Genomic DNA, 56684 nt, shown 5'->3' with positions numbered 1-56684 from the left:
ACAGGCCTTCGGCGTTGAAGGCATACACCGGCAACAGGTCCTTGCGCTGCGAGGCGGGGCGGATTTCGCCGATCAGGTTGTCGAGCACCAGCGGTTCGGCGCCAGGGCTGCTGTAATAGGTCAGCACCATGTGCGCCTGGTTCTGTTTCAGGGCCTTGACGTAGGTAATGCGCAACTTGTCGCTGGGAATGCCCAGCTGGCGCAGGCTGAAATATTTCGCCAGGGCATAGTCTTCGCAATCGCCCGCGGCCTTGATCAGCGCCTCGACGGGCGTGGCCCAGTAATCGGCCTGGCGCCAGAGGCGGGCGTCGTCCTGGAAATCCAGCTGCTGGTTGAAGAAGCGATTGACCGCAGTTAATTGCTCCAGCTCGGGCAGGTTGCGTTCACCTTGCAGCATTTCACTCCAGGGTTGGAGGCGTCCCTGGGTCGGCCCCAGGCTGGCATAGCGTTTTTGTGCGGTATGCGAAATCTGCGCGAAATCCCAGGCGGGCCAGGCGCTGGCAAGCCCGGCCAGGGGAAAACTGGCCAGCAGCAGCCATCCGCCAAACCGAAGTCGGAGTGTTGGCCATCCTGGACTACCCGGACTGCGCGGCATGACTGGCTGCTCGAGTGCAGAGACCTGAAGTCTAGGTGGTGGTCGGGTCAGCGTCGACCTGCAGGCGGGGGAATCTCAGGACTTGTGCAGGGTTTTCTGCTTGAGGATGTACAGGGTCACCAGCACCGCACTGGTCAGCATGAACGCCCGCGCCCAGGGCATCGGCACCAGGTAGCAGGAGAACAGGATGCTGGCCCACATCAGGCCAATGGCATAGACCTTGCCCTTGAGCGGAATGCCATTACCTTCGAGGTAGTCACGAATCCACGGCCCGAGCCGCGGGTGATTGACCAGCCACTGATAGAAACGCGGCGAACTGCGGGCGAAACAGGCAGCCGCCAGCAACAGGAAGGGTGTGGTGGGCAGCACGGGCAGGAAAATCCCGATCACCCCCAGCGCCACGCTCAGCCAGCCGATGGCCAGCAGCACGTAGCGCAACATCAGGGAGCGGTTGCCTATGGGGTTGTCCATAGGCGGGACCTTAGTGATGGCGTGGCTTGAGGATCGCCGGTTTTTCGTCTGGTGCGTTGCACAGCAGGTACAGCGCAGTCAGGGCTTCCGGGATCTGCACGATCATGTCGTCCATCAGGTTGGCGTCGGCGGCGATGTCGGAGAACTCCGGTTGCTCGTCGAACAGGCCCGAACCGACCATGATCGGCAGGAGCATTTCGCTGACTTCGTCTTCGGCGGTTTCGAACCAGGCTTCTTCGCGCAGGAACACGCCTTCCATGAAACCGATGCACCAGCCGCGCAGCTCGGAATCGTCCGGGTCGTCGCCCAGGTCGAGGTCGCACGGCAGCTCGAACTCTTCATCGGAGGCCAGTTGGCGGGCGATGTGAGCCTTGAGGCCGATCAGCGTGGCTTCGATTTCTTCGCGTTGGGCTTCGCCGCTGTAGTGCGGCTCTTCGGCGAAGAGGGCGTCGATCCATTCACGGTCGGGAACGTCTTCGGAACAGATCGACAGCGCGGTGAGGTAGCCGTGGGCGGCCACGTAGTCCAGCGCCTCGTCATGCAGTTCATCGGCGTCGAGGAAGACTTGCAGGCGGGTTAGTTGCTCAGCGAAGGACATTAAAGGGCTACCTTGGGGAATATTCGATGCGGGAATTCTAGGCCTTCTTGAGCGCTTGGGCCAGCCGCGCGGCATATTTGCCCCTCTTGGATGCAGCATTCCCTGTAGGAGCAGCCTTCGGCAGCTCCAGGGGTTCATCTTCATCCGCTCTTATCAGCGGTGCCCTGCGCGAGGGAGGGCTCGGGTATACTCGCGCGTTTTGTGATGCCCTGCTGGCGTCATGGCTGAAATGTGAAGCGACATGCAATGCGCACTTACGATTTGTCGGTGCAAAGTTGCGGGTTCTGCACCAGCCTTGCAGGGATGTTTCGGTGATTTTTGGAGTTTTTATGCTCGAACAGGCTCAGCGCGTCCTCAAGGACATCTTCGGCTACGACAGTTTCCGTGGCCGCCAGGGTGCAATCATTGAGCGCGTGGCCAGTGGCGGCGATGCCCTGGTCCTGATGCCTACCGGTGGGGGTAAATCCCTGTGCTTCCAGGTGCCGGCGCTGCTGCGCGACGGCCTGGCGGTCGTGGTTTCGCCGCTGATCGCGCTGATGGACGATCAGGTCGCGACCCTGGAAGAACTGGGTGTGGCCGCCGCGGCATTGAACTCCACGCTCAGTGCCGAGCAACAGCGTGACCTGGCGGCACGGATCCGCCGCGGTGAAGTGAAAATGCTCTACCTCGCGCCCGAGCGTCTGGTGCAGCCGCGCATGCTGAGCTTCCTGCAAGGGCTGAACATCTCGCTGTTCGCCATTGACGAAGCCCACTGCGTGTCCCAATGGGGCCATGACTTCCGCCCGGAATACCTGCAACTGGGCCAGTTGGCGGAACTGTTCCCCGACGTACCGCGCATCGCCCTGACCGCCACCGCCGACAAGCGAACCCGGGAAGAGATCGTCACCCGCCTGCACCTGCAGAATGCCGAGCGCTTCCTGTCGAGTTTCGACCGGCCGAACATTTTTTATCGCATCGTGCCCAAGGAGCAGCCGCGCAAGCAGTTGCTGGCGTTCCTCACCGAGCGTCGCAGCGATGCCGGTATCGTCTATTGCCTGTCGCGCAAGAAAGTCGAGGAAGTGGCGACCTTCCTCAGCGAGCAAGGCTTCCCGGCGCTGCCGTATCACGCCGGCCTGCCCAACGACCTGCGGGCCCACAACCAGAAACGCTTCCTCAACGAGGAAGGCCTGATCATGGTCGCTACCGTGGCCTTTGGCATGGGCATCGACAAGCCCAACGTGCGCTTTGTCGCACACCTCGACTTGCCGAAGTCGCTTGAGGCCTATTACCAGGAAACCGGGCGCGGCGGCCGTGACGGTCTGCCCGCCGATGCCTGGATGGCCTATGGCCTGCAGGACGTGGTGATGCTCAAGCAGATGCTGCAGAACTCCGAAGGCGACGAGCGCCACAAGCGTCTGGAGCAACACAAGCTCGATGCCATGCTCTCGCTGTGCGAGGAAACCCGCTGCCGTCGCCAGACGCTGCTGGCCTACTTTGACGAAGACATGCCAGAGCCCTGCGGCCATTGCGACAACTGTGTCGATGGCGTGCAGACCTGGGACGCCACCGAACCCGCCCGTCAGGCCCTTTCGGCGATCTACCGCACCGGCCAGCGCTACGGCGTCGGGCACCTGGTGGATGTCCTGCTGGGCAAGGACAACGAAAAGGTGCGCAACTTCGGGCACCAGCACCTTTCGGTGTACGGGGTCGGCAAGGCGATGGCCGAAGGCGAGTGGCGTTCGCTGTTCCGCCAGTTGGTGGCTCGCGGCCTGGCCGACATCGACCTGGAAGGCTACGGCGGCCTGCGCCTGAGCGACACCTGCCGTCCGCTGCTCAAAGGCGAAGTGACCCTGGAACTGCGTCGCGACCTGAAGGCGCAAACCACTGCCAAGAGCAGCAAGAGCCAGGCGAGCCAGCTGGTGCGTGGCGAAGAGCGCGAACAGTGGGAAGCCCTGCGTGCCCTGCGGCGCAAGCTGGCCGAAGAACACGGCGTACCGCCGTACGTCATTTTCCCCGACTCGACCTTGCTGGAAATGCTGCGCAGCCAACCGACCTCGCTGGCGCAAATGGCCCGGGTCAGTGGCGTCGGCGCCCGCAAGCTGGAGCGTTATGGCGAGGCGTTCCTCGAAGTGCTCGGTGGCCAGGTCGAGGCACCGAAAGTTGTCGCAGACCTGCGCCACGAGCTGATCACCCTGGCCCGTGCCGGCATGACGCCGTTGCAGATCGCCGGTCAGTTGCAATGCTCGGAAAAGAACGTCTACACCCTGCTCGCCGAGGCGATCGGCAAGCAGCAGTTGTCGCTGGAGCAGGCGCTGGACTTGCCGGAGGACTTGATGGGCGAAGTCCAGGACGCGTTCCTCGACGGAGAGGGCGAACTGCCGCCGGTAGCGGAAATTTCCGCGCTGTTCGCAGGGAGGGTGCCCGAAGGGGTCCTGTACTGTATTCGGGCGGCTTTGCAGTCCGAATTCGAACTTTGAATGACCAGCCTCATTGATGTAACGATTCAGTACAGAACAAGCCTTGCCTCCAGCCAAGGCTCATGCTTAGCTGACTAATTATTAGTATTTCTCTTATTTCAGTCTGATCATGAGTGTTTTATGTCGTTGACCGATCAACACCGTTTTGGCATGCAGTTGGCACAAATGTCCCGTGGCTGGCGCGCCGAGCTCGACCGCCGCCTTGCCGGACTTGGCCTGTCCCAGGCCCGCTGGCTGGTGCTGCTGCACCTGGCGCGCTTCGAGCAAGCCCCGACCCAGCGTGAGCTGGCGCAAAGCGTCGGCGTCGAGGGGCCAACCCTGGCGCGGCTGCTCGACAGTCTGGAAAGCCAGGGCCTGGTGCAACGCCAGGCGGTGGTGGAAGACCGTCGGGCGAAAAAAATTGTGCTTTGCGCGCCGGCGCTGCCCCTGATCGAACAAATTGAAACCATTGCCACCCAGCTGCGTCATGAACTCTTCGAAGGTGTCGATGAGGCGGACGTAAAGGTCTGCATGCGTGTTCACGGGCACATCCTCGCCAACCTCGAAAAATCCTGAGACACAACCTCCCGCCCAGGCTTTTGAGCCAGGGCATTGGGCGGACTATAAGAACTAGTCGGCAATATCGTGTTCGTACCGCAGGTGCGAACACGTGCAGATTGGTTTTTGGTTTACCTAAGGGATGTTCATGCTCCAGAGTCGGCTATTGGTTGTACGGTTTGGCGCCAGGCTGTTGCTGGCCTGTGCCGCTGTTACTTATTCGGCCTGGGTGCCGGCGTTGGGCCTCGGTGAAATCACCCTGCACTCGGCACTGAATCAGCCGCTGCGCGCGGAGATCGCCCTGGTGGATGCCGCCGCAGTGGCTGAGGGCGAGCTGTCGGTCAGCCTGGCGACGGCGGACGAGTTCAGCCGCGCCGGCGTCGAGCGCGTGGCCTTCCTCAACGACCTGACATTCACGCCCATCCTGCGGGGCAATCGCAGCCTGGTCCGGGTCAGCTCCAACAAACCGGTCAAGGAACCCTACCTGGATTTTCTGGTGCAGCTCGACCAGCCCAATGGCCGCGTGTTGCGCGAGTACACCGTGCTGATCGATCCTCCAGGTGCGGAAAACCTGGCACCGATCAGTGATGAACCAGCGGTGAACCGTCCCTCTTCAGCATTCCCGAGTGTCGAGCCGGCAGTCGCACCATTACCTGCACGCACGGAATCGGCGGCAAGGCCTGTCGCCGATCCCCTGGCTGAACAACTGGCCGCCAGCGTCCTGCACAACCAACAGTTGCAGGCGAGCGTCGATGAACTCAACGTGAAACTTCAGGCCAGGGACGAGCAGATCGCCGTTGAGAAAAAGCAGGTCGCCGAGTTGCAAGCCCGATTGGCCGAGGTCAAGCAGGCACCCACGGAGCCTGTTGCGTCGGTTGACGTGGCGCCAGCGCCAGTGGCGGAGCCTGGGTCGAACTGGCTAGCGATCGGAGGGTTGCTGGCGCTGGTGGCGTTGGCGTTACTGCTGGTGCGGGTTCGTCGGCAAAGACAGCAGGACCAGGTATCGCTGGAACCATCGCAACCAGACCCGCAGCCCGATGGGCAGAGCCTTCAGGAAGTGCCCGTCCGCCAATCGCCATTGCAACCTCTTGCGCCGGTTGTGCTTGCAGCACCGGTACTTTTGCCCCTGGTGACGCCATCGCCGCCATTACCCTTCGATGAGTTCCAGCTGAATCTGGACGACTTGTCGATGGAAACGAACTGGGATCTGGGCCCGATGGACCCTTCTCCTACCGCCGAGCAGCCGCCGAAAGCGCCAGCGCTGCCCGAGGCTGAGATTGAATGGGTAATCGAACCCGCCGAACCGGTTAACAGGCAATAAACACCGTTATCATGGTGGCGCCCTCTGCCTCAGGAGTTTCGCCGATCATGACCGCCAGCAAACCGGAAATCGTCATCACCTATTGCACCCAATGCCAGTGGCTGCTGCGTGCGGCCTGGCTCGCCCAGGAGCTGCTCAGCACCTTTGGCGATGACCTGGGCAAGGTGTCCCTGGTGCCCGGCACGGGTGGGGTCTTTCACATTTTCTGTGACCAGGTGCAGCTCTGGGAGCGCAAGGCTGATGGCGGTTTCCCCGAGGCCAAGGTGCTCAAGCAGCGGGTCCGCGACCAGATCGATCCGGACCGCGACCTGGGGCACAACGATCGCACTCAGTGAGACACCGCCTCGGCGGCAACGGTTTTCTTGCTCGCACCACTCGATAGCCTGCTGGACACCACGATCGCGACGATGATCAATGCGCCACCCAGCAGCATGCGCAGGGTCGGGTTTTCATCGAACAGCAGCCAGGCGATGGTGATCCCGTAGACCGGCTCCAGGGCGAAGACCACGGCGGCGGTCCGTGCCTTGATCACCGCCAGGCTGGCGACAAACAGGCTGTGGGCGACGCCGGTGCAGAACACCCCGAGCAGGCCGATCCACAGCCAGTCGATGGCGCGCACTTCACTCAGGTGCGGGGCTGCGGCTGGCAGCAGGCACAATCCGACCACCACGTTCTGGCACAACGCCGCCTGCACCGGCGGGATGCGCGCGGAGCTGGCGCGGTTGGTCAGCGACAACAAGGAAAACAGCAAGCCCGAGGCGATCGACCAGAGCAGGCCGGTGGTGGCGCCACTGCCCAGATCGAACGCAGGCGTGACCAGCACCAGCCCGACACTCACCAGCGCCACCAGCAGAATTTCATTGGCGCGGATGCGCTCACGGAAAATCAGCCCTTCAAGGATCACGGTAAAGGCCGGGAAACTGGCAAAACCCAGGGTCGCGATGGCAACGCCGGCGACCTTCACCGAGATGAAGAAACTCACCCAGTGCCCGGCCAGCAGCAAGCCGCTGAGCAGCAGTCGGCGCACATCCACCGCTTCGAGTCTTCGCCAACGGCTTTGGCTGGCAAAGCGCGCAAAGAACGCCAGCGCCAGCACCGCGAACGCCGCCCGGCCGAAGACGATGATCGCCGGCGAAGCGGCGGCGAGTTTGCCGAATACGCCGGTCAGGCCGAACATCAATGCGCCGATATGCAGGGCGCCCAAGGCGGTACGGGGAGTCATGGCAATCCTTGATAAACGTGGCCGACAACACCGCCGACCCTTGTAGGAGCTGCCGCAGGCTGCGATCTTTTGATCTTTATCCTGAAAGCAAGATCAAAAGATCGCAGCCTGCGGCAGCTCCTACATTGAACGTGTAAACGAACCCTGTGTCTGTCGCCAGACTCGCGTCATTTGTCGCCAGCCTCGCGCCGCAATCTACCCGGCGATGCGCCGAACTCGCGCAGCACCGCTGCGGCAAAGGCACTCTGGGAGCTGTAGCCGACCCGACAGGCAATCTCGCCAATGGGCAGCGCCGAATTGCGCAGCAGTCCCACGGCCTTGTGCAGGCGTCGGCTGCGGATGTAGTCCATCGGCGTCTGCCCGCATTCGGCCACGAACCGGGCATGCAAACGGGCACTGGAAAGACCGGCCACGCGCGCCAGGTCGGCGACTTGCAGCGGGTAGGCGGCGTATTGGTCGATGTGTGCATTCAGGGCGGCGTAGGGCAGGCGCCGGCCGCCGACCGAGTCGGGCCTGGCGTTGTTGAGGCTCGCCAGCAACAGCACCGCGCCCTGTTGCGCAATGACCGGATCATCGACCGGGCTGTTGGCCAGCCACTCGACCAACTGGCTCTGTCCCGCATCCAGCGACAAGCGGCCGGCGTTGTCGAGCAGGCGTCGACTGGCATCGGCATGATCGCCCAGGGACTGGCCAAGCCATTGATCGCCGGGCACGTCGAGGACCAGGCAGCGGCTGCCGTTGGGGCTGCCGCAGGCATGATGAAAGCCGCCCGGAATCACCACGAAGCTTTGCTGGACCACCTGGCTGCCATGCCCGTCGACTTCGAAATCCAGCGCACCCGACAGCCCGAACACCAGTTGCGCATGCTCATGGCTGTGGACGATCAGGTCGTGGGTGTACTGGCGCAGGGTGAGGATCGGTCTCATCTCGGCTCTCGTTGCAGGGTTGATGCGTCAGGTCGCAGTCTACACCGACACCACCTGCGCGCGCTGTCACAGGACTGACTCGGCGCTGTCATGGGCCATTAACCCGGACGCGGCAAGCTTGCCAAAACTTGTCCTGAGGGTTGCCCATGACCAGCGCCGAGCTCGCCAAACCCAGTCGTAAGCAACGTGTGCGCACCCTGTGGATTTCCGATGTGCATCTGGGCACCCGCGATTGCCAGGCCGAGCATCTGTCGCAGTTCCTCAAGGGTTATCACGCGGACAAGGTCTACCTGGTCGGCGACATCATCGACGGCTGGAAACTGCGCGGCGGCATGTATTGGCCCCAGGCGCACACCAACGTGATCCGCCGCCTGTTGACCATGAGCAAGCGCGGCACCGAGGTGATCTACGTCACCGGCAACCACGACGAATTCCTGCGCCGCTATTCGAAGCTGATCCTGGGCAACATCCAGCTGGTGGACGAAGCGGTGCACGTGACCGCCGATGGCCGACACTTGCTGGTGATCCACGGCGATCAGTTCGATGTGATTACCCGCTACCATCGCTGGCTGGCGTTTCTCGGCGACTCGGCCTACGAATTCACCCTGACCCTCAACCGCTGGCTCAACCACTGGCGCGCCCGATACGGCTACGGCTACTGGTCGCTGTCGGCGTACCTCAAGCACAAGGTGAAAACCGCGGTGAGCTTCATCAGCGATTTTGAAGAAGCCATCGCCCACGAGTGCGTCAAGCGCGAACTCCACGGCGTGGTGTGCGGCCATATTCACCATGCCGAGATTCGCAAGGTGGGCGGGGTCGACTACCTCAATTGCGGCGACTGGGTGGAGTCGTGCACGGCGCTGATCGAGCATTGGGATGGCACGATCGAGTTGTATCGGCTGGCCGATGCGCAGGAGGCGCAATTGAAGGCAGTTAAAATGGCAGAGCCTGCGTAGACAGGTCCGGCGCCTTCGCTGTAGGAGCAAGCTTGCTCGCGATGGAATTCAACGATGACGCGGGAAACCAGACACCCCGCGGCGACCTCAGGTTTTTCGTCGGAACGCCGCCCGGAGCAAGCTCGCTCCTACATCGCCGCCTTGTAGATCGAGTTCTTCGGCTGCGCAAACAACCGTTCCATCATCGGCTCGAAGAAACTCAACGGCAGCGTGTCATACGCCGGGTCAAACGCCGCCGCATCGTATTTGGCGCAGAATTCGATGGTGGCCTGATACTGCGGGTGATCGCAGAATTGCTCGCGCAGATGCCGGTCCATGCCCAGGTGATGGAAGAAGTAGTAGCCCTGGAAAATCCCGTGTTTTTCCACCATCCACAGATTCTCGGCGCTGACAAACGGCTTGAGGATGGCCGCGGCGATGTCCGGGTGGTTGTAGGAACCCAGGGTGTCGCCGATGTCGTGGAGCAAGGCGCAGACCACATACTCTTCATCGCGGCCATCGCGCCAGGCACGGGTGGCGGTTTGCAGCGAGTGGGTCAGGCGGTCCACGGGGAACCCGCCGAAATCACCTTCGAGCAGCTTCAGGTGCGCCGCGATCCGAATCGGCAATTGGCGAGCGTAGGCGCTGAAGTCCGCGGCGATGATCGCCCAGTCTTCCTGCGTACCATCCTTCATGTGGGTAAAACGGGCATTGGCATTCATCGGCAATCCTCTGCTGATCTAGAACGGCACGCGTCCCAGGATCATGTCGCGATACATGACGAAATCGCCGAGAAGGCTGTAGAAAGGGTGCTGAAAGGTTGCAGGACGATTCTTCTCGAAGAAGAAATGGCCAACCCAGGCGAAGCTGTAACCCGCCAGCGGCAATACCCACAACAAGGTCCAGGCGCCACGACCGACGGTCAGCGCCAGAATGAAAATAACCAGCGTGGTGCCGATGAAGTGCAATCGTCGGCAGGTACTGTTGCTGTGTTCGCTGAGGTAATACGGATAAAACTCAGCGAAGCTATTGAAACGCTTGATGTTTTCCACGACCGCGATCTCTGTGGTTATTGTTCTGGCTGCAACTTGTTCTGCGGGTAGCTTATTTGAGTCTAGAGTGATCATTGGCGCGAGCCAGTGACAATAGGCGCCACTTTAGTATCCTTCGGAAAATTTGCCGCGACAGACGGCTCACCAAGACAGTAGACGCCATGAGCGAACGAACGACTTCTGCAAGCTGGGCGATGGGGATTGTCAAAGCACTGGAAATGGACGGCCTGGATTGCCGGGTTCTGTTCAATCAACTGGGGCTCGACTACGCGGCACTGGATGATCCGGATGCGCGCTTCCCGCAAGATTCCATGACACGACTGTGGCAACGGGCGGTTGAACTGTCCGGCAACCCGGCGATTGGCCTGAACATGGGCAAGGTGGTGCGACCGGCACAGTTCCATGTGACTGGTTACGCCTTGATGTCCAGCCAGACCCTGGCCGAAGGCTTCAGGCGACTGGTGCGTTACCAGCGGATCATCGCCGAAAGCGCCGACCTGAGTTTTCGCCTGCTGGATGAGGGCTATGCGCTGATCCTGACGGTGCACGGCGACCATTTGCCGCCGACCCGGCAAAGCGCCGAAGCCTCGTTGGCCTGCGCCCTGGCACTGTGCGGCTGGTTGACCGGACGCACGCTGCACCCGCGCAAGGTGCTGGTGCAGGGTGATCAACCGGCCGATCTCGAACCCTATAAACAAGCCTTCCATGCGCCGCTGGTGTTCAACGCGCCCTACGATGCGTTGATATTTGAACGCGCGGACATGGAAGCACCGCTGCCGACGGCCAACGAGGCCATGGCGCTGTTGCATGACCGGTTTGCCGGCGAATACCTGGCGCGGTTTTCCGAGAGTCGGGTCACGCACAAGGCGCGCCAGGTGCTGTGCCGTCTGCTGCCCCAGGGCGAACCCAAGCGCGATGCCGTGGCGCAGACGCTGCATTTGTCGCAACGCACCTTGCAACGGCGTCTACAGGAGGAGGGCACGAGTTTTCAGACGTTGCTCGACGACACCCGTCGTGAACTGGCCGAGCAGTACCTGGCGCAACCGAGCATGACCCTGCTGGAAATCGCCTACCTGCTGGGGTTCGCTGATCCGAGCAATTTCTTCCGCGCTTTCCGCCGCTGGTTCGACACCACGCCCGGCGAGTACCGGGCGCGCCTGATGGAAACGCCGGCGCCGGTCAGTGACGCCAGAACGCCGGTATACACAGCACAAACACGGTAATGATCTCCAGTCGGCCCAGCAGCATACCGAACGAGAGAATCCACTTGGCCGCGTCCGGCAGGGAAGCGAAGTTGCCTGCCGGGCCGATGGTCTCGCCCAGCCCCGGGCCGACGCCGGACACGGTGCTGGCGGCGCCGGTCAGGGCGGTCATCCAGTCCACCCCGAGCAGTGACAGCAACAACGCGATCACGCAGATGGTGATGGCGAAGAAGAACGAAAAGGTCAGGATCGAACGCACGATCTCTTCATCGAGGCGGTGGCCGTTGTACTTCTGCTTGATCACCGCACGGGGGTGGATCAGCTGGTTAAGGTTGGCCTTGAGCAGGATGTAGGCGACCTGGAAGCGGAAAATCTTGATCCCGCCGGCAGTCGAACCAGAGCAACCGCCGACGAAACCCAGATAGAAGAACAGCATCAGCGAGAAATTGCCCCACAGGCTGTAGTCCCCCAGCGCGAAACCGGTGGTGGTGACCACCGACGTCACGTTCAGCGCCACATGCCGCAACGCCTCCAGCCAATGCAGCTGGGTGGTCCACCAGTACCAGGTGCCAAGTACCAGCCAGGTCACCAGCAACATGCCGAGCAAGCCCTGGACCTGCTGGTCCTTGATCAGCGCCCGGCGGTTACCGCGCAGGGTCGCCACGTACAGGGTGAACGGCAGGCTGCCGAGAATCATGATGACGATGGCCACCCAATGCACCGCCGGTTGCGTCCACTTGGCCAGGGACTGGTCCGAGGTCGAGAACCCCCCGGTGGAAATCGCCGACATCGCATGGTTGATCGCATCGAACGGGCTCATCCCGGCCCACCAGAAGGCCAGGCTGCCGAAAATGGTGATGCCGACGTAGGCCGCCACGATCAGGCGCGCCACCATGTGCGAACGGGGCATGACTTTTTCAGAACGGTCCGAGGACTCGGTCTGGAACAGCCGCATGCCACCGATGCGCAGCAGCGGCAGGATCGCCACCGCCATGCCGATAAACCCGATGCCGCCGATCCAGTGCAGCAGCGAGCGCCACATCAGGATGCCGGGGGACATGTCGTCCAGGTGGTTGAGCACCGTCGAACCGGTGGCGGTGATCCCGGACATGCTTTCAAAGAACGAGTCGGTGTAGCTGATGTGCTGGGTCAGCAGGAACGGCAGCGCGGCGAAGATACACACCACCAGCCAGCTGCTGACGGTCAGCAGGTACATGTCCCGTGGTCGCAGATGGACATGCTCGGGGCGCCCGGGAATGACCAGGGCGAGGCCGGCGACAAAGGTGATCATGCTGGCCCAGAGGAACGACGGCAGGTCGCCGGTGCGATCGAAGATCACCAGCGTGGCCATGGGCACGACCATGGCGATGGCCAGGGTTATCAGGAAAATGCCGATGATGAAACCAATGAGACGTAAGGTCGGCAACGCCATGAAATCCGCTCGGCTGAAGTAAGGAGGGCGCCATTCTACCTGCGGGGCGGGGCATGTAAACCGCACTGCCTCAGTAGTTACAGCTAGAATAGCCGCACATTTTTTTCTGGAGGTGGCCGATGCAGGCTCTCGACGTTTTGCTCAACCGTGTTTCCGTGCCGCGCCTGATCGAGCCGGCACCTACCCAGGCGCAACGCGAAGTGCTGTTTGCCGCAGCCATGCGCGCCCCGGATCACGGCCACTTGCAGCCTTGGCGCTTCCTGACGGTCGAAGGCGCGGCGCGTGAGCAAATGGGCGAGTTGCTGGCCGAAGCGGCAAAGCTGCAGGACGCTGAAGTCGCTGAAGCGGCCATCGACAAGGCGCGTAATGGACCGCTGCGGGCACCGCTGGTGGTCGTGGTGATTGCGCGGGTGCAGGAGCACGTCAAATATCCGAAGTCCGAACAGTTGCTGGCCGCGGGTTGTGCGGCCCACGGGATTTTGCTCGCGGCCTATGCGCAGGGTATCGGCGCGGTATGGCGCACCGGTGACCTGGCCTATTCGTCCCATGTGGCCAAGGGGTTGGGACTGGCGGAAGGGGAGGAGGTGATTGCCTTCCTGTACCTCGGCACGCCGCAAAAAGAACCGCGGGTGGCGGAGAAGGTTGATCTGGCCGAATTTGTCAGTGCCTGGCCCGGTAAAGCCTGAAGATCAAAAGATCGCAGCCTGCGGCAGCTCCTACAGTGTTACATCCGTAGGAGCTGTCGAGTGAAACGAGGCTGCGATCTTTTCAGGTCACCGCCCCCGGCACCAAAGGAAATTCCAGACTGGCAATAAATCCACCCTCAGGGTGATTGGCCAGCATCAGGCTTCCGCCATGGCGTTCCGCCGCACGGCGCGCAATCGCCAGTCCCAGGCCGTGCCCGGCTGCCGTCTGCCCGGGCGCGCGATAGAAGGGCTCGCCCAGCTGGCGCAAATGTTCAGCTTCCGCCCCCGGCCCATGGTCACGCACGGTCACCACGATCCGCTCCCCCTGGCGCAAGGCCTGCATTTCAATCGGCAGGCCGCCCGCCGGGTTGAAGCGCTGGGCGTTGCGCAGCAGGTTGTCCACGGCGCGCTCGATCATCGTCGGCCAACCCTTGAGGGTCAGCTGCGACTCGGCTTCCAGGTGCACGAGCTGATCGGGTGAACCCAGCTGTGCATCTTTTTGCAAGGTCGTGAGCAGGGCGTTGAGATCCACTTCTTCGGCACTGGCGTTATCGGCATCGACCCGCGCCAGCACGAGGATTTCGCTGATCAAGGCTTCGAGGCGGTCGCATTCGCGGGTGAGCCGCGGCCAGAGTTTTTCCCGCTCTTCAGGGCTGGCCCGTTCGGCCAATGCCAGCGCAATGCGCAGCCGGGCAAGCGGGGACCGCAGTTCGTGAGACACATCGCGCAGCAGTTGCCGTTGACTGCCGATCAGGCTTTGCAGGCGCGCGCCCATGCGGTTGAAGTCGTTGGCCAGCACGCCGAATTCGTCGCGGCGGTTGGCCAGCTTGACCAGGCTGTTCTGTTGGTAGGTGGTTTGTCCCAGGTCATGCACCGCGCCGCGTAAACGGCTGAGCGGGCGGGTGATGGAGAAGGTCACCAGCAGGCTGAACAGGGTCAGTACCACCAGGGCGATCCCCAGCGCACTCAACGGCCAGAGCAGGCTTTCGCGGTGCCAGGCGTCGAGTTCCGGGTGAGGGATGCGGTAGATGAACAGGTAGGTGTCACCACTTTTGTCGCTGGTGAACTCATCGGTCAGGCGCCGCCATGGCAGGCGGCGGTCGTCGTTGTTCTGCCGCGCCTCAAAGGCAGCCGCACGCCGTGGGAAGGTGCCGCGCACCACCGGGTCACCGCTCTCGTTGAGTACCTGGACGTCGATGTGATATTGGCGCTTGCGCTGTTGCAGAATGTCCTGGGCTGCGTCTTCGCCCTGGGTTTCGTAGGTTTGCGTCCATTGTTCGGCCAGGGTGTTGAGGCCCGGATGGCGACTGAGAATCCACGCGTCCTGATTGAGCATGTGCCCGAGCAGAATGGAGAGCCCTGCAACCAGGGCGATGGCCAGCCAGAAGCTGGCCAGGACCCGCCAGAACAATGAGCGCACAGAAAATCCTCGAACAGACCTGTAGGAGCGAGCTTGCTCGCGATAAACGACTAGACAACACGGGCTACCTGATGCCGCGCGTTATCGTTGACGTCCATCGCGAGCAAGCTCGCTCCTACAGTAGATCAAAAGCAATGAGGCCCAACGGTGGTTAACCGTTGGGCCGGGGGTTAGCACATTATTGCGCTTTTTGCGCCTGCTGCGCTTTCCAGGCCTTGAACTCTGCCCATTCCGCGCGACGTTCAGCCTGTTTTTTCTGGATTTCGTCGAATTTCTTCTGTTGATCCGGCTTCAACAAGGCACGCACATCGGCTTCGGCTTTCTTGTGGTTGGCAGCCATTTCATCTTTCATGGCTTTCTGGTCGGCTGGCGAGAGTTTTTCCAGGTACTTGTCGACCACTTGCTTACGCTCGTGCATCTGCTCGCCCATGATCTTGCGGATCTGCTCGCGCTGCTCGCGGCTCAGGTCCAGTTGGCTGTACGGGCCTTTACCGTGCATGCCGTGCATCTGACCGCCGTGGCGCGAACCGTCCATCGGGCCATCCATCGGGCCTGCGCCTTCAGGCATGGCCATGGCAACGGTCGGCAGGGCGGTGGCGAACATCAGAGCGATAAGAGTCTTGCGCATGGTGAATCTCCTTGTCTCATTCCCGGTACGTTCCGGATGAGTTCAGATTACGCAGATCAAGGTCAGCGGCGGTCAGCGGTACGTAAAGCTTGGGTAAAGATGGTTTTGCGCCGACCTGACAAAAACAACCCTTGTAGGAGCTGGCTTGCCAGCGAAGGCGTCCGAAAGAACGACGCATTATTCAAGGACGCCTTCGCCGGCAAGCCGGCTCCTGCAAGGGAGCGTAGGTTTAGAGGCTGTAGTAATAGCCGCGGCTGCGCAGGGCCACGATGCGCGGGCGGCCATCGGGATGCGGGCCGATTTTTTTGCGCAGGTTGCTCACGTGCATGTCGAGGCTGCGGTCGTACAGGGTCAGCTTGCGGCCGAGGGCGATTTGCGCCAGTTCCTGTTTGTCCAGCGGCTCGCCGGGCTGCTTGAGCAGGGCTTCGAGCAGGCGGCTTTCGGAAACTGTAAGCGTGAACTCCTGTTCATCGATGCTGACCACGCCGCGCACCGGGCTGAAACACAGGTCGCCCAGCTCCATCTGGCTGGATGCCGGCGCCGGATGGCTGCGGCGCAACACGGCGCGCAGACGGGCTGTCAGTTCCCGTGGGTCGCAAGGTTTGGCCAGGTAGTCGTCGGCACCGAGCTCCAGGCCGAGGATACGGTCCAGGGGTTCGCCGCGGGCGGACAGCATCAGCACCGGCAAGTCCGGGTGATCGCTGCGCAGTTGCTTGAGCAGTTCCAGGCCACTGCCGTCCGGCAACATCACGTCCAGCACCACGGCCGCCGGGGAGGTTTCGGCCAGTGCGCGACGGGCGCTCTGGCCATCGTGACAGGCGCGCACCTGAAACCCTTCCTGGCTCAGCCAGCTGCTCAGGAGCTCGCACAGCTCCTGGTCATCATCAATTAGTAACAGCTCGCTCATGAATCACTCAATTTAGCCATTGTCGACGTTTTCGACTCGCACCACTGGCGAAGATACCGCAGAGCAGGGCCAATAGCGCCACCCCGGCGCCAACGACGAACCACTGTTGCTGATCGGTCAGCAAGCGCGGGATCGTATTGCCGGCCTGGACTTCCCGAAGTTGCAGCTTGAGTCGCTGATTCTCCTGGCGCAACCGGACCAGCTGGACGCTTTCGCGTTCGCCATCGGCATTGTTCAATTGTTTGCCCAGTTCTTCTCGTTGCCGCTCGCTTTCCTTCAAGCGTTGCTGCAGTTCGTTGATCTGGCTGCCGGCGCTCAAGGACAGCGGCGTGGAGTTCGCGCCCTCGGCGGCTTCTTCACCGTGGGCGGGCGCCACGATCGACAACGTGACCAACATCAGACACAACGGACCTTTGCGCATCGCGACTCCTGATTCCAATACGGATATTGGGGAGTTTGTCGGCAGGCAAACGAGAATAATGAGCGATTGAGAACGCGATGAACCGATAAGGTTCACCGCGCCAAGAGACGTTACGGCAGGACTTGCTTGAAAGGCTTGACCAGGACGTTGGCGTAGACGCCGGCGGCGATGTACGGATCGGCGTCGGCCCAGGCCTGTGCGGCGCTCAGGGAGTCGAATTCGGCGACGATCAGGCTGCCGGTGAAACCCGCTGCCCCTGGATCATTGCTGTCGACCGCCGGATGTGGGCCGGCCAATACGATGCGACCTTCGCCTTTGAGCACCTGCAGGCGCTCAAGGTGTGCAGGCCGGGCGGCCAGGCGGGCTTCCAGGGAGTTGGCGACGTCTGTGGCAATGATTGCGTAAAGCATGTCAGTCCTCGGTTTTCGGCGTTGTGGTATCGGCGTCGTGCAGGTGGCGGGACAGGTAGATGCCCTGGCCGACCAGGAACAGCAAAGTCATGCCCAGGCTGCCGAAGACCTTGAAGTCGACCCAGTAGCTCTGGAACGTGAACGCGACGAACAGGTTGGCGGCACCGCAAAACAGGAAAAACGCGATCCAGGCGATGTTCAGGCGCGTCCAGACCGGCTCCGGCAGGCTCAGCGCGTGGCCCATGATGCGCTTGATCAGCAGTTGGTCACCGATGAAGTGGCTGCCGATGAACGCCAGGGCGAACAACCAGTTGACCACCGGAGCTTTCCATTTCAGGAAGGTCTCGCTGTGGAAGGCCAGGGTCAGGCTGCCGAAGACCAGGCAGGCGATGAGGGTCAGCCACTGGCTCTTCTCCAGCTTGCGCTGCTTGATGAACAGCGTGCCGTAGACCACCAGGGAGCTGATGATCAGCATCGCGGTGGCGCTGTAGATGCCGCCTACAGTGACCTCGTGGCCGGCAATGTCGACGACCCGTGGATCGATCTTGAAGACGATGAAAAACAGCAGGAGCGGGATGAAATCGATGAATTGTTTCACAGTGGCAGCCAGAAGCAGGATGTGGCGGCATAATAACAAACATATGGGCGCGCGATAGCGCCAGCTGATTTGAGGTTACAAAGCCCTGTGAATGTTGATTTGCACTGCCATAGCACGGCCTCCGATGGCGCCCTGGCGCCTGCGATCCTGGTTGCGCGAGCGTTCGAGAAAGGCGTGCGAGTCCTGGCCTTGACCGATCACGACACCCTCGAAGGCCTCGACGAGGCCCGCTGTGCAGCGAATGCGCTGGGGATGCAACTGGTCAATGGCGTCGAATTGTCCTGCACCTGGGGCGGCGCGACCATTCACGTGCTGGGCTACGGTTTCGATGTCAATGCCGCGCCTTTGGTCGAGGCGATTGCCAAGTTGCGCGACGGCCGCTGGCTACGATCCGAGGAAATCAGCCGCAAACTGGCGTTGAAAGGCATGCCGGGAGCCCTCGAAGGCGCCCGTGAAGTCCAGCAGGCCCTGGGCGACAGCGGTAACGCGCCGGCCCGCCCGCACTTCGCCGACTGGATGGTGCGCGAAGGTTTCGTCAAGGATCGCGCCGAAGCGTTCCGCAAATGGCTGGGTGCCGGCAAGCTGGGCGACGTCAAGCAACACTGGCCAACCCTGGAAGAAACCGTCGAAACCCTGCGCGCGGCCAAGGCGTGGGTCAGTCTGGCTCACCCCTGGCACTACGAATTCACTCGCAGCAAGCGTCGCCGCCTGATTGCCGACTATATTCAAGCAGGGGGCCACGCGATCGAAGTGGTCAATGGCCATCAGCCTGCCGAGCAAGTAGGCAGCCTGGCTATTCTGGCCCGCGAGTTCGGTCTGCTGGTCAGCGCCGGCAGTGATTTTCATGGCCCTGGAGGCTGGTCCGAGATCGGTGAGTATCGCCCGCTTCCGGAGGATCTGCCACCACTGTGGTGTCGATTCAAACATGACCCAAATATTGCCGTCGTCTGAACAGGTAGAGAATGTGAGTCAATTTTTCCAGATTCATCCGGAAAACCCGCAAGCGCGCCTGATCAAGCAGGCTGTCGAGATCATTCGCAAGGGCGGGGTGGTGATCTATCCCACGGACTCCTCCTACGCCATCGGTTGCCAGATCGGCGACAAGGTCGCCGTGGAGCGCGTACGCCGACTGCGCCAGCTCGACGAAAAGCACAACTTTGCGCTGATCTGCAGCGATCTGTCACAACTGGGGCTGTTCGCCAAGATCGACACGGGCACCTTCCGCATTCTCAAGGCTCACCTTCCAGGGCCCTACACTTTTATCCTCAACGCCACCCGTGAAGTCCCGCGCCTGCTGTTGCATCCGAAAAAACGCACCATCGGCCTGCGGGTGCCGAGCCACCCGATTGCCCTGGCGCTGCTCGAAGAGCTTGGCGAACCGCTGATGAGCGTGACGCTGATCATGCCCGGCGACGAGGATCCATTGACCGATCCTTACGAAATGCGCCAGTTGCTCGAGCATCAGGTCGACCTGATCATCGATGGCGGTTTCGGCGGGATCAAGGCTTCTACGGTGATCAACCTCGCCGATGGCGAGCCGGAAGTGATCCGCGTCGGTTGTGGCGACCCTGCGCCGTTCATGGTCGAGGCCTAGATGTCCGCAGTTGAACCCGTTGACAGTCAGGCTGGGGCCCAACAAGAGCTGCCTTTCGCCATGGTCTATGGCCAGGCGGTCATGGAAATGCCGCTGGACCTGTACATCCCGCCGGATGCGCTGGAGGTCTTTCTCGAAGCCTTCGAAGGCCCCCTCGACCTGCTCCTGTACCTGATCCGCAAACAGAACATCAACATCCTCGACATCCCGGTGGCGGAAATCACCCGTCAGTACATGGGGTATGTCGAGTTGATGCAGTCGGTGCGCCTGGAACTGGCCGCCGAATACCTGGTGATGGCCGCGATGCTGGCCGAGATCAAGTCGCGGATGCTGCTGCCGCGGGCTGAAACCGTCGAGGACGAGGAAGAAGACCCGCGCGCCGAACTGATCCGTCGCTTGCAGGAGTACGAGCGTTTCAAGGCCGCCGCCGAAGGCATCGATGGCCTGAGCCGGGTCGGTCGCGACGTGGTGGTGCCCAAGCTCGATGCCCCGGAAGCCAGGGCGCGCAAACTGTTGCCGGATGTGCGCTTGTCCGAGATTTTGCTGTCCATGGCCGAGGTGCTTCGCCGTGGCGACATGTTCGAAAGCCACCAGGTCAGCCGCGAAGCACTGTCCACCCGCGAACGCATGAGCGATGTGCTGGAACGGCTCAAGGGCGGCGGTTTCGTACCGTTCGTCGAGCTGTTCACCGCCGAGGAAGGGCGCCTGGGGGTTGTCGTGACCTTCATGGCAATTCTCGAGCTGGTCAAGGAATCCTTGGTCGAGCTGGTGCAGAATGAGCCGTTCGCCGCGATCCACGTCCGAGCACGAGCCGAATAACGAGTCCAATCATGAACCTGAGTGAACCCCGCGAGCTGGCGCCACTGCTCGAAGCCTTTCTGTTGGCCTCTGGAAAACCGCAATCGCTGGAGCGCCTGTTCGAGCTCTTCGAAGAGGGAGAGCGCCCGGAACCGGCGGTCTTCAAGAAAGCCCTGACCATCCTGGGCAAGTCCTGTGATGGCCGCGCCTACGAGTTGAAGGAGGTTGCTTCCGGCTATCGCCTGCAAATCCGTGAAAAGTTTTCGCCGTGGGTCGGGCGCTTATGGGAAGAGCGGCCGCAGCGCTACTCGCGGGCCATGCTCGAAACCATTGCCTTGATCGCCTATCGCCAGCCGATCACCCGAGGCGAGATCGAGGATGTGCGGGGCGTGGCGGTCAACAGCCAGATCGTCAAGACGTTGATGGAGCGCGAGTGGATCCGCATCGTCGGCTACCGCGATGTGCCGGGCAAGCCGGCGATGTTCGCCACCACCAAGGCGTTTCTCGATCATTTCAACCTGAAGAACCTCGATGACCTGCCGCCGCTGGCCGAGGTGCGCGAACTGGAGCCGGACCCGGTGCTCGATTTCGACGACGCGCCAGTACCTGCAGGGCTGCAAGAACTGGCCGACGCCAGCGCCGAGCCGGAAGAGCCTAAGGAAGAGACCAGTTTCCATACGCTGTTGCTGGAGCTGGACAGCATGGAGGAGGGGATCAAGACCGACTTCGACGATTTGTTGCGTGATGGTGAGTTGCCGGGGATTGATCCGGAGCAGCCTGACATCGAAACGGAACAGGTTGAACCCGAAGCTGAGCCCGAGCAGGAAGACGACATCCTCGGCGTTGCCGAAGCCCGCGAAAAACTCCTGGCCGCCGTCGCTGCCCTGGAGCAGCCAAAGCCCGAGCCGGAGCTATCCGACGAAGAAGCCGAAGCCTTGGCCCTCGCCGAAGCCATCGAAGCCGAACGCCGCGAATTCGACGACTGACACAGTTCCAATGTGGGGGAAAGTGTTCACAATGGATCACCGGCCGGCGGAAAAGCCAATAACCTTGCATTCATCAGCTAGTCTCTGATGCGCAAACGCCCGCATGCGCGTATGATTCGCGACCCTTCGGCGATCCCTTCGCCCAAGTACCCAGTTTTCAGAACACACCGGGAGGTGCCCAGATGAGTATCAAAGACCAGAAAGACGACCAGGAAATCGGCCCAGCAGGCGAAAAACTGCAGAAGGTCCTCGCCCGTATCGGCGTCGGCTCGCGCCGTGACGTGGAAGCCTGGATCAGCCACGGCCGGATCAAGGTCAACGGCAAAGACGCCACCCTTGGCCAGCGCGTCGACATGCACGACGCCATCACCATCGACGGCAAGGTCATCAAGCGTGAAGAGGCCGCCGAGTCGGTCCGCCGCGTGATCATGTACAACAAGCCCGATGGCGAAATCTGCACCCGCGTCGACCCGGAAGGCCGTCCGACCGTGTTCGACAAGATGCCAAAGCCGAAAGAAGGCCGCTGGATCAACATCGGTCGCCTCGACATCAACACCACCGGCCTGCTGATGTTCACCACCGACGGTGAGCTGGCCAACCGCCTGATGCACCCTTCCTACGAAATGGACCGTGAATACGCGGTGCGTGTGCGTGGCGAAGTCGATGACGAGATGATCGAGCGCCTGAAAGCTGGCGTGGTCCTCGAAGACGGCCCGGCCAAATTCACCGACATCAAGCAGGCGCCGGGCGGCGAAGGTTTCAACCACTGGTACCACTGCGTGGTGATGGAAGGTCGTAACCGCGAAGTACGTCGCCTGTGGGAATCCCAGGGCCTGGTGGTCAGCCGTCTGAAGCGCGTGCGTTTCGGTCCGGTGTTCCTCAACTCGGACCTGCCGATGGGCCGCTGGCGCGAAATGAGCCAGTACGAAGTCGACATCCTCAGTGCCGAGGTCGGCCTGACGCCGGTCGCGATGCCGCAGATGAACGCCAAGAGCAAAGACAAGCTTGACCGGATGCAGCGTAAATCGTCGCGTCCAATGGCCAAGACCGAGCGCGTACGGACCCTGCGTCCAGCCACCGCCGCACCTGCAGCGCCACGTGCCAGCCGCGAGCCGCAGATCGAAGGCGAGCGCCCGGCGCGCAAGCCGGCTGCTCGTCAGGACGGTGAACGCGGTCCACGCACGCCGCGTCCGGCCAATGGCCGCACCGAGCGTGGCGAAGGCCGTGGTACGCCGGTGGCTGATCGTCCGGCCGACACCAAGCGTCCGGCCAAGCCGGCGCCGAAGCGTCCGGGGATCAAGCTGGTCGACGGTGATGCGCCGTCGGGCAAGCGCCGTGGCGCACCGGCCGGTTCCGGTCAGCGTCCGGGGTTTGGTCGTCGCAAGCCTGAGTAATCGAAAAGCGCTTCATGAAAAACGCCAGCCTTCGGGTTGGCGTTTTTTTTGTGCCTGGTTTTAGCCCTGTAGCGTTTTTGAGGACGCTTTCGCGAGCAAGCCCGCTCCCACAGGTGACCGAGTCGGCACAGATAAATGCGATCCACTGTGGGAGCGGGCTTGCTCGCGAAAGCGCCAGTCGCTGCACCAGTGATTCCGAAGTGGAAAGTCAAAATGACAGGCTGTAAAGATTTCATGACGAAATCCCCGTATTAACCCCATGAAATCGCCTTTCACGTAATGCCGTAAAAAAATTCTTACGCTCAATTCGCTCAAGTCCTTCCCCCAGCCCTCTAGCCCGCTTGTTTCCCGCCCCCATGCAAGGTGTTATGCGCGCCATGCCTGTCGTGCAGGTGCATAACAAAAAGGAGGCGCAATGAACGCCGCAATCCGTTTCCAGCTCCCATCGCGGGTCGGTTTTTCCACCGTCCCGGTCCATGACCCGCAAAGGTCTGACCTCCTTTTTGCAGTCGCCCGATCCCATCGAGGCGGACACATGCAATCCCGGCTACCGACACGCTGATCCAGCGGGGTCTGGCAACAGGGGGTTACCGGTGTACAATGCGCCGCGTTTTACCTGTGACCTCCTGCGCAAATGCGCAAACCTCAAGGCTATCCGCCTTGTTCACTCCGCCGCGCCACAAGCGCGTCGGGTTCGATTTCGTCACAGATAAAAACAAACAGGTGACGCATGACCGTTGTAAATACGCTGAACTCCTGGTGCCTGCGCTGGGGTTTGATCGGCGCTGCTTAACGTCTGTCTTGAGCAGCAACGCCTTCTGAACATCATCAAACCTTGCGTGAGACCCTTTTCATGAGTGGACAAAACTCGCATTCAGGCGAGCTGAAACGCGGCCTGAAAAATCGCCACATTCAATTGATTGCCCTCGGTGGCGCGATTGGTACCGGTCTGTTCCTCGGCTCGGCCGGGGTACTGAAATCCGCCGGCCCGTCGATGATCCTCGGCTACGCCATCTGCGGTTTCATCGCCTTCATGATCATGCGCCAGCTGGGTGAAATGATCGTCGAAGACCCGGTGGCCGGCTCCTTCAGCCACTTCGCGCACAAGTACTGGGGCGGCTTTGCCGGTTTCCTGTCGGGCTGGAACTGCTGGATCCTGTACATTCTGGTCGGCATGTCGGAGCTGACGGCGGTCGGCAAATACATCCACTACTGGGCGCCGGACATCCCGACCTGGGCCTCCGCAGCGGCGTTCTTCGTGCTGATCAACGCGGTCAACCTGGCCAACGTCAAAGTCTTTGGCGAGGCCGAGTTCTGGTTCGCGATCATCAAGGTCGTCGCGATCGTCGGCATGATTGCCCTGGGCAGCTACCTGCTGGTCAGCGGCAATGGCGGCCCGCAAGCGGCGGTCAGCAACCTGTGGTCCCACGGCGGCTTCTTCCCGAATGGGATCAGCGGCCTGGTGATGGCCATGGCGTTCATCATGTTTTCCTTCGGTGGCCTGGAAATGCTCGGTTTCACCGCAGCTGAAGCCGACAAGCCGAAGACCGTGATCCCGAAAGCGATCAACCAGGTGATCTACCGGATCCTGATTTTCTACATCGGTGCGCTGGTGATCCTACTGTCGCTGACCCCGTGGGACAGCTTGCTGGCCACCCTGAACGCCTCCGGTGATTCCTACAGCGGCAGCCCGTTCGTGCAAGTGTTCTCGATGCTGGGCAGCAACACCGCTGCGCACATCCTCAACTTCGTGGTCCTGACCGCGGCCTTGTCGGTGTACAACAGCGGCACCTACTGCAACAGCCGCATGCTGCTGGGCATGGCCGAGCAGGGCGATGCGCCGAGAGCATTGGCGAAGATCGACAAGCGCGGCGTGCCGGTGCGTTCGATCCTGGCCTCGGCCGCCGTGACCCTGATCGCGGTGCTGCTGAACTACCTGATCCCGCACAGCGCGCTGGAACTGCTGATGTCGCTGGTGGTGGCCACCCTGGTGATCAACTGGGCGATGATCAGCTACTCGCACTTCAAGTTCCGCCAGCACATGAACGCGACCAAACAGACGCCGCTGTTCAAGGCCTTTTGGTACCCGTACGGCAACTACATCTGCCTGGCGTTCGTGTTGTTCATCCTCGGCGTGATGTTGTTGATTCCGGGGATCCAGACTTCGGTGTACGCGATTCCGGTGTGGCTCGTGTTCATGTGGGTCTGCTACGGCATCAAGAACAAGCGCAGCGCACAGCGCGCCTTGCAGCCAGCGGTGGAATAACTGCACACAGAAACATCAAACCCGGCCATGTGCCGGGTTTTTTATAAGCGCTGCAAAAACCTGTGGGAGCGTGGCTTGCCCGCGATGAACGATAACGCGGTGCCCCTGATAAACCGTGGCGCCTGAATCGCGGGCAAGCCACGCTCCCACAAGGTCCGCATTCCTTCAATCTATTCGCGGTATCCTGAACACTCTCGAATACGGACGCTTTTCCATGCTGGTGATTTCCAACAACGTGCATCTGCCGGATGCCGAGATCGAATTGACGGCGATTCGCGCCCAGGGTGCGGGAGGGCAGAACGTCAACAAGGTCTCCAGCGCGGTGCACCTGCGCTTTGACATTCCGGCTTCGTCCTTGCCCGAGTTCTACAAGGAGCGGCTGTTGGCGCTGCGCGACAGTCGCATCACCAGCGAAGGCGTGTTGATCATCAAGGCCCAGCAATACCGGACCCAGGAGCAGAACCGCGCCGATGCGCTGGAGCGTCTGGTCGAGTTGATCCAGAGCGCCACCAAGGTCGAAAAGAAACGCAGGCCGACCAAGCCGACCCTCGGTTCCAAGACCCGTCGGCTCGAGTCCAAGAGCAAGCGCGGCAACATCAAGGCCGGGCGCGGCAAGGTCGACTTCTAGCGTGAATCCCGCGCCTGGCGTTGCTTCGGTGCCTGCCGGTACAGGTAAACGCTCAACGCCAGGCCGCTCAAGGCGGCGAGGGCGGCGAACAGGAAGATCGAGGCAAAGCCGAAGCCCGCCGCAACCGCACCAGCCAACGGCCCGGTGATCCCCAGCGACAAGTCGATGAACAGCGAATAGGCGCCAACCGCCGCCCCGCGGCTGGAGGCCGGCACCAGGTTGACCGCTTCGACACCCAGCGCCGGAAACACCAGCGAGAAACCGAAACCGCTCAAGGCTGCGCCCGCCAACGCCCAATGCGCATCGGGTGCCAGCCACAGCAGCAACAGGCCCAGGGTTTCCACCGACAGGCAGGCAATCGCCACGCGAAAACCGCCGAGGCGATTGATCAGGTTGCCGAACAGCAGGCGTGCACCGATGAAACTCGCGCCGAACAGGCTCAGGCACAGCACGGCGTTGTCCCAGTGTTGGGTGGCGTAGTACAGGGTGATGAAGGTGGCAATGGTGCCAAAGCCGATCGAGCCCAGTGCGAGGCCGCAACCGTGGGGCAGGACCCGGCCAAGCACGTGCATGAATGGCAGTCGTTCACCGACCACAATGGGCGCGGCGGTTTTCGGCCAGGCCAGCAGCAGGCCAAGCAGCGCCAGCAGGACAATGCTCACGCCCATGCTCCACAAGCCCAGCTGCTTGACCAGCAACACGCCCAAGGGCGCACCCACGGCCAATGCGCCGTAACTGGCGATGCCGTTCCAGGAGATGACCTTGGCGGTGTTCGCTGCGCCGACCCGGCCGATGCCCCAACCAATGGAGCCTGAGCCCACCAGGCTTTCGGCGCTGCCGAGCACCAGGCGGCCGATCAGCAGGCTGATCAGGCTGAGCATCGGCAGGCTTTGGGTCCAGGCCGAGATCAGCATGAACACGCCGCTCAGGCCACAGCCGGCCAGGCCATACATGACCGCCAGCTTGCTGCCCTTGTTGTCGATGATTTTCCCGGCGTAGGGGCGGCTGAGCAGGGTGGCGAGGTACTGCACGCTGATCACCAGCCCGGCGATCACCGCACCAAAACCCAAGTCGCTATGGACATAGCCCGGCAGTACCGCCAAGGGAATGCCGATATTGAGGTAGCCGATGAAGGTAAACAGGACGATGGAAACGACTTGCAGCGTGACCGCCAGGGGGCGCTGGTTTTCAGACATGGGTAAAGGTCCACGGGAAAGCAGGATAGATAGGCTGCTTATGATAGCGGCGCGAGCGGCCGCGGGTCGTGGAAAAAGTAAAACTATTTGCCGGGCGGGATCAATCAGGCTTGGCAGGTGCGACCAGTTGCGTGGTGACCAGGGCGGCCAGTGCGTTTTCTTCGCTGCCGAAGCGGGCGAGCAAAGCGGCCTGTTTCTCGGGGGAGAGGCGATTCCAGATTTCGATCATTTTCTCGGCGGTGCCGATCAGGAGGCTGGCCTGGGTTTCGTCGAATTCGTCGGTCATGGGCGGGGTCACTGTTCAGGCGGTGTGGAAAGCGCATGTTAGCGCTTTCCACACAGTCTGTACGGCGGGTGTTTCAGTCTTCGCTGTCTGCCTGGCGGCGGTCAGTGGCTTCTTTCGGCTCGGGCTGTTGGGCACCGGCTTGTTGCGTGGTCGTCTGCTCAGGTACGTGCAGGCTTGGGAAGGGGAGATTAGGAATCTCGTGCATGGTCGCGCTCCTCGCTAAGTCTGTTGATAGATCTGGTAGATCCGCGCTTTCAAAAAAGCCTGGGCAGGATACAGGAGTAGAAATGACAAACAGACTTTTATATCCATTTGTTTCGACGAATGGGGTTGTCTAGACAGGTCTGGAAGATCAACACAAAACAAATGTGGGAGCTAGCCTGCTGGCGATAGCGGAGTGTCATTCAGCGGTGATGTTGAATGATAGACCGCTATCGCCAGCAGGCTGGCTCTCACAGTAGGGGTTTACTTGCAGATGGTGGCGATCGCCTCGGCCAGCAAATCCAGGCGCGTAGCATCAATGCCGGCAACGTTCGCCCGACCCGAACTGACCATGTACACGCTATGGTTATCCCGCAGCGCTTTCACTTGCTCAGGCGACAACCCGGTGTAGGAAAACATCCCGCGCTGCACACCAATGTGCGCAAAGCGCTCACGCAAACCGTAAGCCTCCAGCGCTTCGAGCAAACCGCTGCGCAGTTGCGCAATACGCAAGCGCATGGTTTCCACTTCGTCGGCCCAGAGGTTTTTCAGTTCCGGGTCGCCGAGGATGGTCGCCACCACGGCAGCGCCGTGATCCGGCGGCGTCGACCACAGGTTACGGGCGATGTGGGCCAGTTGGCTGCGGATGTCGGTCAGCTTGTCGGCGGATTTCGCACAGACAATCAGCGCGCCGGTGCGGTCGCGGTACAGGCCGAAGTTCTTCGAGCAGGAGCTGGTGATCAAGACTTCCGGCAACTCGGCGGCGAACAGTCGGGTGGACCAGGCGTCTTGCTCCAGGCCGTCACCGAAGCCCTGGTAGGCGAAATCGATCAGCGGCAGCAACTCGCGCCGGCGCACCACGTCGAGCACCCGGCGCCAGTCGTCATGGGACAGATCGAAGCCGGTCGGGTTGTGGCAGCAGGCGTGCAGCAGCACCACGTCGCCCTTGGGGGCTTGCTCGAGCGCGGCGAGCATGGCGTCGACGTCGAGACGGTTGTCACTGCCCACGTAAGGGTAATGGCTGACCTTGACCTTGGCCGCGGCGAAAATGGTTTCGTGGATCGGCCAGGTCGGATTGCTCAGCCAGACGCCACGGCCCGGCAGGCACTGGGCGATGAAGTCAGCGCTCAAGCGCAACGCACCAGTGCCGCCCGGGGTCTGGGTGGCGCCGGCGCGTTGTTCGCTGAGCAGCGTCGAGTCGGCGCCGAGCACCAACTCACTGATGACCTTGCCGAAAGCCGCGTCGCCGTGACCGCCGATGTAGGTCTTGGTGGTCTGGCGATCCACCAGGCGCGCTTCGGCCAGCTTCACCGCCTGGGGAATGGTGGTCAGGCCCTGGGCGTCTTTGTAGACACCCACGCCGAGGTCGAATTTGCGCGGGTTGGGGTCCTGCGCATACGCCTCCATCAGACCGAGGATCGGGTCGCCGGGCACCCGGCCGATGGCGTCGAAATGCATTATTTGCGGCCCTCGGCGTCCTTGGCAACGATGTCCGTGCGCGCGGCCATGATGAAGTCGTTGCGGTGCAGGCCCTTGATCGAGTGGCTCCACCAGGTCACGGTGACTTTGCCCCACTCGGTCAGCAGGCCAGGGTGATGACCTTCGGCCTCGGAGATTTCACCGACGGCGTTGGTGAACGCCAGGGCGTGCTTGAAGTTCTTGAACAGGAAAACCTTTTCCAGCTGCATGATGCTGTCGCGAACTTCGATGTTCCAGTCCGGGATCTGCTTGATCAGGACTGGCAGTTCTTCATCGCTGACCTGTGGGGCGTCGGCGCGGCAGGCTTCGCAGTGGGCTTGGTTCAATGTGGACATGATGGATTCCTGAAATCGGGATAAAGGGAAATCGACCGTCAATAACACCACGCTAAAGCAAAGCGTCGGTTCCTGACAGACTCACTTGATCGAAAAAGCGGCGGTTCAGGCCGCTTTGGGTTTCGGTGGAAATTTCGGAGCATGCAGACCCATCTGCATCGCTTGCTGGACCATGCCCATGATGTCTTCGTGGGCCAGGTCGAACAGGCGCTTGAGGTTCGGCAGAACGAAATACAGCGGTTGCAGGATGTCGATGCGGTAAGGCGTGCGCATGCATTCCAGCGGATCGAATGCCTGATGCTCAGGCTCGTCCGACAGGCAATACACGGTTTCTTTCGGTGAAGACAGGATGCCGCCGCCGTAAATGCGCTGGCCTTGCGGGGTGTCGACCAGGCCGAACTCGATGGTCATCCAGTACAGGCGCGCCAGGTACACGCGCTCTTCCTTGGATGCCTTGAGGCCGAGTTTGCCGTAGGTGTGGGTGAATTCAGCGAACCAGGGGTTGGTCAGCAGCGGGCAGTGGCCGAAAATCTCGTGGAAAATGTCCGGCTCTTGCAGGTAATCCAGCTCTTCGCGGGTACGAATGAAGGTGGCCACCGGAAACTGCTTGCTGGCGAGCAATTCAAAAAAGGTCTGGAAGGGGATCAGCGCCGGCACGCGGGCAACTTGCCAGCCGGTGGTTTCACCGAGGACCTTGTTGATCTCGCCCAGTTGCGGAATGCGGTCGTGGGGCAGACCGAGTTTTTCGATGCCGTCCAGGTATTCCTGGCACGCACGCCCTTCGATCACTTTCAGTTGGCGAGTGATCAGCGTGTTCCACACCGCGTGTTCTTCGGCGGTGTAGTCGATAAAACCATGCGCATCGGGCTCGCGAGCCACGTATTGCGTCTGCTTCATGCTGCTCTCCTGCTAGGGGATTCGTTCTTGTTATGTACTGCTATGGACCTAGGAATACCCCATCAATTGCAGCGCTGCAGCAGGTGAGCGGCGTCCTGCGCGGGAAAATCCCTGGATTATCGTAAAGTTTTCGTTACGTATTGGCCGTCATCGCGTAAATGTTGAGATTGGCGGGTGGGAAAAGCCCTACATCTGTCACATAATCTTGACGACTATCTGAGCGCCTGATCAGAAAAGTCGGGCGCTAACCCTGTGGGAGCCAGCCTGCTGGCGATAGCGGCGTGTCATTCGACAACAATATCGCCTGATGCGACGCCATCGCCAGCAGGCTGGCTCCCACAGGTCAATCATCGTTTATCAGGTCTTTTACATGCGTATCAAAGTCCACTGCCAGAACCGCATCGGCATCCTGCGCGACATCCTCAACCTGTTGGTCGAGTACGGTATCAACGTCGCCCGCGGTGAAGTGGGTGGCGAGCATGGCAATGCCATCTACCTGCACTGTCCGAACCTGATCAACATTCAGTTCCAGGCACTGCGTCCGAAATTCGAGGCGATTGCCGGGGTTTTTGGCGTCAAGCGTGTAGGGCTAATGCCCAGTGAGCGTCGGCACATGGAGCTCAATGCGTTGCTCGGCGCCCTGGAGTTTCCGGTGCTGTCGATCGACATGGGCGGTTCCATCGTCGCGGCCAATCGCGCGGCGGCGCAGTTGCTGGGTGTGCGGGTAGATGAGGTGCCGGGGATTCCCCTGTCGCGTTATGCCGAGGATTTCGATTTGCCGGAGCTGGTGCGCGCCAACAAATCGCGGATCAACGGACTGCGGGTCAAGGTCAAGGGCGATGTGTTCCTGGCCGACATCGCGCCCCTGCAATCGGAGCATGACGACAGCGAAGCCATGGCCGGGGCGGTGCTGACCCTGCATCGCGCCGACCGGGTGGGCGAGCGCATCTATAACGTACGCAAGCAGGAGTTGCGCGGCTTCGACAGCATCTTTCAAAGCTCGAAGGTGATGGCGGCGGTGGTGCGCGAAGCCCGGCGCATGGCCCCGCTCGATGCGCCACTATTGATAGAAGGCGAAACCGGTACCGGTAAAGAACTGTTGGCGCGCGCCTGCCATCTGGCCAGCCCGCGCGGGCAATCGCCGCTGATGGCGCTCAATTGCGCCGGTCTGCCGGAATCCATGGCCGAGACCGAGCTGTTCGGCTATGGCCCTGGCGCCTTCGAGGGCGCCCGGGCCGAGGGTAAGCTCGGGCTGTTGGAGCTGACGGCGGGCGGTACGCTGTTTCTCGATGGTGTCGGGGAAATGAGCCCGCGCCTGCAGGTGAAATTGCTGCGCTTCCTGCAGGATGGCTGCTTCCGTCGCGTAGGCAGCGATGAAGAGGTGTACCTCGATGTGCGGGTGATCTGCGCGACCCAGGTCGACCTGTCCGAACTCTGTGCCCGTGGGGAGTTTCGCCAGGACCTGTATCACCGATTGAACGTGCTGTCGTTGCACATCCCGCCGCTGCGCGAATGCCTGGACGGCTTGACGCCGCTGGTGGAGCACTTCCTCGATCAGGCCAGCCGGCAGATCGGTTGCCCGCTGCCCAAGCTCGCGCCAGCGGCCATGGACCGGCTCAGTCATTACCATTGGCCGGGCAACGTTCGGCAGTTGGAAAACGTGCTGTTCCAGGCGGTATCCCTGTGTGATGGCGGAACGGTCAAGGCCGAGCATATTCGCCTGCCGGACTATGGAGTGCGTCAGCCACTTGGCGATTTTTCGTTGGAAGGCGGGCTGGACGAGATTGTCGGGCGCTTTGAGAAGGCGGTGTTGGAGCGATTGTATTCCGAGCATCCGAGTAGTCGGCAGCTGGGCAAGCGGTTGGGGGTTTCGCATACCACCATTGCCAACAAGTTGCGGGACTATGAGTTAGGCAAGACGGAGTCTTAGCTGATTGTTGTAGTGACGGTGCTGGCACCTTCGCGGGCAAGCCCGCTCCTACAGATCTGTGGCGTTCACTAAACCTGTAGGAGCGGGCTTGCCCGCGAACGCGTCAGCAATGCTGGTAACCAGGCTAAGCCTTGCCACTTACCGGCATGACACCGCCGGTTTTTCGTCTCTGATACAAAACCAAAAGTCCAACTCAATCCTTCAGCCCCCCGTATTTATTGGTTCTGTCCTGCCAAAACCAACTTGGTCTGCAAATTGCTTATGCCACCTCAGAACAGCATCGGGCGGCAAACGTCCGGCAGGCAGAGGAAAGCGTGTGGACAAGTACCTTTATGTGGCAATGACCGGCGCCAGCCAGAATGCGCTGGCGCAAAAGGCCCATGCCAACAACCTGGCGAACATCTCTACCAGCGGCTTCCAGAAAGACCTGGAGCAGGCCCGCTCGATGCCGGTGTTCGGTGACAGCTTTCCGGCGCGAGCGTTTGCCCTGTCCGAACGCCCGGCCACCGACTTTTCCCCAGGCTCGCTGGTACAGACCGGCCGCGACCTCGATGTTGCCGTGCAAGGCAACGGCTGGCTGGCGGTGCAGAACCCTGATGGCGGCGAAAGCTACGTGCGTACCGGCAGCCTGGTGGTGGATGCGCTGGGTGTGCTGCGGGCAGGCAACGGCATGCCGGTGATCGGCAATGGCGGACCGATTGCCGTGCCGCCCGAGCAGCAGATCGAAGTGGGCGAGGACGGCACCATCAGCATTCGCGCGATGGGCGAAGGCCCGCGTGTCATGGCCGAAGTCGACCGCATCAAGCTGGTCAACCCGGACATCAAGAACATGACCAAGGGCCTGGACGGTTCGATTCACACCAAGGACGGCCAGCCAGCGCAAGCCGATGCCAACGTCAAGCTGGTCTCCGGTTTCCTCGAGTCGAGCAACGTCAATGCAGTGGACGAGATGACTCAGGTACTGGCCCTGTCGAAGCAGTTCGAGCTGCACATCAAGATGATGAACACCGCCAAAGAAGACGACCAGGCCATGGCTCGGGTCTTGCAGATCAGCTAATTACCAGAACGTCGCGCCGTAAAACAGGCGCACGAGGAGAATCGAATGCTTCCGGCTCTATGGGTTGCCAAAACCGGTCTGTCCGCCCAGGACACCAACCTGACCACCATTTCCAACAACCTGGCGAACGTCTCGACCACGGGTTTCAAGCGTGACCGCGCCGAGTTCCAGGACCTGCTGTACCAGATCAAGCGTCAGCCAGGCGCTCAGTCGACCCAGGACAGCGAACTGCCGTCGGGCCTGCAACTGGGTACCGGTGTGCGCATCGTCGGCACCCAGAAAAACTTCAACGCCGGCAGCCTGCAAACCACCGAGCAGCCTTTGGACATGGCCATCGACGGTCGCGGCTTCTTCCAGATCCTACAGCCGGACGGCACCACGTCCTACACCCGTGACGGTACTTTCCACCTGGACTCCAACGGCCAGATCGTCAACGCCAGCGGCTTTGCCCTGGAGCCGGCGATCGTCATTCCGAACGACGCCCAGACCTTCACCGTGGGCAAGGACGGCACCGTGTCCATCACCGTCGCCGGCAACCCGGCCTCCCAGGTGATCGGCAACCTGCAGACCGCCGACTTCATCAACCCGGCCGGCCTGCAGGCCGTGGGCAACAACCTGTTCCTGGAAACTGCCGCCAGTGGCGCGCCGCAAGTCGGCACCCCGGGCCTTGCCGGTTTCGGTACCACGCTGCAGAACACCCTGGAAACCTCCAACGTCAGCACCGTTGAAGAGATGGTCAACATGATCACCACTCAGCGCGCCTACGAGATGAACTCCAAGGTGATCTCCACCGCCGACCAGATGCTCTCGTTCGTAACGCAGAATCTGTAATCAAGTCTTTGGGGCGGCCAAGAGGTCGCCGGCAACACCGTGAGGTAGGGTCATGAAACGCTTTGTATCTGTTCTGGCACTGAGTGGGGTCACTGTGCTCGCGGGCTGTGTGCCCATGTCGCCCAAGCCCAATGATCCCTACTATGCACCGGTGTTGCCGCGCACGCCGTTGCCGGCTGCCGCCAACAACGGCTCGATCTATCAGGCCGGCTTCGAACAGAACCTGTACAGCGACCGCAAGGCGTTCCGGGTCGGTGACATCATCACCATCACCCTGAACGAGAAGACCCAGGCCAGCAAAAACGCCAACTCGCAGATTGGCAAGAACAGCAAGGCCAGCATCGGCCTGAGCTCGCTGTTCGGTTCCACGCCCAGCACCAACAATCCGTTTGGCAGTGGTGACCTGAGCCTGGACGCCAGCTACGAAGGCGACCGCGCGACCAAAGGTGACAGCAAGGCTGCCCAGGGCAACACCCTGACCGGTTCGATCACCGTGACCGTCGCCGACGTATTGCCCAACGGCATCATCGCCGTGCGCGGCGAGAAGTGGATGACCCTCAACACCGGCGACGAACTGGTGCGTATTGCCGGCCTGGTCCGGGCCGACGATATCTCCACCGATAACACCGTGTCATCGACCCGCGTCGCGGATGCGCGCATCACCTACTCGGGCACCGGTTCGTTTGCCGATGCGAGTCAGCCAGGCTGGTTCGACCGTTTCTTCCTCAGCCCGCTGTTCCCTTTCTAGGTGGCGACATTGAATTTCAAACACCTGATGGTGGCTGCGTTCCTGATGTCCGCAGCGTTCGGTGCTCAAGCCGAGCGCCTGAAGGACATCGCCAGCATTTCCGGCGTGCGCTCCAACCAATTGATCGGCTACGGCCTGGTGGTCGGGCTCAATGGCACCGGCGACCAGACGACGCAGACCCCGTTCACCCTGCAGACCTTCAACAACATGCTCTCGCAGTTCGGCATCAAGGTGCCGCCGGGCTCGGGCAACGTGCAGTTGAAGAACGTCGCGGCGGTGTCGATCAGTGCCGACTTGCCGGCGTTCGCCAAGCCGGGGCAGCAGGTCGACATCACCGTGTCGTCCATCGGTAACTCCAAAAGCTTGCGCGGCGGCACCTTGCTGCTGACGCCGCTCAAGGGTATCGACGGCAACGTTTATGCGGTGGCCCAGGGCAACCTGGTGGTCGGCGGTTTTGATGCCGAGGGTCGCGACGGCTCGAAGATCACGGTCAACGTGCCGTCGGCCGGCCGCATCCCGGGTGGCGCCTCGGTCGAGCGAGCGGTGCCGAGCGGATTCAACCAGGGCAACAGCCTGACCCTGAACCTCAACCGCTCCGACTTCACCACGGCCAAGCGCGTCGTCGACAAGATCAACGACATGCTCGGCCCAGGCGTGGCCCAGGCCATCGACGGCGGCTCGGTGCGCGTCACGGCGCCGCTCGATCCGAGCCAGCGTGTCGACTATCTGTCGATCCTGGAAAACCTTGAAATCGATCCAGGCCAGGCGGTGGCCAAAGTCATCATCAACTCGCGCACCGGCACCATCGTGATCGGCCAGAACGTCAAGGTTTCCCCGGCCGCCGTCACCCACGGCAGCCTGACCGTGACCATTACCGAAGACCCGATCGTCAGCCAGCCCGGCCCTCTGTCCAATGGCCAGACCGCGGTCGTGCCGCGCTCGCGGGTCAATGCCGAGCAGGAAGCCAAGCCGATGTTCAAGTTCGGCCCAGGCACCACCCTCGACGAAATCGTCCGTGCGGTGAACCAGGTCGGCGCGGCACCGGGTGACCTGATGGCGATCCTTGAAGCACTGAAACAGGCTGGCGCCTTGCAAGCCGACCTGATCGTGATCTGAGGACGGCGACCATGGACATGAACAAGAGCGGTCGGGTCAGCAGCAGCGATTCCGGCGCGTTTTCCGACCTGAACCGGCTGAACCAGCTCAAGGTCGGCGACAAGAACAGCGACGCCAACATGCGCAAGGTGGCGCAGGAATTCGAGTCGCTGTTCCTCGGCGAGATGCTCAAGTCCATGCGCTCGGCCACCGAGTCGCTGGGCAAGGACAACCCGATGAACACCGCCGAGGCCAAGCAGTACCAGGAAATGTACGACCAGCAACTGGCGGTTTCGATGTCCCGCGAGGGCGGCGGTATCGGCCTGGCGGACGTGCTGATGCGGCAGATGTCGAAGAACAAGCCGCTGGCGCCGGGTGAAGCGGCGACACTGTCGGCGGCCAAGCAGGAAGCGGCGAAAGCGGCTGCGCAGACACCAGTGGCCGCTGGTACGGTGGCGATCAACGGGCCACTGTCGCGGGTCAATGGCGAGCGCCCATTGTGGGCCTCGCGTTCGCTCAGTGCGCCGACAGGCGAGGGCGCCCATCGCAATGACATGGCGCTGATCAATCAGCGCCGCCTGGCCCTGCCGCCCAAACTGGCCGACCGCTTGCTCGCCGGCCTGGTGCCTTCCGCCACGCCGACGAGTGCCACCGCAGTCAACAAAGCGGCATTGCCCGAGCGCGTCGCGAGCAGCGGTTCCGGCCCCTTGTACAACGGCGACTGGCTGGCGAACGCGCAAATGGCGTCGAGCGGGTCCCTGCAGATCCACGGGCGCGCCATCGCGCAAATCCCCCTGGCACCGGCGAAAAAAGCCTTCAGCTCCGCCGACGAATTCGTCAACACCATGCTGCCGATGGCCAAGGAAGCGGCCGATCGCATTGGTGTCGACCCACGTTACCTGGTGGCCCAGGCCGCCCTGGAAACCGGTTGGGGCAAATCGGTCATGCGGGCCCAGGACGGCAGCAGCAGCCACAACCTGTTCGGCATCAAGGCCGGCAGCAGTTGGCAGGGTGATTCGGCGCGGGCGATCACCAGCGAATTCAGGAATGGCGAGATGGTCAAGGAGACGGCCGAGTTCCGTTCCTACGACTCCTACAAGGACAGCTTCCATGACCTTGTAACGCTGCTGCAAACCAACAATCGCTATCAAGATGTCGTGAAGTCGGCCGATAACCCGGAACAGTTTGTGCGCGAGCTACAAAAGGCCGGTTACGCAACCGACCCGGCTTACGCCAGCAAGATTTCGCAGATAGCCAGGCAGATGACGAGTTATCAGAACTACGCTGCGGCGGGCGTTTCAACCACGCCTTTATAGACATAAGGGTCTGAACCATGAGTTTGCTCAACATCGGAATGTCGGGTCTATCCGCTAGCCACGCCTCATTGGTGACTACCGGTAACAACATTTCCAACGTCGATACCGTCGGGTACTCGCGCCAACAAACTGTGCAGGGCACCAAAGGCTCGATTCAGTACGGCAATGTGTTCATCGGCACCGGTACCACGCTGGCCGACGTGCGTCGGGTGTACAACAGCTACCTCGACGCGCAGTTGCAGACCTCGACGTCGCTCAACAGTGATGCGCAGGCTTACCTGGGGCAGGCCACCCAGGTCGACAAGCTGCTGTCCGACAGCGGCACCGGTGTGACCAAATCCTTGCAGGCTTTTTTCTCGTCCTTGCAAACGCTGGCCGGCAACTCCAACGACAATGCCGCGCGCCAGGCGTTGCTGACCAACGCCCAAGGCTTGAGCAGCCGCTTCAATGCCATCTCCGGGCAATTGAAGCAGCAAGGCAGCTACATCAACGATCAGATGGGTTCGATGGCCGACCAGGTCAACAAGCTGGCGTCGACCGTTGCCGCGTACAACAAGAAAATCAGTGAAGTCAGTGGCTCGGGTGGCACGCCCAACGAATTGCTGGACCAGCGTAACGAAACCATCCGCCAGCTCAATGAGCTGGTGGGCACCCAGGTCACTGAGACCGAAGGGCGCATGGATATTTACCTGGGCAGCGGCCAGCCTTTGGTGGTGGGCGACACCGTCAACAAACTGCGAGTGGCCGCCGACCCGGCCGACCCGACCCGTTCCTCGATCATCATGGATCGCAACGGTTCGTCGATCGACATCACCAACGTGATGAGCGGCGGCGAGATGGGCGGGCTGTTGCGTTATCGCAATGAGGTATTGACCCCGGCGGTCAATGGCCTGGGGCGTATCGCCATGGTCGTCGCCGATCAGGTCAACAAGCAGTTGGGGCAGGGGCTGGACCAGAGCGGTAACTTCGGCGCAGCGTTGTTCAATGACATCAACAGTGCCGCGGCCATCAGTCAGCGCAGCATTGCCAATGCCAAGAACAATCCGGCGTCGGGTAACCTGAACGTCACCATCAAGGACACCGGCAAGCTGGCGGCCAGCGATTACCAGGTGACCTTCACCAGCGCCACCGGCTACAGCGTGCGGCGCCTGTCGGACAATACCGACATGGGCAGTTTCGACCTGGGCACGACACCGCCACCGGTCATCGATGGCTTCAGCCTGAGCCTCAACGCCGGTGCGGTAAACAGCGGCGACAGCTTCAAGATTACCCCGACCCGCAGTTCCGCTGCGGACATGGCCACCGTCATGACCGACGCCAAGCGCCTGGCCACGTCTGCACCGCTGACGTCCACCAAGGCCCAGGGCAATAACGGTACGGGGGATGCCAGCCAGCCGACCCTGAAGACCAACCTGGACATCTACGATTCGGCCCAGCGCCTGGAAGTGCAGAGCGCGGTCAAGGCGTCGATGCCGGTTCGAATGCTGATGACCAGCGCCAGTGCCTATGAGGTGTTCGATGCCAAGGGGGTCAGTATCGGCACCGGCAACATCGTGCCCGGCCAGAACAACGACCTGAACATTTCGGTGCCGTACACCGATGCCAGCGGCGCGGCCAAGACCTTCAGTGTCGGCATGACCGTCAGCGGCAGTCCCAAGGCGGGCGACAGCTTCAATATTGCGATGACCGCCGCAGACAGCACCGACAACCGCAACGCACAGGCGTTGCTGGCCCTGCAGACCAAGGCCACGGTCGGCGCGACTGCGACCAGTCCCGGTGTGAGTTTTACCGAGGCCTATGGTGGCCTGGTGTCCACCGTTGGCTCCTTGACCAAGCAGGGTCAACTCGATGCCACGGCGACCGACACCATCGTCACCGGGGCGCGCAATGCGCGTGACTCGCTGTCGGGCGTCGACCTCGATGAAGAGGCCGGCAACCTGACCAAGTACCAGCAGTACTACACGGCCTCTTCGCAGATCATCAAGACTGCGCAGGAAATTTTCAGCACCCTGATCAATGCCCTTTAAGGAACCGTAGAACATGCGAATTTCTACTGCACAGTACTACGCGACCACTGCTGCCAACTATCAGCGCAACCTCAACAACGTGATGAAGACGGCCGAGCAGGCCAGTAGTGGCGTGAAACTCGAGACCGCGGCAGACGATCCGGTCGGCGCGGCGCGCTTGCTGCAACTCGAGCAGCAGAAAGCCATGTTGGGTCAGTACACCACCAACATCAACGCGTTGAACACGGCCCAGGCGCAGGAAGAGGGCGTGCTGGACAGCATCAACAACGTGCTGCAGAAAGTCAGCGAGTTGGCGATTCGGGCGGGTGGCGGATCGTTGAACGACGATGACCGCAAATCCATTGCCGCCGAGCTCAAGCAGTCCGAAGAGCAATTGCTGAGCCTGATGAACAGCAAGGACGCCAACGGCAAGTACATCTTCTCCGGCGCCAGCAACAACACCCCGCCTTTTTTACGCAATAGTGACGGCACCTACAGCTACCAGGGCGACCAGACCCAGCTGGAACTGAAAATCGGCGACTCGATGTCCCTGGGGCTGAACGATACCGGCTGGGACGTTTTCCAGCAGGCGATCAACGCTGCGCGTAGTTCGACCACCATGACAGCACCCGCCGTCGATGACGGTCGTGTGGCCCTGTCGCCTGGTCTGGTGAGCTCCGGTCCGACCTTCGATGCGAACTTCCGCAGCGGCCAGCCTTATACCCTGTCGTTCGTCAGCAGCACCCAGTACAAGATCACCGATGCATCGGGTAATGACGTGACCGCCGAAGCCGGTGGCGGTGGCAAGTTCGATCCGAATGCCAAGGGCGGTTCCGACGTCGATTTCCGCGGCGTGACCTTCAAGCTGGACATTACGTTCCAGGCCGGCGACACCCCCGCCGACTCCGCCAGCGCCGATGCGGTCATTGCCGGTCACAGCTTCCAGCTGACGGCCAAACCGGACAGTTTCGTCGCTAACCGCGCCCCGAGCAACACGTCGACTGCGATCATTTCCCAGGCCGCAGTGACCAACGCTGCGGATTACAAGAGCTTCTTCCCGGAAGGCGGAGCGGTGCTGAAGTTCACCGGTCCCGGGACGTTCGAGATGTACACCCGTCCGTTGACGGCTGGCAGCACTCCAGTGACCACCGGGACCGTGACCGCTGGCGTAGCGACGGCAGCCGGTGTCAGCTTCACCCTCGGCGGCACGCCGGCGGTTCCAGCGGCAGGTGATCAGTTCGATATTGCGGTCAACACCCACCAGACCCAGAACGTGCTCGACACCATCAGCCAGCTGCGTTCGGCGCTTGACTCACCGACCCAGGGTAATCCGGTCGCACAACGTTTCCTCGAAGACACGCTGGCTTCGTCCATTGCCAACCTGAACAACGCCAAGAACCAGGTGGACCTGGCACGTGGCGCTATCGGTGCACGGGGCAATGTGATGGATATGCAGAATGAGCAGAACACCAGCACCAGCCTGATCAACGAATCGACCGGAAATTCGATCAAGAACACCGATCCGGCGGAGGTGCTGACGCGTCTGACCTTGCAGCAGACCATGCTGCAGGCCGCGCAACTGGCATTCGCCAAGGTCTCCCAGCTGAGCCTGTTCAACAAGCTTTGAACCGGTCCTGACTCCTCGCGGCCAGCCCTCTGCATGGGGGGCTGGCCTTTTTTTTTGATTTTTTTTTAATTCTACGTAGCGGGGTGGGGCGGGGCTGCGGACCACAAAATCAAATAAAGCGTGGATCTCTGAGTGACCCGCCGGTCAAAACGCGCATCTTCACTGTATCCTGTCTGCGGGCGGTTAGGTGGCGGGCTGTTCAAGGTAACTGCTTGAATCCCGACGTCGCTTCTTCTGGGGGCCTGGCCCCGACTGTAGACGCCCTCGATTCAGCGAGCGGCGATGTTCAGCTGTTTATTATTGGGAAGCCATAATGATTGGCATAAAAAATATAGCGAGTTACGTGCCGGTAGCCGGGATTGATAATTACGCCCAGGGTGCCAAGTTCGACAAGGACGAAACCTTTATCCTTGGCAAGATCGGCTCGGCATTTTTGCCACGCATGGCTGCCGATCAGGAAACTTCCGATCTGTGTGTCGAAGCCGCCAATGCGCTGTTTGCCGCCAGTCCCGAACTCAAGCGTGAGTCCATCGACTGTCTGATCGTCGTCACCCAGAACGGGGATGAGGAGGGGTTGCCGCACACCGCCGCGATCGTTCAGGACAAGCTGGGCCTGCCGACCCACGTCGCCGCTTTCGATATTTCCCTGGGCTGTTCCGGCTACGTGTACGGCCTGTATGCGATCAAAGGCTTCATGGAAGCCGCGGGGCTGAAAAACGGCCTGCTGATCACCGCCGATCCGTATTCGAAGATCGTCGACCCGGAAGACCGCAACACCACCATGCTGTTCGGCGATGCCGCAACCGCCACCTGGATGGGTGAAAATGCGGTCTGGCAATTGGGCAAGTCGAAGTTCGGCACCGACGGTTCCGGTGCTCCGCACCTGAAAGTCAGCGACGGTGTGTTCTTCATGAATGGCCGCCAGGTCTTCAACTTTGCCTTGCTCAAAGTCCCGGCGCATTTGCATGAGTTGCTGAGCGAGTCGAATTTGCAGGCCAGCGATATCAACGCTTTCTGCATTCACCAAGGCAGTGCGGCAATTGTCGATGCCGTGGCACGCCGCTTTGAAGAAGGCGAGCCGGAGAAGTTCGTCAAGGACATGCTCGAAACCGGTAACACGGTGTCGTCGAGCATTCCGCTGTTGTTGCAGAACCACGTGTTCGATTCCAAGTGGACTCGCGTGGCCATCAGCGGCTTTGGCGTGGGCCTCTCGTGGGGTTCGGCGATTCTCTATCGCGGTTGACTCATTCGATTGCAATGGCAATAAAAAGCGCCCGGAAATTTAGATTTCCGGGCGTTTTGCGTTTTTATGGCGCCGAATTTATGGCGTTAAAGCCTTGAAAATAAAGGGCTGGCACCCTGCCACTAAAAATTTGCAAAAAACCGCTCAAGCAAAGCCTCTTCACGACGATAACTATTACGTAGGTTCTCTAGGCCAAACCCGACGGATGTCAGGGCCGGAAGCCGAAGTATCCATCCAACGAGGATTTCGTCATGGCTTTAACCGTAAACACCAACCTTGCTTCCTTGACCGTTCAGAACAACCTGAACAAAGCTTCCGGCAACCTGCAGACTTCGATGCAGCGCCTGTCCTCCGGCCTGCGTATCAACAGCGCTAAAGACGACGCTGCTGGCCTGCAAATTTCCAACCGTCTGACCAGCCAGATCAACGGCCTGGGCACCGCCATCAAGAACGCCGGCGACGGTATCTCCATCGCGCAAACGGCTGAAGGCGCGATGCAGGAATCCACCAACATTCTGCAGAAAATGCGTACCCTGGCCCTGGCTTCCGCGAACGGCTCGCCAAGCGATGACGACCGTAAGTCGAACAACGCTGAATACTCTGCATTGACTGCTGAATTGACCCGTATTGCTACCACCACTACCTTTGGTGGTCGTAACCTGCTGGACGGTTCTTTCGGTACTACCCAGTTCCAAGTCGGCGCCAACGCCAACCAGACCATCAACATGACTCTGGGCGACGTATCGGCCAACAACATCGGTTCCCAGCAGCTGAAAAGCCAGGCAATCGCACCGAGCGCAACCGGTGTAGCTGGTGGTGTAGTGACTCTGGTCGGTGGTGGTCAAACCGGCGGCTTCACCGTTGGAGCAGGTGCTTCGGCCAAGACTATCGCTTCGCAGATCAACACTGCAGCTATTGGTGGTGTGACGGCGACTGCCAGCACCGAAGCCAAATTCACTGTCAACACTGCTGCCATCCTGGCCGCTACTCCAGCCAGCGCCAACTTCAGCATTAACGTAGGTGGCGTAGCTGGCGTTGGCGGTACCACAGTGAGCATGGTGGGTGTGACCACCACCGGTGAGCTGGCGGACCAACTGAAATCCAACGCCGCGAAATTGGGCATCAGCGTTAACTACGATGCCAAGGCAGGTACTCTGTCGGTTAAATCTGACACCGGCGAGAACATCGCTCTGAACGCTGGTGACGCTGGCGCGATTGCTGGTATCAGTGTTCAAGCCAAAGATGGTGCCGGTAACTACGGCGGTGCTATTGCTGCCGCTGCAACCGTTATCCAGGTGACTGGTGCTGTTTCCCTGAACTCCGCCAACAGCTACTCGATGTCCGGCGCTGGTGTGACGGGTCTGTTCGGTGCCGGTACTACTGCCAGCTCCGCCAAAACCACTGTTGCCGCTACTAACGTTACTACTGCTGCCAACGCTCAGAATGCCATCGACGTGATCAGCCAGGCTATCTCGGCAATCGACTCCCAGCGTGCCGACCTCGGTGCGGTACAAAACCGTTTCGACAGCACCGTAGCCAACCTGCGCAGCATCTCGGACAACTCCACTTCTGCTCGTGGCGTGATCCAGGACGTTGACTTCGCGGCAGAAACTGCTCAGTTGACCAAGCAGCAAACCCTGCAACAGGCATCCACCGCGATCCTGTCCCAGGCTAACCAGCTGCCATCGGCTGTACTGAAGCTGCTGGGTTAATACCGGCGCTTGGTAACTGACGGAAGGGCGCGTTTACGCGCCCTTTTGTTTTTTCATGATCAGGAGATCAGGCATGGACATGAGCGTCAAGTTGAACCAGTCCTATCCCGCTGTTGCTCCTCAGGGCATAACGCCGAACGTCACTGGCAAGCCGGAGCAGCCCAAGACTGAAACTCTAAAGGTCGCAAGCGCCGAGCCAAAGCGGGACGAGCTGGAAAAAGCGGTCACCGATATTCAGGAATTCGTCCAGGCTGCCCAGCGCAATCTGGATTTTTCCATTGATGATTCCACTGGCCGGGTCGTGGTCAAGGTCATCGCCACCGAAACGGGTCTCGTGATTCGTCAGATCCCATCGGAAGCTGCACTTAAACTGGCACAAAGCCTGTCGGACGCCAGTAGTCTGTTGTTTGACGACAAAGTCTGAGCTGGCATGAATTTTGTTGCTGTCGCTGTCTAAGACGTTCCTGGTCAAGAAAACGGCAGCCACTGGATAAGGAGAGAGAGGATGGCGGGTACATCGGTTAGCGGTATTGGTTCGAACATCGATACCCAGGCGATTGTGAAGTCTTTGGTGGACTCTGAAAGAGCGCCAAAACAGACGCAAATCAACAATCAGACTCTGAAAGCAACCACCTCGCTGTCGTCGATCGGCAAAATTCAGGCGGCGCTGGATGCCTTCCGTGGTGCGTTGGATAACATGAAAACCGCCTCCAGCTTCAGCGGATTGAGCGGTATTTCCTCCGATGAAAAGGTCGCTTCCGTGACTACCGGTAACGGTGCGGCAGCAGGCAACTTCTCGCTGCTGGTCACCCAGTTGGCAACCGCATCGAAGATTTCGACCAAGGTCTACACCGACGGCGCTTCCGCGGTGGTTAATGCTGGTTCGGTGCCATCCACGCTGACCATCAAGCAAGGTACCGACACCTTTGATGTCAGCATTCCTGCGGGCGCGACGTTGCAGCAGGTCCGCGACTCGATCAACTCCCAGTATTCGAACCAGGGCTTGAGCGCCAACATCCTGACCGATGCCAACGGTTCCCGGATGGTGCTGACTTCCAATAAAACCGGTGTCGGTTCGGACCTGACCCTGACAGGTAACTCGGGTCTGGAAACCGGTACCTCGGTTCTCGCGACGCCACAGAACGCCAAGTACACACTAGACGGCGTGGCGATGGAATCCAAGAGCAATACCATTGCCGATGCAGTGAGCGGGATCACCCTCAAGCTGACAGGCGTTACTCCGGTTCCTGCCAGCGGTACGGCGACGCCAACCACAATCACTGTGTCCGCCGATACGGCAACGTTGAAATCTGCAGTCAAGGGGTTTGTCGATACCTACAATGCGCTGATCAAGGCGGTCAACACCGAGACCCAGGTTACAACCAACGCCGATGGGTCGATGACGACTGGCGCTCTGACAGGAGACGCGTCTCTGCGTTCGCTGCTGTCGTCGGTACGTACCGAGTTGAACGCCATGGGCGGCACTGGTGATATGAAATCCCTTGCTCAGTTTGGTGTCGAGACGGACCAGAAGACCGGCCTGCTGTCGATCGACGATAAAGTTTTTGATACGGCAGCACTTACCAATGCCGCTGATATCAAAGGGATCTTTGCTGGTGACACCGGTCTGCTTGCGCGCATGAAGACCGCCACCGACAGCTTCGCGCAGAAAACTACCGGGGTTTTTGCAGCGCGTTCGTCGAGCTTGAGCGACAGCCTCAATGACCTGAAAAAGCAGCAGGACGCCCTCGATGCGCGGATGGCCAGCCTGCAAACCAGTCTGAGTGCCAAGTACACAGCCATGGACTCCCTGGTAGCCCGACTGCGCGCCCAGAGCGACAGCATCATGACCACCCTCAATGCGCTGAACAATCCGAAAGACAGCTGATCCAGATCAGGCATGAATAACCCAGGCAGGCTGTCATGACAGCGCCTGGGTTTTTTTCTTGGGTAGAGTGTCCGAGTTAAAGTTATGGGTCGATCAGCCGACATAAAGATCAGAGCCTTCCAAAATTCAAGCTGCTGTCTGTCACGAGGTAGAAATATGAACCCCATGAGAGCCCTTCGCCAATACCAGAAGGTCAATTCCCATGCCCAGATCTCTGAAGCCAATCCACATCGCCTGGTACAACTTCTGATGGAAGGCGGGCTGGACCGCATGGCCCAGGCCAAGGGTGCGTTGGAGCGTGGCGACATCGCACTCAAGGGTTTGATGATGGGCAAGGCTGTGGACATCATCATCGGTCTGCGCGATGGCCTGAATCCGGAAAAAACCGATGATCCGGCTTCGCTGCAGCAGCTCGACAATCTGTACGCCTACATGATGACGCGTCTGATGGAAGCCAATCGAGAAAACGACGCGGCCATCATCGACGAAGTAGCAGGTCTGCTTGAAACCCTGAAAAGCGGTTGGGATGCGATTGGAAGCCCACAGGCCTGAGGGCCGAGGATGACGTCATGAGTCAAGCACTGCAACGGATCGAAGAAACCCGCGAAGCGCTGATCGATGCGCTGGCCGCGCGTAACTGGGATGCAATCGGCGAGCTGGATTCGGCCTGCCGTGAATGCGTCGATGAGGTGCTCGCTGAAGCACCGATTGACGAGGACGCGCTGCGCGCCCACCTGGAGAGTCTGCTGGCGGTGTACAAAGATTTATTGACGGTGACGATGGGCGAGCGTCAGGCAATTGTTGATCAGATGTCGCAGATCAACCAAGCGAAGAGTGCCGCAAAGGTTTACCATCTGTTTGGTTAATTAATATCTGCTTGATCCAGTCAGATTGCGCCATAAATTTGACTGTGAACGGTTTTTTGACTTTACTAGTGGCTGTTTCCAGATTTCAGGCGTCTACAGGCATTAACAGTCTGCAAGCGTCTAGCTTGCCCACTCATTTCGGGCACCGGGTTGACTAGGGAAGTTACGATTGCATGTGGCGTGAAACCAAAATTCTGCTGATCGATGACGATAGCGTCCGCCGCCGCGACCTGGCGGTGATTTTAAATTTTCTCGGCGAAGAAAATTTACCCTGCGGTAGCCATGACTGGCAGCAGGCTGTCGTCTCTTTGTCGTCCAGTCGTGAAGTAATCTGTGTCCTCATCGGGACGGTCAATGCTCCGGGTTCGCTTCAGGGCTTGTTAAAGACACTCGCGACATGGGATGAGTTCCTTCCGATTTTGCTGATGGGCGATAATTCTTCCATCGACCTGCCGGAAGACCAGCGTCGCCGCGTGCTGTCGACCCTCGAAATGCCTCCCAGCTACAGCAAGTTGCTCGATTCGCTGCACCGTGCCCAGGTCTATCGCGAGATGTACGACCAGGCCCGTGAGCGCGGTCGGCATCGCGAACCCAATCTGTTCCGCAGCCTGGTCGGCACCAGCCGGGCGATCCAGCACGTGCGCCAGATGATGCAGCAAGTGGCCGACACCGACGCCAGCGTGCTGATCCTCGGCGAGTCCGGGACCGGCAAGGAAGTGGTCGCGCGCAACCTGCATTACCACTCCAAGCGCCGCGAGGCGCCGTTCGTGCCGGTCAATTGCGGGGCGATTCCGGCCGAGCTGCTGGAAAGCGAATTGTTCGGCCATGAGAAGGGCGCGTTCACCGGGGCAATCACCAGCCGCGCCGGGCGTTTCGAACTGGCCAATGGCGGTACGCTGTTCCTCGACGAAATCGGCGACATGCCGCTGCCGATGCAGGTCAAGCTGCTGCGTGTGTTGCAGGAGCGCACGTTCGAGCGCGTGGGCAGCAACAAGACCCAGAGCGTCGATGTGCGCATCATCGCCGCGACCCACAAGAATCTCGAAAGCATGATCGAGATCGGCACCTTTCGCGAAGACTTGTACTACCGCCTGAACGTGTTCCCGATCGAGATGGCGCCGCTGCGCGAGCGCGTCGAGGACATTCCGCTGCTGATGAACGAGTTGATCTCGCGCATGGAGCACGAGAAGCGCGGTTCGATCCGCTTCAACTCTGCGGCGATCATGTCGCTGTGCCGTCACGGCTGGCCGGGCAACGTCCGCGAGCTGGCCAACCTGGTGGAGCGCATGGCGATCATGCATCCGTACGGGGTGATCGGCGTGGTCGAACTGCCGAAGAAATTTCGCTACGTCGACGATGAAGACGAGCAACTGGTCGACACCCTGCGCAGCGATCTCGAAGAGCGGGTGGCAATCAACGGCCATACCCCGGACTTCACCACCCATGCCATGTTGCCCCCTGAAGGCCTGGACCTGAAGGACTACCTCGGTGGCCTGGAGCAGGGTCTGATTCAGCAAGCACTGGACGATGCCAACGGCATTGTCGCGCGCGCCGCCGAACGCCTGCGCATCCGCCGCACCACGCTGGTGGAAAAAATGCGCAAGTACGGCATGAGCCGTCGTGATGGAGATGAACAGGCGGATGATTGACGCCTGTTTTTCAACTCGTTCATTTTCAAGCAGTTTTTTTTAGGCACGGGTATTGCTATAGCCCTCGCAACGTTCCGTTTAACTGACGGTCAGCCAAGCGAGAGAGCACGATGCCCCAAGCCGCCCCCCTGTCTCCTGTCCCTAGTGCCCTGGGACAATCGTCGTCCGTAGAGCAGGCGAGCCGGCTTGGCCTCGAGCAGGCGTTTGCCCTGTTCAACCAGATGTCCAGCCAACTGACCAACTCCTACAGCATGCTCGAAGCCCGGGTGACCGAGCTCAAGGGCGAGTTGGCGGTGGTCAGCGCCCAACGCATGCAGGAGCTGGCAGAGAAAGAACGCCTGGCCAATCGCCTGCAACACCTGCTCGACCTCCTGCCCGGCGGCGTCATCGTTATCGACGCCCAGGGCATCGTGCGCGAAGCCAACCCGGCGGCTTGCGAACTGCTCGGTCTGCCCCTCGAAGGCGAGCTGTGGCGGCAGGTGATTGCGCGTTGCTTTGCCCCCCGTGAAGACGACGGTCATGAAGTCTCCCTCAAGGATGGTCGGCGCCTGTCGATTGCCACGCGTTCGCTGGGTGCGGAGCCTGGGCAACTGGTGTTGCTCAACGACCTGACCGAAACCCGTCATCTGCAGGATCAACTGGCGCGCCACGAACGCTTGTCTTCACTGGGGCGCATGGTCGCGTCGCTGGCGCATCAGATTCGCACGCCGTTATCCGCGGCCTTGCTCTACGCCAGTCACTTGACCGATCAAACGCTGCCGGTCGACACCCAGCAACGTTTCGCCGGACGGCTCAAGGAGCGCTTGCACGAGCTGGAGCATCAGGTGCGCGACATGCTGGTCTTTGCCCGTGGCGAGTTGCCCTTGACCGACCGGGTGACCCCGGCGCAGCTGATGCAGTCACTGCAGGCGGCGGCGCTGACCCATGTACAGGACCTGCCGATTCGCTGGCAATGCGACAGTCATGCCGGTGAATTGCTGTGCAACCGCGACACCCTGGTCGGTGCGATCCTCAACCTGATCGAGAACGCGATTCAGGCCAGTGCCGGTGAGGTGCGCTTGAAGGTGCATCTCTACACCCGTGGCAACAACCTGCGCCTGTGCGTCAGCGATAGCGGCAGCGGTATCGACGGTGCTGTGCTGGCACGCCTGGGAGAACCGTTCTTTACCACCAAGACCACCGGCACCGGCCTCGGCCTGACCGTGGTCAAGGCAGTCGCCAGGGCTCATCAGGGCGAGTTGCGCTTGCGCTCGCGGATCGGTCGCGGCACCTGTGCGCAGGTGCTCCTGCCGCTTTTTATCAATGAGAAAAACAGCGCCCAGGGAGTGGAGTGAAGGCCATGGCAATCAAGGTTCTGCTGGTCGAGGATGACCGCGCTTTGCGCGAAGCGCTGGCGGACACGCTGTTGCTGGCCGGGCACGATTACAAGGCCGTGGCTTCGGCGCAGGAAGCCCTGGAAGCGGCGGGGGCCGAGGCGTTCAACCTGGTGGTCAGCGACGTCAACATGCCGGGCATGGACGGTCATCAATTGCTCGCGTTGCTGCGGGCGCGACAGCCGCAACTGCCGGTGTTGCTGATGACGGCGCACGGTGCCGTCGAGCGGGCGGTCGATGCGATGCGCCAGGGTGCCGCGGATTACCTGGTCAAACCGTTCGAGCCCAAGGCGCTGCTCGACCTGGTCGCACGCCATGCGCTGGGCAATGTCGGAAGCACCGATCACGAAGGACCTGTGGCGTTCGAACCGGCCAGTGCGCAGTTGCTGGAACTGGCCGCGCGGGTGGCGCGCAGTGATTCCACGGTGCTGATCTCCGGGGAATCCGGCACCGGCAAGGAAGTGCTGGCGCGCTACATTCACCAGCACTCCCGGCGCGCCAACCAGCCATTTATTGCGATCAACTGCGCGGCGATTCCCGACAACATGCTGGAGGCCACGCTCTTCGGTCACGAGAAGGGCTCGTTCACCGGCGCCATCGCGGCGCAGGCCGGCAAGTTCGAGCAGGCCGATGGCGGGACTATCCTGCTCGATGAAATTTCCGAAATGCCCCTGGGGTTGCAGGCCAAGTTGCTGCGGGTGCTGCAGGAGCGCGAAGTCGAGCGAGTCGGTGCGCGCAAGCCGATCACCCTGGATATCCGCGTGGTCGCGACCACCAACCGGGATCTGGCCGCTGAAGTGGCGGCGGGGCGGTTCCGTGAAGACCTGTACTATCGCCTGTCCGTATTCCCGCTGGCCTGGCGGCCCTTGCGCGAGCGCACGGCCGATATCCTGCCGCTGGCCGAGCGCCTGCTGGCCAAACACGTCAATAAAATGAAGCATGCGGCGGCGCGATTGTCGCCCGCGGCGCAGGCGTGCCTGATCGGTTATCCGTGGCCGGGCAATGTGCGCGAACTGGATAACGCGATTCAGCGCGCCTTGATCCTGCAGCAGGGTGGAATGATTGAGCCTGAGGATTTCTGTCTCGCCGGGCCGGTCGCTTGCGCGCCGTTACCGGCACTGGCGCCCGCGCGGGCAGTGGAAGTAGAGGCCGAATCTGCCGGGGCGCTAGGCGACGATCTGCGGCGCCGTGAGTTCCAGATGATCATCGACACCCTGCGCACCGAGCGCGGCCGCCGCAAAGAGGCCGCCGAGCGCCTGGGCATCAGCCCGCGCACGTTGCGCTACAAGCTGGCGCAGATGCGCGATGCCGGCATGGACGTGGAAGCGTATTTGTTTGCCACCTGAGCGCTGGCCTGCACGGGGCCCTGTAGGAGCAAGCTTGCTCGCGATGGTCGTTAACGATAACGCGGGGTTTCAGGATCAACACGTCGCTCTTGGGTCCATCGCGAGCAATCAAGCGTCGACCGGCTGCTCCTACAGATGCGACACCGGGAAAGCTGGCACCCTTGTTGCTAACACCTCGTTACCCGCTGAGTGAGCGTCAAAAAATTGCGGGCCGCCAGAGAGAGTAGAGCATGAGCCAAGGTATTGAATTCAATCGATTGATGCTGGATATGCGCGCCATGCAAATGGACGCCATGTCTGCGCCGAAATCGACTGCCGCCGTCCCTGAACTGAATGGCAGCAGCTTTTCCGACATGCTCGGTCAGGCCGTCAACAAGGTCAACGACACCCAGCAGGCGTCCACAGCCCTGGCCAATGCCTTCGAGATCGGCAAGAGCGGTGTCGATCTCACGGACGTGATGATTTCCTCGCAGAAGGCCAGCGTGTCTTTCCAGGCTTTGACCCAAGTGCGCAACAAGCTGGTTCAGGCTTACCAAGACATCATGCAGATGCCGGTTTAAGGACGAGATTGAGTCATGGCTGATGCAATCGCTGACAATGTTCCGGCCAAGGCCAATTCCGTAGGCGGCAAGCCGCCGCTGTTCGGGTTGTCCTTCCTGGAAAACCTCTCCGAGATGACCATGCTGCGTCAGGTGGGCCTGATGGTCGGCCTGGCCGCGAGCGTGGCGATTGGCTTTGCCGTGGTGTTGTGGTCCCAGCAACCGGACTACCGTCCGCTGTACGGCAGCCTTGCCGGCATGGACGCCAAGCAGGTCATGGATACCCTGGCGGCCGCCGATATTGCCTATAACGTCGAACCCAATTCCGGTGCCTTGCTGGTCAAGGCCGAAGACCTGTCCCGCGCGCGTCTCAAGCTCGCGGGCGCGGGTGTCACTCCCAGCGATGGCAACATCGGTTTTGAAATCCTCGACAAGGAACAGGGCCTGGGTACCAGCCAGTTCATGGAAGCGACCCGTTATCGTCGCGGCCTGGAAGGCGAACTGGCGCGCACCATTTCCAGCCTGAACAATGTCAAGGGTGCCCGGGTGCACCTGGCCATCCCGAAAAGCTCGGTGTTCGTGCGTGACGAGCGCAAGCCGAGCGCCTCGGTGCTGGTCGAGCTGTATTCCGGGCGTTCGCTGGAGCCGGGCCAGGTCGTGGCCATCGTCAATCTGGTGGCGACCAGCGTCCCCGAACTCAGCAAGTCGCAGATCACCGTGGTCGACCAGAAAGGCAACCTGCTCTCCGATCAGGCGGAAAACTCCGAGCTGACCATGGCCGGCAAGCAATTCGATTACAGTCGCCGCATGGAGAGCATGCTCACCCAGCGCGTGCACAACATTCTGCAACCGGTGCTGGGCAACGACCGCTACAAGGCCGAAGTCTCGGCCGATGTCGACTTCAGCGCCGTCGAGTCCACCTCCGAGCAGTTCAACCCGGACCAGCCGGCGTTGCGCAGTGAGCAGTCGGTCAACGAACAACGTACCGCCAGCAACGGCCCGCAAGGTGTACCGGGTGCCCTGAGCAACCAGCCACCGTCGCCAGCCTCGGCACCGCAAACCACCGGTGGCGCCACCGCGTCGGCCGGCATGGTGCAGCCCGGCCAGCCACTGCTCGATGCCAACGGCCAGCAGGTCATGGACCCGGCCACCGGCCAGCCCATGCTCGCACCGTATCCGGCGGACAAGCGTCAGCAGTCGACCAAGAACTTCGAACTGGACCGCTCCATCAGCCACACCAAGCAACAGCAGGGCCGATTGAATCGCCTGTCGGTCTCGGTGGTGGTCGATGACCAGGTCAAGATCAACCCGGCCAACGGTGAAATGACCCGTGCGCCGTGGAGTGCCGATGAGTTGGCCCGTTTCACCCGCCTGGTCCAGGATGCGGTCGGTTTCGACGCCAGCCGTGGCGACAGTGTCAGCGTGATCAACATGCCGTTCTCCGCCGAGCGCGGCGAAGTGATTGCCGATATTCCGTTCTACTCCCAGCCGTGGTTCTGGGATGTGGTCAAGCAGCTGTTGGGCGTCCTGTTCATCCTGGTGCTGGTGTTCGGTGTGTTGCGCCCGGTGCTCAACAACATCACCGGTGGTGGCAAGGACAAGCAACTGGCGGGCATCGGCAGCGACGTCGAGCTCGGTGGCATGGGCGGCCTGGACGGCGAACTGGCCAACGATCGTATCAGCCTCGGTGGCCCGACCAGCATCCTGCTGCCAAGCCCGAGCGAAGGCTATGACGCACAGTTGAACGCAATCAAGAGCCTGGTGGCAGAAGACCCGGGTCGTGTCGCCCAGGTCGTGAAAGAGTGGATTAACGCAGATGAGTGATAACCGAGCCATTGCCGCCAAACTGAGCAAGGTCGACAAAGCCGCGATCCTGCTGCTGTCACTGGGCTCGACCGATGCCGCCCAGGTATTGCGCCATATGGGGCCAAAAGAGGTCCAGCGTGTTGGCGTGGCCATGGCGCAGATGGGTAACGTGCACCGCGAGCAGGTCGAGCAGGTGATGAGCGAGTTCGTCGACATCGTCGGCGACCAGACCAGCCTGGGCGTCGGTTCCGATGACTACGTGCGCAAGATGCTCACCCAGGCCCTGGGCGAAGACAAGGCCAACGGCCTGATCGATCGCATTCTGCTGGGTGGCAACACCAGCGGCCTGGACAGCCTGAAGTGGATGGAGCCGCGCGCGGTCGCCGACGTGATCCGTTACGAGCACCCGCAGATCCAGGCGATCGTGGTGGCGTATCTCGACCCGGACCAGGCCGGTGAAGTGCTGGGCAACTTCGACCACAAGGTGCGCCTGGACATCATCCTGCGGGTGTCCTCGCTGAACACCGTGCAGCCGGCCGCCCTCAAGGAACTCAACCAGATTCTCGAGAAGCAGTTCTCCGGCAACTCCAATGCTTCGCGCACCAGCCTGGGCGGGATCAAGCGCGCGGCCGACATCATGAACTTCCTCGACAGCTCGATCGAAGGCCAGCTCATGGACTCGATCCGCGAAGTCGACGAAGACCTGTCCGGTCAGATCGAAGACCTCATGTTCGTGTTCAACAACCTGGCCGATGTCGACGACCGCGGCATCCAGGCGTTGCTGCGTGAAGTGTCCTCCGACGTGCTGGTACTGGCCCTCAAGGGCTCGGACGAAAACGTCAAGGAGAAGATCTTCAAGAACATGTCCAAGCGTGCGGCCGAATTGTTGCGCGACGATCTCGAGGCCAAGGGCCCGGTGCGCGTCAGCGATGTGGAAACCGCGCAGAAAGAAATCCTCACCATCGCCCGTCGCATGGCCGAAGCGGGCGAAATCGTGCTCGGCGGCAAAGGCGCCGAGGAAATGATCTGACCCCATGGCCAAGAACGATGAGCAGCCCTCTGACCTGATCAGGGCCCGTGATGTCGGTGGTTTCGAGTCCTGGGCACTGCCCAGCTTCGATCCGCCGGCACCCGAGCCTGAGCCCGAGCCCGAACCCGAGCCACCGGAAATGGAGGAAGTGCCGCTGGAGGAAGTCCAGCCACTGACCCTTGAGGAGCTCGAGAGCATTCGCCAGGAAGCCTACAACGAAGGTTTTGCGGTGGGCGAAAAAGAAGGGTTCCACAGCACCACGCTCAGGGTTCGCCAGGAAGCCGAAGTGGCGTTGGCGGCCAAGATCGCCAGCCTTGAAAAAATAATGGCGCACCTGTTCGAGCCCATCGCCGAACAGGACACCCAGATTGAAAAGTCCCTGGTCGAGCTGGTGCGGCACATGACCAGACAGGTGATCCAGCGCGAACTGGCCATGGACTCGACGCAGATCGAACACGTCATGCGCGAAGCCCTCAAGCTGTTGCCATTGGGCGTTGAAAACGTGCGGCTGTATATCAATCCGCAGGATTTCGTCCAGGTCAAAGCCTTGCGCGAGCGCCATGAGGAAACCTGGCGCATCGTCGAGGACGAGGCGCTGTTGCCTGGCGGTTGCCGGGTCGAAACCGAGCACAGCCGTATCGACGCCACGGTCGAAACCCGTGTGGCCCAGGTTATGGACAAGCTGTTCGACCAGTTGCACGAACAAGTCTTGCACCCGGCCGCTCCGGACCTGAGCCTTGAGTTGCCCCTCGAAAGCAAACCCGTGGCTGCCCCTGATGCGCCTTGAACGCACCAGTTTCGCCAAGCGCCTGGGCAGTTACGCCGAGGCCACGACACTGGCTGGCGCACCGATCCTCGAAGGCCGCCTGCTGCGCATGGTCGGCCTGACCCTCGAAGCCGAGGGCTTGCGCGCCGCCATGGGCAGTCGCTGCATGGTCATCAACGATGACAGCTACCATCCGGTGCAGGTCGAAGCCGAAGTCATGGGTTTTTCCGGCAGCAAGGTCTTCCTGATGCCGGTCGGCAGCGTGGCCGGCATCGCCCCCGGTGCCCGGGTGGTGCCCCTGTCCGACAGCGGTCGCTTGCCGATGGGCATGAGCATGCTCGGGCGCGTGCTCGATGGTGCCGGCCGCGCCCTGGACGGCAAGGGCGGGATGAAGGCCGAGGACTGGGTGCCGATGGACGGCCCGACCATCAACCCGCTCAAGCGCGAGCCGATCAGCGAGCCGCTGGACGTGGGCATTCGTTGCATCAACGGCATGTTGACGGTTGGACGCGGTCAGCGGCTTGGCTTGTTCGCCGGTACCGGCGTCGGTAAATCCGTGCTGCTGGGCATGATGACGCGCTTTACCGAGGCCGACATCATCGTCGTCGGGCTGATCGGCGAGCGGGGTCGTGAGGTCAAGGAGTTCATCGAGCACATCCTCGGTGAAGAAGGGCTCAAGCGCTCGGTGGTGGTGGCGTCGCCCGCGGACGATGCGCCGCTGATGCGTCTGCGCGCCGCCATGTACTGCACGCGAATCGCCGAGTATTTCCGCGATAAGGGCAAGAATGTTCTGCTGCTGATGGATTCGCTGACGCGTTTCGCCCAGGCCCAGCGGGAAATCGCCCTGGCCATCGGCGAGCCGCCGGCGACCAAGGGTTATCCGCCCTCGGTGTTCGCCAAGTTGCCGAAACTGGTGGAGCGCGCCGGCAATGCCGAGAAGGGCGGTGGCTCGATCACGGCGTTCTATACCGTGCTGTCCGAAGGTGACGACCAGCAGGACCCGATTGCCGACTCGGCGCGGGGCGTACTCGACGGGCACATCGTGCTGTCGCGGCGACTGGCCGAGGAGGGCCATTACCCGGCCATCGATATCGAGGCCTCCATTAGCCGGGTCATGCCGGCCGTGGTGTCGCCGGAACACATGGCCCGGGCGCAGTACTTCAAGCAGTTGTGGTCGCGCTATCAACAGAGCCGCGACCTGATCAGCGTCGGCGCCTACGTCGCCGGCGGTGACCGCGAGACCGACCTGGCGATTTCCCTGCAGCCGCAGCTGGTCAAATACCTGCGCCAGGGCCTCAACGACAGCATCAGCCTGGGCGAAAGCGAAGCGTATCTCGCCTCGATCTTCGCGCCTGCGGCGGGCGGTTAACCGGCCATGGCCCAGAGTCGGGCGGGCCGCCTGGCCCCCGTGGTGGAAATGGCCGAGAAGGCCGAGAAAACCGCGGTCCAGCGTCTGGGGCACTTCCAGGGGCAGGTGCGGCTGGCCGAGAGCAAGCTGGCCGACCTCGAAGCCTTTCGGCTCGACTATCAGGAACAGTGGATCGTGCGCGGCAGTGCCGGCGTGTCCGGGCAATGGCTACTGGGCTACCAGGGCTTTCTCGCGCAATTGGGCACGGCCATCGATCAACAGCGGCAGAGCCTGGCCTGGCACCAGAACAACCTGAACAAGGCGCGGGACACCTGGCAACAGGCGTTCGCCCGGGTCGAAGGCTTGCGCAAGCTGGTTCAGCGCTACCAGGACGAAGCCCGGGCGCTGGAAGACAAGCGCGAGCAGAAGTTGCTGGATGAATTGTCCCAGCGCCTGCCGCGACAGGATGCGTATTGATAGATTGCCCGGGAATGATCGCAGCCCGCGGCAGCTCAGCGCGAACGCGAAACCCCTGTAGGAGCTGGCTTGCCAGCGAAGAGGCCCGAAAAACCAGCGCAATACCCAAGACCGCCTTCGCCGGCAAGCCGGGCTCCTACAATGTTGCGTGTTG

The 56684-nt window shown here is 61.2% G+C and carries 57 protein-coding genes (1 of these 57 running past the window's edge); 37 read left to right on the top strand and 20 right to left on the bottom strand.

Annotation, left to right across the window (positions count from 1 at the left end; translation table 11 throughout):
• From lapG to SOP95_RS24845, 3 genes are all read right to left on the bottom strand, one after another.
• Positions 1-595, bottom strand: partial view of a cysteine protease LapG gene (gene lapG, locus SOP95_RS24855; protein ID WP_274074806.1) — the 5' portion only. The gene continues 113 nt to the left of window position 1, outside the view; the window shows 595 of its 708 coding nt (coding positions 1-595); its start codon is at positions 593-595; the stop codon falls past the left edge of the window.
• A gap of 75 nt (positions 596-670) precedes the next feature.
• Positions 671-1066 (bottom strand): YbaN family protein, encoded by a 396-nt coding sequence (locus SOP95_RS24850; RefSeq protein ID WP_274074807.1) that lies wholly within the window; start codon positions 1064-1066, stop codon positions 671-673.
• Positions 1067-1076: 10 nt separating this feature from the next.
• Positions 1077-1664: a YecA family protein gene (locus tag SOP95_RS24845; RefSeq protein WP_274074808.1), complete on the bottom strand. Its 588-nt coding sequence runs from the start codon at positions 1662-1664 to the stop codon at positions 1077-1079.
• A 329-nt stretch (positions 1665-1993) separates the two neighbouring features.
• On the opposite strand from SOP95_RS24845, the gene recQ reads away from it, so the two are divergent.
• The 4 genes from recQ (at position 1994) to SOP95_RS24825 (ending at position 6313) form a co-directional block, all read left to right on the top strand.
• Entirely contained in the window at positions 1994-4120 is a 2127-nt protein-coding gene (recQ, locus tag SOP95_RS24840; RefSeq protein ID WP_323608662.1) for a DNA helicase RecQ, read from the top strand.
• A 120-nt stretch (positions 4121-4240) separates the two neighbouring features.
• Positions 4241-4675, top strand: coding sequence for a MarR family transcriptional regulator (locus SOP95_RS24835; RefSeq protein WP_274074810.1), 435 nt, complete (start codon positions 4241-4243; stop codon positions 4673-4675).
• Positions 4676-4805: 130 nt separating this feature from the next.
• Positions 4806-5978, top strand: coding sequence for a type IV pilus assembly protein FimV (locus SOP95_RS24830; protein WP_323608661.1), 1173 nt, complete (start codon positions 4806-4808; stop codon positions 5976-5978).
• A 47-nt stretch (positions 5979-6025) separates the two neighbouring features.
• Positions 6026-6313: a SelT/SelW/SelH family protein gene (locus SOP95_RS24825; RefSeq protein ID WP_046816858.1), complete on the top strand. Its 288-nt coding sequence runs from the start codon at positions 6026-6028 to the stop codon at positions 6311-6313.
• Here the strand turns inward: SOP95_RS24825 and SOP95_RS24820 are convergent.
• The gene (locus SOP95_RS24820) at positions 6307-7200 is read right to left on the bottom strand and encodes a DMT family transporter (RefSeq protein ID WP_274074812.1); all 894 of its coding nucleotides are present in this window, start codon (positions 7198-7200) and stop codon (positions 6307-6309) included. The two genes, SOP95_RS24825 and SOP95_RS24820, sit on opposite strands and share 7 nt — an antisense overlap.
• A 167-nt stretch (positions 7201-7367) precedes the next feature.
• Positions 7368-8126, bottom strand: a complete 759-nt coding sequence (locus SOP95_RS24815) for a helix-turn-helix transcriptional regulator (RefSeq protein WP_274074813.1) — start codon at positions 8124-8126, stop codon at positions 7368-7370.
• Positions 8127-8272: 146 nt separating this feature from the next.
• Here SOP95_RS24815 and SOP95_RS24810 point away from each other — a divergent pair, with 146 nt between their 5' ends.
• Positions 8273-9082 carry a UDP-2,3-diacylglucosamine diphosphatase gene (locus SOP95_RS24810; protein WP_274074814.1) on the top strand — a complete coding sequence of 270 codons (810 nt, stop codon included), beginning with the start codon at positions 8273-8275 and terminating at the stop codon, positions 9080-9082.
• A 128-nt stretch (positions 9083-9210) separates the two neighbouring features.
• On the opposite strand, the gene SOP95_RS24805 is transcribed toward SOP95_RS24810, so the two are convergent.
• Together SOP95_RS24805 and SOP95_RS24800 are read right to left on the bottom strand one after the other, a co-directional pair.
• A complete protein-coding gene (locus SOP95_RS24805; protein ID WP_274074815.1) occupies positions 9211-9783 on the bottom strand; it encodes an HD domain-containing protein in 573 nt (190 codons plus the stop codon).
• 18 nt (positions 9784-9801) lie between these two features.
• The gene (locus SOP95_RS24800; RefSeq protein WP_274074816.1) at positions 9802-10113 is read right to left on the bottom strand and encodes a DUF962 domain-containing protein; all 312 of its coding nucleotides are present in this window, start codon (positions 10111-10113) and stop codon (positions 9802-9804) included.
• A gap of 161 nt (positions 10114-10274) precedes the next feature.
• On the opposite strand from SOP95_RS24800, the gene SOP95_RS24795 reads away from it, so the two are divergent.
• Positions 10275-11336: an AraC family transcriptional regulator gene (locus SOP95_RS24795; protein ID WP_274074817.1), complete on the top strand. Its 1062-nt coding sequence runs from the start codon at positions 10275-10277 to the stop codon at positions 11334-11336.
• On the opposite strand, the gene SOP95_RS24790 is transcribed toward SOP95_RS24795, so the two are convergent.
• Positions 11293-12747, bottom strand: a complete 1455-nt coding sequence (locus SOP95_RS24790) for a TrkH family potassium uptake protein (RefSeq protein ID WP_274074818.1) — start codon at positions 12745-12747, stop codon at positions 11293-11295. The two genes, SOP95_RS24795 and SOP95_RS24790, sit on opposite strands and share 44 nt — an antisense overlap.
• A gap of 119 nt (positions 12748-12866) precedes the next feature.
• Between SOP95_RS24790 and SOP95_RS24785 the strand changes: the two genes are divergently transcribed.
• The gene (locus SOP95_RS24785; protein WP_274074819.1) at positions 12867-13433 is read left to right on the top strand and encodes an NAD(P)H nitroreductase; all 567 of its coding nucleotides are present in this window, start codon (positions 12867-12869) and stop codon (positions 13431-13433) included.
• A gap of 82 nt (positions 13434-13515) precedes the next feature.
• Here SOP95_RS24785 and SOP95_RS24780 read toward each other — a convergent pair whose 3' ends face one another.
• The 6 genes from SOP95_RS24780 to SOP95_RS24755 all read right to left on the bottom strand — a co-directional run bounded on the left by SOP95_RS24780 (position 13516) and on the right by SOP95_RS24755 (position 17817).
• Positions 13516-14853: a sensor histidine kinase gene (locus SOP95_RS24780; protein WP_323608660.1), complete on the bottom strand. Its 1338-nt coding sequence runs from the start codon at positions 14851-14853 to the stop codon at positions 13516-13518.
• Between the two features lie 178 nt (positions 14854-15031).
• Positions 15032-15481 (bottom strand): LTXXQ domain protein, encoded by a 450-nt coding sequence (locus tag SOP95_RS24775; protein WP_274074821.1) that lies wholly within the window; start codon positions 15479-15481, stop codon positions 15032-15034.
• 229 nt (positions 15482-15710) lie between these two features.
• On the bottom strand, positions 15711-16388 hold the full coding sequence (locus tag SOP95_RS24770) for a response regulator transcription factor (protein ID WP_274074822.1): 678 nt from the start codon (positions 16386-16388) through the stop codon (positions 15711-15713).
• Positions 16389-16395: 7 nt separating this feature from the next.
• Positions 16396-16809: a translation initiation factor 2 gene (locus SOP95_RS24765; protein WP_323608659.1), complete on the bottom strand. Its 414-nt coding sequence runs from the start codon at positions 16807-16809 to the stop codon at positions 16396-16398.
• Positions 16810-16919: 110 nt separating this feature from the next.
• A complete protein-coding gene (locus tag SOP95_RS24760; RefSeq protein WP_007984134.1) occupies positions 16920-17219 on the bottom strand; it encodes a YciI family protein in 300 nt (99 codons plus the stop codon).
• A 1-nt stretch (position 17220) separates the two neighbouring features.
• On the bottom strand, positions 17221-17817 hold the full coding sequence (locus SOP95_RS24755) for a septation protein A (protein WP_008055521.1): 597 nt from the start codon (positions 17815-17817) through the stop codon (positions 17221-17223).
• 87 nt (positions 17818-17904) lie between these two features.
• On the opposite strand from SOP95_RS24755, the gene SOP95_RS24750 reads away from it, so the two are divergent.
• The 7 genes from SOP95_RS24750 to arfB all read left to right on the top strand — a co-directional run bounded on the left by SOP95_RS24750 (position 17905) and on the right by arfB (position 25483).
• The gene (locus SOP95_RS24750; RefSeq protein ID WP_274074824.1) at positions 17905-18768 is read left to right on the top strand and encodes a PHP domain-containing protein; all 864 of its coding nucleotides are present in this window, start codon (positions 17905-17907) and stop codon (positions 18766-18768) included.
• 13 nt (positions 18769-18781) lie between these two features.
• The gene (locus SOP95_RS24745; RefSeq protein ID WP_046816873.1) at positions 18782-19411 is read left to right on the top strand and encodes an L-threonylcarbamoyladenylate synthase; all 630 of its coding nucleotides are present in this window, start codon (positions 18782-18784) and stop codon (positions 19409-19411) included.
• Between the two features lie 120 nt (positions 19412-19531).
• On the top strand, positions 19532-20230 hold the full coding sequence (locus tag SOP95_RS24740; RefSeq protein ID WP_178134427.1) for a segregation and condensation protein A: 699 nt from the start codon (positions 19532-19534) through the stop codon (positions 20228-20230).
• 11 nt (positions 20231-20241) lie between these two features.
• Entirely contained in the window at positions 20242-21195 is a 954-nt protein-coding gene (scpB, locus tag SOP95_RS24735; RefSeq protein ID WP_323608657.1) for an SMC-Scp complex subunit ScpB, read from the top strand.
• 182 nt (positions 21196-21377) lie between these two features.
• Positions 21378-22589: a 23S rRNA pseudouridine(2605) synthase RluB gene (rluB, locus tag SOP95_RS24730; RefSeq protein ID WP_274074826.1), complete on the top strand. Its 1212-nt coding sequence runs from the start codon at positions 21378-21380 to the stop codon at positions 22587-22589.
• Between the two features lie 853 nt (positions 22590-23442).
• Entirely contained in the window at positions 23443-24855 is a 1413-nt protein-coding gene (locus tag SOP95_RS24725; protein WP_323608656.1) for an amino acid permease, read from the top strand.
• A 214-nt stretch (positions 24856-25069) separates the two neighbouring features.
• Positions 25070-25483, top strand: coding sequence for an alternative ribosome rescue aminoacyl-tRNA hydrolase ArfB (gene arfB, locus SOP95_RS24720; protein WP_008055510.1), 414 nt, complete (start codon positions 25070-25072; stop codon positions 25481-25483).
• Here arfB and SOP95_RS24715 read toward each other — a convergent pair.
• The 6 genes from SOP95_RS24715 to phhA form a co-directional block, all read right to left on the bottom strand.
• On the bottom strand, positions 25480-26679 hold the full coding sequence (locus SOP95_RS24715; protein ID WP_274074828.1) for an MFS transporter: 1200 nt from the start codon (positions 26677-26679) through the stop codon (positions 25480-25482). The two genes, arfB and SOP95_RS24715, sit on opposite strands and share 4 nt — an antisense overlap.
• Before the next feature lie 100 nt (positions 26680-26779).
• Entirely contained in the window at positions 26780-26965 is a 186-nt protein-coding gene (locus SOP95_RS24710; protein ID WP_274074829.1) for a hypothetical protein, read from the bottom strand.
• A gap of 73 nt (positions 26966-27038) precedes the next feature.
• On the bottom strand, positions 27039-27170 hold the full coding sequence (locus SOP95_RS24705) for a hypothetical protein (protein WP_015096286.1): 132 nt from the start codon (positions 27168-27170) through the stop codon (positions 27039-27041).
• A gap of 260 nt (positions 27171-27430) precedes the next feature.
• Entirely contained in the window at positions 27431-28624 is a 1194-nt protein-coding gene (locus SOP95_RS24700) for an amino acid aminotransferase (protein WP_442967765.1), read from the bottom strand.
• Entirely contained in the window at positions 28624-28980 is a 357-nt protein-coding gene (locus SOP95_RS24695; RefSeq protein WP_274074830.1) for a 4a-hydroxytetrahydrobiopterin dehydratase, read from the bottom strand. The genes SOP95_RS24700 and SOP95_RS24695 overlap by 1 nt, the downstream gene beginning before the upstream one ends.
• Before the next feature lie 105 nt (positions 28981-29085).
• The gene (phhA, locus tag SOP95_RS24690) at positions 29086-29877 is read right to left on the bottom strand and encodes a phenylalanine 4-monooxygenase (RefSeq protein WP_274074831.1); all 792 of its coding nucleotides are present in this window, start codon (positions 29875-29877) and stop codon (positions 29086-29088) included.
• A 370-nt stretch (positions 29878-30247) separates the two neighbouring features.
• Here phhA and SOP95_RS24685 point away from each other — a divergent pair, with 370 nt between their 5' ends.
• The 23 genes from SOP95_RS24685 to fliJ all read left to right on the top strand — a co-directional run bounded on the left by SOP95_RS24685 (position 30248) and on the right by fliJ (position 56530).
• Positions 30248-31807, top strand: coding sequence for a sigma-54-dependent transcriptional regulator (locus SOP95_RS24685; protein ID WP_323608654.1), 1560 nt, complete (start codon positions 30248-30250; stop codon positions 31805-31807).
• Between the two features lie 316 nt (positions 31808-32123).
• Positions 32124-32864, top strand: coding sequence for a flagellar basal body rod protein FlgF (locus tag SOP95_RS24680; protein WP_274074833.1), 741 nt, complete (start codon positions 32124-32126; stop codon positions 32862-32864).
• A 45-nt stretch (positions 32865-32909) separates the two neighbouring features.
• On the top strand, positions 32910-33695 hold the full coding sequence (gene flgG / locus SOP95_RS24675) for a flagellar basal-body rod protein FlgG (RefSeq protein WP_008055493.1): 786 nt from the start codon (positions 32910-32912) through the stop codon (positions 33693-33695).
• Between the two features lie 52 nt (positions 33696-33747).
• Positions 33748-34443 (top strand): flagellar basal body L-ring protein FlgH, encoded by a 696-nt coding sequence (gene flgH / locus SOP95_RS24670; RefSeq protein WP_274074834.1) that lies wholly within the window; start codon positions 33748-33750, stop codon positions 34441-34443.
• 27 nt (positions 34444-34470) lie between these two features.
• Complete coding sequence (locus SOP95_RS24665) at positions 34471-35559, top strand: flagellar basal body P-ring protein FlgI (protein WP_274074987.1); 1089 nt, start codon at positions 34471-34473, stop codon at positions 35557-35559.
• Positions 35560-35570: 11 nt separating this feature from the next.
• The gene (gene flgJ / locus SOP95_RS24660; protein WP_323608652.1) at positions 35571-36854 is read left to right on the top strand and encodes a flagellar assembly peptidoglycan hydrolase FlgJ; all 1284 of its coding nucleotides are present in this window, start codon (positions 35571-35573) and stop codon (positions 36852-36854) included.
• Positions 36855-36871: 17 nt separating this feature from the next.
• Positions 36872-38881 (top strand): flagellar hook-associated protein FlgK, encoded by a 2010-nt coding sequence (gene flgK / locus SOP95_RS24655; protein WP_323608651.1) that lies wholly within the window; start codon positions 36872-36874, stop codon positions 38879-38881.
• Positions 38882-38894: 13 nt separating this feature from the next.
• Entirely contained in the window at positions 38895-40487 is a 1593-nt protein-coding gene (locus tag SOP95_RS24650; RefSeq protein WP_274074837.1) for a flagellar hook-associated protein 3, read from the top strand.
• A 313-nt stretch (positions 40488-40800) separates the two neighbouring features.
• Positions 40801-41730 (top strand): ketoacyl-ACP synthase III, encoded by a 930-nt coding sequence (locus tag SOP95_RS24645; protein WP_323608650.1) that lies wholly within the window; start codon positions 40801-40803, stop codon positions 41728-41730.
• Positions 41731-41981: 251 nt separating this feature from the next.
• Entirely contained in the window at positions 41982-43442 is a 1461-nt protein-coding gene (locus tag SOP95_RS24640) for a flagellin N-terminal helical domain-containing protein (RefSeq protein WP_323608649.1), read from the top strand.
• A 73-nt stretch (positions 43443-43515) separates the two neighbouring features.
• Complete coding sequence (locus SOP95_RS24635; protein WP_323608648.1) at positions 43516-43866, top strand: flagellar protein FlaG; 351 nt, start codon at positions 43516-43518, stop codon at positions 43864-43866.
• 81 nt (positions 43867-43947) lie between these two features.
• Entirely contained in the window at positions 43948-45330 is a 1383-nt protein-coding gene (gene fliD, locus SOP95_RS24630; protein WP_323608647.1) for a flagellar filament capping protein FliD, read from the top strand.
• 156 nt (positions 45331-45486) lie between these two features.
• A complete protein-coding gene (gene fliS, locus SOP95_RS24625) occupies positions 45487-45882 on the top strand; it encodes a flagellar export chaperone FliS (protein ID WP_274074842.1) in 396 nt (131 codons plus the stop codon).
• Between the two features lie 17 nt (positions 45883-45899).
• A complete protein-coding gene (gene fliT, locus SOP95_RS24620) occupies positions 45900-46196 on the top strand; it encodes a flagellar protein FliT (RefSeq protein ID WP_323608645.1) in 297 nt (98 codons plus the stop codon).
• Positions 46197-46369: 173 nt separating this feature from the next.
• Positions 46370-47845, top strand: coding sequence for a sigma-54 dependent transcriptional regulator (locus SOP95_RS24615; protein ID WP_077184077.1), 1476 nt, complete (start codon positions 46370-46372; stop codon positions 47843-47845).
• A 110-nt stretch (positions 47846-47955) separates the two neighbouring features.
• Complete coding sequence (locus SOP95_RS24610) at positions 47956-49179, top strand: sensor histidine kinase (protein WP_323608644.1); 1224 nt, start codon at positions 47956-47958, stop codon at positions 49177-49179.
• Between the two features lie 5 nt (positions 49180-49184).
• On the top strand, positions 49185-50564 hold the full coding sequence (locus tag SOP95_RS24605) for a sigma-54-dependent transcriptional regulator (protein ID WP_323608643.1): 1380 nt from the start codon (positions 49185-49187) through the stop codon (positions 50562-50564).
• 230 nt (positions 50565-50794) lie between these two features.
• Complete coding sequence (gene fliE / locus SOP95_RS24600; protein WP_077184074.1) at positions 50795-51124, top strand: flagellar hook-basal body complex protein FliE; 330 nt, start codon at positions 50795-50797, stop codon at positions 51122-51124.
• A gap of 15 nt (positions 51125-51139) precedes the next feature.
• Positions 51140-52927, top strand: a complete 1788-nt coding sequence (gene fliF / locus SOP95_RS24595) for a flagellar basal-body MS-ring/collar protein FliF (protein ID WP_323608641.1) — start codon at positions 51140-51142, stop codon at positions 52925-52927.
• The gene (gene fliG, locus SOP95_RS24590) at positions 52920-53939 is read left to right on the top strand and encodes a flagellar motor switch protein FliG (RefSeq protein WP_274074847.1); all 1020 of its coding nucleotides are present in this window, start codon (positions 52920-52922) and stop codon (positions 53937-53939) included. Before fliF ends, fliG begins: the two co-directional genes overlap by 8 nt.
• Positions 53940-53943: 4 nt before the next feature.
• Positions 53944-54726: a flagellar assembly protein FliH gene (gene fliH / locus SOP95_RS24585; RefSeq protein ID WP_323608640.1), complete on the top strand. Its 783-nt coding sequence runs from the start codon at positions 53944-53946 to the stop codon at positions 54724-54726.
• Positions 54716-56074 carry a flagellar protein export ATPase FliI gene (gene fliI / locus SOP95_RS24580; RefSeq protein WP_046816899.1) on the top strand — a complete coding sequence of 453 codons (1359 nt, stop codon included), beginning with the start codon at positions 54716-54718 and terminating at the stop codon, positions 56072-56074. Before fliH ends, fliI begins: the two co-directional genes overlap by 11 nt.
• Positions 56075-56080: 6 nt before the next feature.
• Positions 56081-56530 (top strand): flagellar export protein FliJ, encoded by a 450-nt coding sequence (gene fliJ / locus SOP95_RS24575; protein WP_274074849.1) that lies wholly within the window; start codon positions 56081-56083, stop codon positions 56528-56530.
• Positions 56531-56684 lie beyond the last annotated feature (154 nt).

Source organism: Pseudomonas sp. YuFO8 (assembly GCF_035065025.1).
Taxonomy (GTDB): domain Bacteria; phylum Pseudomonadota; class Gammaproteobacteria; order Pseudomonadales; family Pseudomonadaceae; genus Aquipseudomonas; species Aquipseudomonas putida_AE.
The sequence above is the reverse complement of the archived record's forward strand: the minus strand, read 5'-3'. Positions and strand labels throughout refer to the sequence as shown.

Bases quoted from the DNA above. Each gene is read 5' to 3' on its own strand.
- scpB (WP_323608657.1), top strand. From the start codon at position 20,242: ATGAACCTGAGTGAACCCCGCGAGCTGGCGCCACTGCTCGAAGCCTTT.
- SOP95_RS24695 (WP_274074830.1), bottom strand. From the start codon at position 28,980: ATGTCCACATTGAACCAAGCCCACTGCGAAGCCTGCCGCGCCGACGCC.
- SOP95_RS24825 (WP_046816858.1), top strand. From the start codon at position 6,026: ATGACCGCCAGCAAACCGGAAATCGTCATCACCTATTGCACCCAATGC.
- SOP95_RS24705 (WP_015096286.1), bottom strand. From the start codon at position 27,170: ATGCACGAGATTCCTAATCTCCCCTTCCCAAGCCTGCACGTACCTGAG.
- fliH (WP_323608640.1), top strand. From the start codon at position 53,944: ATGGCCAAGAACGATGAGCAGCCCTCTGACCTGATCAGGGCCCGTGAT.
- rluB (WP_274074826.1), top strand. From the start codon at position 21,378: ATGAGTATCAAAGACCAGAAAGACGACCAGGAAATCGGCCCAGCAGGC.
- fliT (WP_323608645.1), top strand. From the start codon at position 45,900: ATGAGTCAAGCACTGCAACGGATCGAAGAAACCCGCGAAGCGCTGATC.
- SOP95_RS24640 (WP_323608649.1), top strand. From the start codon at position 41,982: ATGGCTTTAACCGTAAACACCAACCTTGCTTCCTTGACCGTTCAGAAC.
- SOP95_RS24760 (WP_007984134.1), bottom strand. From the start codon at position 17,219: ATGCTTTACGCAATCATTGCCACAGACGTCGCCAACTCCCTGGAAGCC.
- SOP95_RS24700 (WP_442967765.1), bottom strand. From the start codon at position 28,624: ATGCATTTCGACGCCATCGGCCGGGTGCCCGGCGACCCGATCCTCGGT.
- SOP95_RS24685 (WP_323608654.1), top strand. From the start codon at position 30,248: ATGCGTATCAAAGTCCACTGCCAGAACCGCATCGGCATCCTGCGCGAC.
- flgH (WP_274074834.1), top strand. From the start codon at position 33,748: ATGAAACGCTTTGTATCTGTTCTGGCACTGAGTGGGGTCACTGTGCTC.
- fliJ (WP_274074849.1), top strand. From the start codon at position 56,081: ATGGCCCAGAGTCGGGCGGGCCGCCTGGCCCCCGTGGTGGAAATGGCC.
- SOP95_RS24785 (WP_274074819.1), top strand. From the start codon at position 12,867: ATGCAGGCTCTCGACGTTTTGCTCAACCGTGTTTCCGTGCCGCGCCTG.
- SOP95_RS24775 (WP_274074821.1), bottom strand. From the start codon at position 15,481: ATGCGCAAGACTCTTATCGCTCTGATGTTCGCCACCGCCCTGCCGACC.
- SOP95_RS24795 (WP_274074817.1), top strand. From the start codon at position 10,275: ATGAGCGAACGAACGACTTCTGCAAGCTGGGCGATGGGGATTGTCAAA.
- flgG (WP_008055493.1), top strand. From the start codon at position 32,910: ATGCTTCCGGCTCTATGGGTTGCCAAAACCGGTCTGTCCGCCCAGGAC.
- SOP95_RS24645 (WP_323608650.1), top strand. From the start codon at position 40,801: ATGATTGGCATAAAAAATATAGCGAGTTACGTGCCGGTAGCCGGGATT.
- SOP95_RS24770 (WP_274074822.1), bottom strand. From the start codon at position 16,388: ATGAGCGAGCTGTTACTAATTGATGATGACCAGGAGCTGTGCGAGCTC.
- phhA (WP_274074831.1), bottom strand. From the start codon at position 29,877: ATGAAGCAGACGCAATACGTGGCTCGCGAGCCCGATGCGCATGGTTTT.
- SOP95_RS24715 (WP_274074828.1), bottom strand. From the start codon at position 26,679: ATGTCTGAAAACCAGCGCCCCCTGGCGGTCACGCTGCAAGTCGTTTCC.
- SOP95_RS24835 (WP_274074810.1), top strand. From the start codon at position 4,241: ATGTCGTTGACCGATCAACACCGTTTTGGCATGCAGTTGGCACAAATG.
- SOP95_RS24635 (WP_323608648.1), top strand. From the start codon at position 43,516: ATGGACATGAGCGTCAAGTTGAACCAGTCCTATCCCGCTGTTGCTCCT.
- fliG (WP_274074847.1), top strand. From the start codon at position 52,920: ATGAGTGATAACCGAGCCATTGCCGCCAAACTGAGCAAGGTCGACAAA.
- SOP95_RS24665 (WP_274074987.1), top strand. From the start codon at position 34,471: ATGGTGGCTGCGTTCCTGATGTCCGCAGCGTTCGGTGCTCAAGCCGAG.
- SOP95_RS24845 (WP_274074808.1), bottom strand. From the start codon at position 1,664: ATGTCCTTCGCTGAGCAACTAACCCGCCTGCAAGTCTTCCTCGACGCC.
- flgJ (WP_323608652.1), top strand. From the start codon at position 35,571: ATGGACATGAACAAGAGCGGTCGGGTCAGCAGCAGCGATTCCGGCGCG.
- SOP95_RS24605 (WP_323608643.1), top strand. From the start codon at position 49,185: ATGGCAATCAAGGTTCTGCTGGTCGAGGATGACCGCGCTTTGCGCGAA.
- flgK (WP_323608651.1), top strand. From the start codon at position 36,872: ATGAGTTTGCTCAACATCGGAATGTCGGGTCTATCCGCTAGCCACGCC.
- SOP95_RS24615 (WP_077184077.1), top strand. From the start codon at position 46,370: ATGTGGCGTGAAACCAAAATTCTGCTGATCGATGACGATAGCGTCCGC.
- fliF (WP_323608641.1), top strand. From the start codon at position 51,140: ATGGCTGATGCAATCGCTGACAATGTTCCGGCCAAGGCCAATTCCGTA.
- SOP95_RS24810 (WP_274074814.1), top strand. From the start codon at position 8,273: ATGACCAGCGCCGAGCTCGCCAAACCCAGTCGTAAGCAACGTGTGCGC.
- SOP95_RS24765 (WP_323608659.1), bottom strand. From the start codon at position 16,809: ATGCGCAAAGGTCCGTTGTGTCTGATGTTGGTCACGTTGTCGATCGTG.
- SOP95_RS24725 (WP_323608656.1), top strand. From the start codon at position 23,443: ATGAGTGGACAAAACTCGCATTCAGGCGAGCTGAAACGCGGCCTGAAA.
- fliI (WP_046816899.1), top strand. From the start codon at position 54,716: ATGCGCCTTGAACGCACCAGTTTCGCCAAGCGCCTGGGCAGTTACGCC.
- SOP95_RS24820 (WP_274074812.1), bottom strand. From the start codon at position 7,200: ATGACTCCCCGTACCGCCTTGGGCGCCCTGCATATCGGCGCATTGATG.
- SOP95_RS24805 (WP_274074815.1), bottom strand. From the start codon at position 9,783: ATGAATGCCAATGCCCGTTTTACCCACATGAAGGATGGTACGCAGGAA.
- fliS (WP_274074842.1), top strand. From the start codon at position 45,487: ATGAACCCCATGAGAGCCCTTCGCCAATACCAGAAGGTCAATTCCCAT.
- SOP95_RS24710 (WP_274074829.1), bottom strand. From the start codon at position 26,965: ATGACCGACGAATTCGACGAAACCCAGGCCAGCCTCCTGATCGGCACC.
- fliD (WP_323608647.1), top strand. From the start codon at position 43,948: ATGGCGGGTACATCGGTTAGCGGTATTGGTTCGAACATCGATACCCAG.
- arfB (WP_008055510.1), top strand. From the start codon at position 25,070: ATGCTGGTGATTTCCAACAACGTGCATCTGCCGGATGCCGAGATCGAA.
- fliE (WP_077184074.1), top strand. From the start codon at position 50,795: ATGAGCCAAGGTATTGAATTCAATCGATTGATGCTGGATATGCGCGCC.
- SOP95_RS24790 (WP_274074818.1), bottom strand. From the start codon at position 12,747: ATGGCGTTGCCGACCTTACGTCTCATTGGTTTCATCATCGGCATTTTC.
- SOP95_RS24815 (WP_274074813.1), bottom strand. From the start codon at position 8,126: ATGAGACCGATCCTCACCCTGCGCCAGTACACCCACGACCTGATCGTC.
- SOP95_RS24610 (WP_323608644.1), top strand. From the start codon at position 47,956: ATGCCCCAAGCCGCCCCCCTGTCTCCTGTCCCTAGTGCCCTGGGACAA.
- SOP95_RS24650 (WP_274074837.1), top strand. From the start codon at position 38,895: ATGCGAATTTCTACTGCACAGTACTACGCGACCACTGCTGCCAACTAT.
- SOP95_RS24830 (WP_323608661.1), top strand. From the start codon at position 4,806: ATGCTCCAGAGTCGGCTATTGGTTGTACGGTTTGGCGCCAGGCTGTTG.
- recQ (WP_323608662.1), top strand. From the start codon at position 1,994: ATGCTCGAACAGGCTCAGCGCGTCCTCAAGGACATCTTCGGCTACGAC.
- SOP95_RS24850 (WP_274074807.1), bottom strand. From the start codon at position 1,066: ATGGACAACCCCATAGGCAACCGCTCCCTGATGTTGCGCTACGTGCTG.